General features: G+C 67.6%; 51 protein-coding genes and 1 tRNA gene (2 of these 52 only partly in view). 16 read left to right on the forward strand and 36 right to left on the reverse strand.

Features of this window, described 5'->3' with window-relative positions:
* From mraY to dinB, 9 genes are all read right to left on the reverse strand, one after another.
* On the reverse strand, nt 1–294 hold the start of the coding sequence (gene mraY, locus AC50YC_RS17190) for a phospho-N-acetylmuramoyl-pentapeptide-transferase (RefSeq protein WP_494954511.1). The gene continues 816 nt to the left of window position 1, outside the view; only the first 294 of its 1,110 coding nucleotides appear in the window; the start codon lies at nt 292–294; its stop codon lies beyond the left edge, outside the window.
* Nucleotides 291–1,826 (reverse strand): UDP-N-acetylmuramoyl-tripeptide--D-alanyl-D-alanine ligase, encoded by a 1,536-nt coding sequence (locus tag AC50YC_RS17195; protein WP_494954512.1) that lies wholly within the window; start codon nt 1,824–1,826, stop codon nt 291–293. Before AC50YC_RS17195 ends, mraY begins: the two co-directional genes overlap by 4 nt.
* A gap of 6 nt (nt 1,827–1,832) precedes the next feature.
* Nucleotides 1,833–3,491 (reverse strand): UDP-N-acetylmuramoyl-L-alanyl-D-glutamate--2,6-diaminopimelate ligase, encoded by a 1,659-nt coding sequence (locus tag AC50YC_RS17200; protein ID WP_494954513.1) that lies wholly within the window; start codon nt 3,489–3,491, stop codon nt 1,833–1,835.
* Nucleotides 3,492–3,615: 124 nt separating this feature from the next.
* Entirely contained in the window at nt 3,616–5,418 is a 1,803-nt protein-coding gene (locus tag AC50YC_RS17205; protein ID WP_494954514.1) for a peptidoglycan D,D-transpeptidase FtsI family protein, read from the reverse strand.
* Nucleotides 5,419–5,460: 42 nt separating this feature from the next.
* A complete protein-coding gene (ftsL, locus tag AC50YC_RS17210) occupies nt 5,461–6,147 on the reverse strand; it encodes a cell division protein FtsL (RefSeq protein WP_494954515.1) in 687 nt (228 codons plus the stop codon).
* On the reverse strand, nt 6,144–7,142 hold the full coding sequence (gene rsmH, locus AC50YC_RS17215; RefSeq protein ID WP_494954516.1) for a 16S rRNA (cytosine(1402)-N(4))-methyltransferase RsmH: 999 nt from the start codon (nt 7,140–7,142) through the stop codon (nt 6,144–6,146). Before rsmH ends, ftsL begins: the two co-directional genes overlap by 4 nt.
* Before the next feature lie 204 nt (nt 7,143–7,346).
* Nucleotides 7,347–7,775: a division/cell wall cluster transcriptional repressor MraZ gene (mraZ, locus tag AC50YC_RS17220; RefSeq protein ID WP_160666519.1), complete on the reverse strand. Its 429-nt coding sequence runs from the start codon at nt 7,773–7,775 to the stop codon at nt 7,347–7,349.
* Nucleotides 7,776–8,186: 411 nt separating this feature from the next.
* Nucleotides 8,187–8,561, reverse strand: coding sequence for an SCO2097 family morphological protein (locus AC50YC_RS17225; RefSeq protein ID WP_494954517.1), 375 nt, complete (start codon nt 8,559–8,561; stop codon nt 8,187–8,189).
* A 278-nt stretch (nt 8,562–8,839) separates the two neighbouring features.
* Nucleotides 8,840–10,102 carry a DNA polymerase IV gene (gene dinB / locus AC50YC_RS17230; RefSeq protein ID WP_494954518.1) on the reverse strand — a complete coding sequence of 421 codons (1,263 nt, stop codon included), beginning with the start codon at nt 10,100–10,102 and terminating at the stop codon, nt 8,840–8,842.
* A gap of 74 nt (nt 10,103–10,176) precedes the next feature.
* On the opposite strand from dinB, the gene AC50YC_RS17235 reads away from it, so the two are divergent.
* Both AC50YC_RS17235 and AC50YC_RS17240 read left to right on the forward strand, forming a co-directional pair.
* On the forward strand, nt 10,177–10,710 hold the full coding sequence (locus tag AC50YC_RS17235) for a hypothetical protein (RefSeq protein ID WP_494954519.1): 534 nt from the start codon (nt 10,177–10,179) through the stop codon (nt 10,708–10,710).
* Nucleotides 10,707–11,801, forward strand: coding sequence for a polyprenyl synthetase family protein (locus AC50YC_RS17240; protein ID WP_494954520.1), 1,095 nt, complete (start codon nt 10,707–10,709; stop codon nt 11,799–11,801). Before AC50YC_RS17235 ends, AC50YC_RS17240 begins: the two co-directional genes overlap by 4 nt.
* 110 nt (nt 11,802–11,911) lie before the next feature.
* On the opposite strand, the gene AC50YC_RS17245 is transcribed toward AC50YC_RS17240, so the two are convergent.
* Nucleotides 11,912–12,265 (reverse strand): Rv2175c family DNA-binding protein, encoded by a 354-nt coding sequence (locus tag AC50YC_RS17245; protein WP_494954521.1) that lies wholly within the window; start codon nt 12,263–12,265, stop codon nt 11,912–11,914.
* A 277-nt stretch (nt 12,266–12,542) separates the two neighbouring features.
* Between AC50YC_RS17245 and AC50YC_RS17250 the strand changes: the two genes are divergently transcribed.
* A complete protein-coding gene (locus AC50YC_RS17250; protein ID WP_494954522.1) occupies nt 12,543–13,919 on the forward strand; it encodes a lytic transglycosylase in 1,377 nt (458 codons plus the stop codon).
* A 121-nt stretch (nt 13,920–14,040) separates the two neighbouring features.
* Nucleotides 14,041–16,164 carry a Stk1 family PASTA domain-containing Ser/Thr kinase gene (locus AC50YC_RS17255; protein WP_494954523.1) on the forward strand — a complete coding sequence of 708 codons (2,124 nt, stop codon included), beginning with the start codon at nt 14,041–14,043 and terminating at the stop codon, nt 16,162–16,164.
* A gap of 132 nt (nt 16,165–16,296) precedes the next feature.
* On the opposite strand, the gene AC50YC_RS17260 is transcribed toward AC50YC_RS17255, so the two are convergent.
* On the reverse strand, nt 16,297–17,730 hold the full coding sequence (locus tag AC50YC_RS17260) for a class II 3-deoxy-7-phosphoheptulonate synthase (RefSeq protein WP_494954524.1): 1,434 nt from the start codon (nt 17,728–17,730) through the stop codon (nt 16,297–16,299).
* Nucleotides 17,731–17,809: 79 nt separating this feature from the next.
* Nucleotides 17,810–18,553 (reverse strand): lysophospholipid acyltransferase family protein, encoded by a 744-nt coding sequence (locus tag AC50YC_RS17265; RefSeq protein WP_494954525.1) that lies wholly within the window; start codon nt 18,551–18,553, stop codon nt 17,810–17,812.
* A gap of 111 nt (nt 18,554–18,664) precedes the next feature.
* Here AC50YC_RS17265 and AC50YC_RS17270 point away from each other — a divergent pair, with 111 nt between their 5' ends.
* The 3 genes from AC50YC_RS17270 to AC50YC_RS17280 are packed head-to-tail and all read left to right on the forward strand — an operon-like array spanning nt 18,665 to nt 20,908.
* On the forward strand, nt 18,665–19,489 hold the full coding sequence (locus tag AC50YC_RS17270; RefSeq protein WP_494954526.1) for an alpha/beta hydrolase: 825 nt from the start codon (nt 18,665–18,667) through the stop codon (nt 19,487–19,489).
* Nucleotides 19,486–20,289 carry an alpha/beta hydrolase gene (locus tag AC50YC_RS17275; RefSeq protein WP_494954527.1) on the forward strand — a complete coding sequence of 268 codons (804 nt, stop codon included), beginning with the start codon at nt 19,486–19,488 and terminating at the stop codon, nt 20,287–20,289. The genes AC50YC_RS17270 and AC50YC_RS17275 overlap by 4 nt, the downstream gene beginning before the upstream one ends.
* A complete protein-coding gene (locus AC50YC_RS17280) occupies nt 20,282–20,908 on the forward strand; it encodes a hypothetical protein (protein ID WP_494954528.1) in 627 nt (208 codons plus the stop codon). Before AC50YC_RS17275 ends, AC50YC_RS17280 begins: the two co-directional genes overlap by 8 nt.
* 60 nt (nt 20,909–20,968) lie before the next feature.
* Here the strand turns inward: AC50YC_RS17280 and AC50YC_RS17285 are convergent, their stop codons facing one another.
* Nucleotides 20,969–22,060 (reverse strand): ROK family glucokinase, encoded by a 1,092-nt coding sequence (locus tag AC50YC_RS17285; RefSeq protein ID WP_494954529.1) that lies wholly within the window; start codon nt 22,058–22,060, stop codon nt 20,969–20,971.
* Between the two features lie 181 nt (nt 22,061–22,241).
* On the opposite strand from AC50YC_RS17285, the gene AC50YC_RS17290 reads away from it, so the two are divergent.
* Nucleotides 22,242–24,062, forward strand: coding sequence for an AMP-dependent synthetase/ligase (locus tag AC50YC_RS17290; protein WP_494954530.1), 1,821 nt, complete (start codon nt 22,242–22,244; stop codon nt 24,060–24,062).
* A gap of 99 nt (nt 24,063–24,161) precedes the next feature.
* Here AC50YC_RS17290 and AC50YC_RS17295 read toward each other — a convergent pair whose 3' ends face one another.
* Nucleotides 24,162–27,557 carry a pyruvate carboxylase gene (locus AC50YC_RS17295; RefSeq protein ID WP_494954531.1) on the reverse strand — a complete coding sequence of 1,132 codons (3,396 nt, stop codon included), beginning with the start codon at nt 27,555–27,557 and terminating at the stop codon, nt 24,162–24,164.
* 323 nt (nt 27,558–27,880) lie between these two features.
* On the opposite strand from AC50YC_RS17295, the gene AC50YC_RS17300 reads away from it, so the two are divergent.
* Nucleotides 27,881–28,729, forward strand: a complete 849-nt coding sequence (locus AC50YC_RS17300) for a ParA family protein (protein WP_494954532.1) — start codon at nt 27,881–27,883, stop codon at nt 28,727–28,729.
* An 80-nt stretch (nt 28,730–28,809) separates the two neighbouring features.
* Here the strand turns inward: AC50YC_RS17300 and AC50YC_RS17305 are convergent, their stop codons facing one another.
* From AC50YC_RS17305 to gcvH, 5 genes are all read right to left on the reverse strand, one after another.
* Nucleotides 28,810–29,406 carry a MerR family transcriptional regulator gene (locus AC50YC_RS17305; RefSeq protein WP_494954533.1) on the reverse strand — a complete coding sequence of 199 codons (597 nt, stop codon included), beginning with the start codon at nt 29,404–29,406 and terminating at the stop codon, nt 28,810–28,812.
* 263 nt (nt 29,407–29,669) lie between these two features.
* Nucleotides 29,670–30,173 (reverse strand): bifunctional nuclease family protein, encoded by a 504-nt coding sequence (locus tag AC50YC_RS17310; RefSeq protein WP_354173386.1) that lies wholly within the window; start codon nt 30,171–30,173, stop codon nt 29,670–29,672.
* Nucleotides 30,173–30,889, reverse strand: coding sequence for a transcriptional regulator FtsR (gene ftsR, locus AC50YC_RS17315; protein ID WP_494954534.1), 717 nt, complete (start codon nt 30,887–30,889; stop codon nt 30,173–30,175). The genes AC50YC_RS17310 and ftsR overlap by 1 nt, the downstream gene beginning before the upstream one ends.
* Nucleotides 30,890–30,912: 23 nt before the next feature.
* Nucleotides 30,913–31,389, reverse strand: coding sequence for an FHA domain-containing protein (locus AC50YC_RS17320; protein WP_494954535.1), 477 nt, complete (start codon nt 31,387–31,389; stop codon nt 30,913–30,915).
* Nucleotides 31,390–31,540: 151 nt separating this feature from the next.
* Nucleotides 31,541–31,927: a glycine cleavage system protein GcvH gene (gene gcvH / locus AC50YC_RS17325; RefSeq protein WP_494954536.1), complete on the reverse strand. Its 387-nt coding sequence runs from the start codon at nt 31,925–31,927 to the stop codon at nt 31,541–31,543.
* 146 nt (nt 31,928–32,073) lie between these two features.
* On the opposite strand from gcvH, the gene AC50YC_RS17330 reads away from it, so the two are divergent.
* On the forward strand, nt 32,074–32,943 hold the full coding sequence (locus AC50YC_RS17330) for an Fpg/Nei family DNA glycosylase (RefSeq protein ID WP_494954537.1): 870 nt from the start codon (nt 32,074–32,076) through the stop codon (nt 32,941–32,943).
* Nucleotides 32,944–33,015: 72 nt separating this feature from the next.
* Here the strand turns inward: AC50YC_RS17330 and AC50YC_RS17335 are convergent.
* The 10 genes from AC50YC_RS17335 to AC50YC_RS17380 form a co-directional block, all read right to left on the reverse strand.
* Nucleotides 33,016–33,092 (reverse strand) — tRNA-Pro (locus AC50YC_RS17335).
* A gap of 152 nt (nt 33,093–33,244) precedes the next feature.
* Nucleotides 33,245–34,795, reverse strand: coding sequence for a ribosome biogenesis GTPase Der (gene der, locus AC50YC_RS17340; protein ID WP_494954538.1), 1,551 nt, complete (start codon nt 34,793–34,795; stop codon nt 33,245–33,247).
* Nucleotides 34,792–35,472 carry a lysophospholipid acyltransferase family protein gene (locus AC50YC_RS17345; RefSeq protein ID WP_494954561.1) on the reverse strand — a complete coding sequence of 227 codons (681 nt, stop codon included), beginning with the start codon at nt 35,470–35,472 and terminating at the stop codon, nt 34,792–34,794. Before AC50YC_RS17345 ends, der begins: the two co-directional genes overlap by 4 nt.
* Before the next feature lie 58 nt (nt 35,473–35,530).
* Nucleotides 35,531–36,259, reverse strand: coding sequence for a (d)CMP kinase (gene cmk / locus AC50YC_RS17350; RefSeq protein WP_494954539.1), 729 nt, complete (start codon nt 36,257–36,259; stop codon nt 35,531–35,533).
* Nucleotides 36,259–37,368 carry a prephenate dehydrogenase gene (locus tag AC50YC_RS17355; RefSeq protein ID WP_494954540.1) on the reverse strand — a complete coding sequence of 370 codons (1,110 nt, stop codon included), beginning with the start codon at nt 37,366–37,368 and terminating at the stop codon, nt 36,259–36,261. The genes cmk and AC50YC_RS17355 overlap by 1 nt, the downstream gene beginning before the upstream one ends.
* Nucleotides 37,369–37,370: 2 nt before the next feature.
* Complete coding sequence (locus AC50YC_RS17360; protein WP_494954541.1) at nt 37,371–38,648, reverse strand: pseudouridine synthase; 1,278 nt, start codon at nt 38,646–38,648, stop codon at nt 37,371–37,373.
* Nucleotides 38,649–38,759: 111 nt separating this feature from the next.
* Complete coding sequence (scpB, locus tag AC50YC_RS17365) at nt 38,760–39,407, reverse strand: SMC-Scp complex subunit ScpB (protein WP_494954562.1); 648 nt, start codon at nt 39,405–39,407, stop codon at nt 38,760–38,762.
* 23 nt (nt 39,408–39,430) lie between these two features.
* A complete protein-coding gene (locus AC50YC_RS17370) occupies nt 39,431–40,258 on the reverse strand; it encodes a segregation and condensation protein A (protein ID WP_494954542.1) in 828 nt (275 codons plus the stop codon).
* A gap of 29 nt (nt 40,259–40,287) precedes the next feature.
* Nucleotides 40,288–41,187, reverse strand: a complete 900-nt coding sequence (locus AC50YC_RS17375; protein ID WP_226762358.1) for a ParA family protein — start codon at nt 41,185–41,187, stop codon at nt 40,288–40,290.
* Between the two features lie 252 nt (nt 41,188–41,439).
* Nucleotides 41,440–42,795 carry a cation:dicarboxylate symporter family transporter gene (locus tag AC50YC_RS17380; RefSeq protein ID WP_494954543.1) on the reverse strand — a complete coding sequence of 452 codons (1,356 nt, stop codon included), beginning with the start codon at nt 42,793–42,795 and terminating at the stop codon, nt 41,440–41,442.
* Between the two features lie 138 nt (nt 42,796–42,933).
* Between AC50YC_RS17380 and AC50YC_RS17385 the strand changes: the two genes are divergently transcribed.
* Together AC50YC_RS17385 and AC50YC_RS17390 are read left to right on the forward strand one after the other, a co-directional pair.
* Complete coding sequence (locus AC50YC_RS17385) at nt 42,934–44,646, forward strand: sensor histidine kinase (RefSeq protein ID WP_494954544.1); 1,713 nt, start codon at nt 42,934–42,936, stop codon at nt 44,644–44,646.
* Nucleotides 44,643–45,362, forward strand: a complete 720-nt coding sequence (locus AC50YC_RS17390; protein WP_354173375.1) for a response regulator — start codon at nt 44,643–44,645, stop codon at nt 45,360–45,362. Before AC50YC_RS17385 ends, AC50YC_RS17390 begins: the two co-directional genes overlap by 4 nt.
* Before the next feature lie 16 nt (nt 45,363–45,378).
* On the opposite strand, the gene AC50YC_RS17395 is transcribed toward AC50YC_RS17390, so the two are convergent.
* Nucleotides 45,379–47,277 (reverse strand): propionyl-CoA synthetase, encoded by a 1,899-nt coding sequence (locus AC50YC_RS17395; RefSeq protein WP_494954563.1) that lies wholly within the window; start codon nt 47,275–47,277, stop codon nt 45,379–45,381.
* A 174-nt stretch (nt 47,278–47,451) separates the two neighbouring features.
* Between AC50YC_RS17395 and AC50YC_RS17400 the strand changes: the two genes are divergently transcribed.
* The 4 genes from AC50YC_RS17400 (at nt 47,452) to AC50YC_RS17415 (ending at nt 51,729) form a co-directional block, all read left to right on the forward strand.
* Nucleotides 47,452–48,093, forward strand: coding sequence for a GntR family transcriptional regulator (locus AC50YC_RS17400; RefSeq protein ID WP_494954545.1), 642 nt, complete (start codon nt 47,452–47,454; stop codon nt 48,091–48,093).
* 10 nt (nt 48,094–48,103) lie between these two features.
* A complete protein-coding gene (locus AC50YC_RS17405) occupies nt 48,104–49,624 on the forward strand; it encodes an MmgE/PrpD family protein (protein WP_494954546.1) in 1,521 nt (506 codons plus the stop codon).
* Nucleotides 49,625–50,527, forward strand: coding sequence for a methylisocitrate lyase (gene prpB / locus AC50YC_RS17410; RefSeq protein WP_494954547.1), 903 nt, complete (start codon nt 49,625–49,627; stop codon nt 50,525–50,527).
* Nucleotides 50,528–50,589: 62 nt separating this feature from the next.
* On the forward strand, nt 50,590–51,729 hold the full coding sequence (locus tag AC50YC_RS17415) for a bifunctional 2-methylcitrate synthase/citrate synthase (RefSeq protein WP_494954548.1): 1,140 nt from the start codon (nt 50,590–50,592) through the stop codon (nt 51,727–51,729).
* A gap of 69 nt (nt 51,730–51,798) precedes the next feature.
* Here the strand turns inward: AC50YC_RS17415 and AC50YC_RS17420 are convergent, their stop codons facing one another.
* The 6 genes from AC50YC_RS17420 to pyrG form a co-directional block, all read right to left on the reverse strand.
* Nucleotides 51,799–53,283 (reverse strand): hypothetical protein, encoded by a 1,485-nt coding sequence (locus AC50YC_RS17420; RefSeq protein ID WP_494954549.1) that lies wholly within the window; start codon nt 53,281–53,283, stop codon nt 51,799–51,801.
* 1 nt (nt 53,284) lies between these two features.
* Nucleotides 53,285–53,809 (reverse strand): RNA polymerase sigma factor, encoded by a 525-nt coding sequence (locus AC50YC_RS17425; protein ID WP_494954550.1) that lies wholly within the window; start codon nt 53,807–53,809, stop codon nt 53,285–53,287.
* Between the two features lie 69 nt (nt 53,810–53,878).
* A complete protein-coding gene (locus tag AC50YC_RS17430; protein WP_494954551.1) occupies nt 53,879–54,367 on the reverse strand; it encodes an 8-oxo-dGTP diphosphatase in 489 nt (162 codons plus the stop codon).
* Nucleotides 54,368–54,403: 36 nt separating this feature from the next.
* Nucleotides 54,404–55,432: a site-specific tyrosine recombinase XerD gene (gene xerD, locus AC50YC_RS17435; protein WP_494954552.1), complete on the reverse strand. Its 1,029-nt coding sequence runs from the start codon at nt 55,430–55,432 to the stop codon at nt 54,404–54,406.
* The gene (locus tag AC50YC_RS17440; protein ID WP_494954553.1) at nt 55,432–56,094 is read right to left on the reverse strand and encodes an NUDIX domain-containing protein; all 663 of its coding nucleotides are present in this window, start codon (nt 56,092–56,094) and stop codon (nt 55,432–55,434) included. The genes xerD and AC50YC_RS17440 overlap by 1 nt, the downstream gene beginning before the upstream one ends.
* Before the next feature lie 26 nt (nt 56,095–56,120).
* Nucleotides 56,121–57,088, reverse strand: the 3' portion of a protein-coding gene (pyrG, locus tag AC50YC_RS17445; RefSeq protein ID WP_494954554.1) for a CTP synthase. Its footprint extends 811 nt past the window's final position; the window shows 968 of its 1,779 coding nt (coding positions 812–1,779); its start codon lies off the right edge, out of view; the stop codon is at nt 56,121–56,123.

A 57,088-nucleotide genomic window follows, 5' to 3' on the forward strand; every position in this document is an offset into this window, starting at 1 on the left:
CAGCCCCATGCCGACCATCAGGAACAGCAGCAGCAGTGCCGAGGCGGACGGGCCCGGGGATGCCGGGTTGATCATCCACATGACGAGATGTGTGATGCCGTAGCTGGCGAGCACCGACAGGACCACGACGGTGCCTCCCATGGTGGGGGTGCCGCGCTTGGTGTGGTGCGTGGTGGGTCCGTCATCCCGGATGAACTGCCCGTAGCTCTTGCGGACCAGGAAGCGGATAAAGAGCGGGGTGCCCAGGAAGGCAAGCAGCAAGGCCAGTCCAGCGCCCATGAGCAGTGCAATCACAGCAGCGCACTCCCTTCAGTGGCGGTTCCGGCAGCGGGTTTGGCTGCGGCTTCGGCAGCCCTGCCCTCAGCGGCACCAGCAGCGGTCCCGGGGGCTTGTGGGGGTAATGCTATCCGATCGCCCAAGTGGCGCAGCCCGATGCTGTTGGAGGACTTGAACAGCACGAGGTCGCCGGGCTCAAGCTCGGCCTGCAGGAGGTCGTAGGCTTCCTCCGGGGTCTCGGCGAAGACGCACTCGTTGCCCCAGGACCCCTCGTTGACGGCTGAGACATAGAGCGAGCGTGCCTCGCGTCCCACGACGACGAGCCGGGAGATGTTGAGCCGGACCACCTGGGTGCCCACCGCCATGTGTTCGCGGATGGAGTCGGGGCCCAGCTCCAGCATTGCCCCGAGCACGGCCCAGGTCCGGCGGCCCCTGCCGAGGTCGGCTAGGGTCCGCAACGCGGCGCGCATGGACTCCGGGTTGGCGTTGTACGCGTCGTTGATGATGGTGACGCCGTCGGGCCGTTCGGTGCGTTCCATCCGCCACCGGCTGGCGGCGGCCTGGGCGCTCAGCGAGGCCACGATGCGTGCGGCGGGGACGCCGGCGGCGTGCGCCGCTGCAGCCGCCGCCAGCAGGTTGGCAAGGTGGTGGGCGCCGATCAGTTTGGCCGCGACGTGGTGCCCGGCGCTCTCGCCGGGCAGGAACAGGTCGAATTCGGGGCTGCCGCCGGCCGTCAGCTCGACGCCCTCGGCACGGACGGCGGCGGCCAGGCCGACGCGGTCCGGCTGGGCGGAGTAACCGAGCACGGTGGCCCGGGTGCGCGTGTCCATGGCCGCGACGCGGGCGTCGTCCAGGTTGAGGACGGCGGTGCCGGTGGCCGGCAGGGCCTCGACGAGCTCGCCCTTGGCGAGGGCAATGTTGTCCACGCCGCCGAATTCACCGGCGTGCGCCGTGCCGACACCAAGGACCACCCCGATGTCGGGGCGGACCATCTCCGCGAGGTAGCTGATGTGTCCGACGCCGGTAGCGCCCATCTCGATCACGAGGTAGCGGGTGTCGGCCCCGGCCTTGAAGACGGTGAGCGGGACCCCGACTTCGCCGTTGTAGGACCCCTGCGGGGCAATGGTGTTCCCCTCCGCGGCCAGGATCCCGGCCAGCAGGTCCTTGGTGGTGGTCTTGCCGGCGGAACCGGTGATGCCAATCACGGTCAGCGGCTCGCCGTCGGCCGCGCGGCCGGCGCGGATCCGGCGGACGGCTTCCGCGGCAAGGGCACCCATCGCGAGGACCGAATCCTGGACCACGATGGCGGGGTAACTGCCGCCGGCTGCGTCCGCGACGTCGTGCTCGACCAGCGCCAGGACGGCGCCGCGCTCGAAGGCCGCGGCGACGAAGTCGTGGCCGTCGGCGGTCTCGCCCGGCTTGGCCACGTAAAGGGAACCCGGCGTGGCTTCCCGGGAGTCGGTCACCACTGAGCCGGGGGTGATCCCCGGTTCGGCGGCCAGGCGGCCGTTCGTTATATCGGCGATTTCCGCCGCGGTAAATGCAATCATCTCGGTTTAGGACTCTATCCGCTGGTCTTCGAGAACGGTGAATCCCCGAGCTGTCAAGGCAGAGCGAAGCTCCACCCTGTCGTCTAGGGCGAGGTTGACGCCTTTGACTTCCTGCCAAACTTCGTGGCCGCGCCCCGCGACGAGGATGGTGTCGGCCGGGCCCGCGAGTGCCACGGCCTTCCGGATGGCGGCATCGCGGGGGAAGACCTCAAGGATGCTGCAGTCCAGTTCTTCGTGCTCTTTGGCCTCGACCGCGCCCACCAGCACGTCGGCGCGGATCTCCGCGGCATCCTCGTCGTGCGGGTCGTCGTCGCTGACAATGACGATGTCGGCGAGGCGCGCAGCGATAGCCCCCATGGCGGGCCGCTTGCCCTGGTCCCGCTGGCCGGTGGCACCAAAGACGATGATCACCCGGGATCCCGGCTCCGGGGAGCGGACGGCTTCCAGCGCGCGGGCCAGGGCGTCGGGGTTGTGTGCGAAGTCGACCACCGCTGCGGGGGCGGTGGAGACGAGCTGCATGCGGCCGGGGACAGCGACGGTGAAGGGGTCGCGGTCGTCGAGGGCGGCCTGGACCGCGGCGGCGTCGTGGCCGCCCGCGAGCACCATGACAGTTGCCAGCGCTGCGTTGGCCACATTGAAGCTTCCCGGCAGCCCGGTGTGGACGCGCAGCTCCGTGCCGTCGCGGTGGCGGAGCGTGAAGACCGTGCCGAGCCCGCGCGGAACCGCATTCAGGACCGTCCAGTCCGCAGCTGTGCTCATCCCGGCCGCCGCGCCGGTGACGTGGGTGGACAGCGTGGTCACCGGGATGCCGGCGGTTGCGGCGAGCTTCACGCCCCAGTCGTCGTCGACCGTCACGACGGCGCGGCGGGCCCGCCCGGGAGTGAAGAGCCGGGCTTTGGTCTGGAAGTACTCGTCCATGCTGCCGTGCAGGTCGAGGTGGTCCTGGGTCAGGTTCGTGAAGCCGGCGACGTCGAATTCGACCCCGTCCACGCGGTGGAACGCGACGGCGTGCGAGGAGACCTCCATCGAGGCCGCGTCGAGGCCGCGTTCGCGCATCAGGGCCAGCAGGGCGTGGACGTCGGTGGATTCCGGGGTCGTGAGGAGGCTGGGGATCGGCTCCCCGCCGGCCAGGATCTCGATGGTGCCGATCAGCCCTGTTTTCTGCCCGAGGGCCTGCAGCAGGGCGTTAATGAAGTAGGTGGTGGTGGTCTTGCCGTTGGTGCCCGTGACCCCGTAGAGGGCCGGAGCGGGCTCATCCTGCGGCCGGCTCCGGTAGATCAGGGCGGACAGCCTGCCCACGAGGCTGCGGGGCGCCTCGGCCAGCAGCACCGGGACGGCGATGTCGTGGGAGAACGCCAGCAGGCGCGCGCCGGCGTCGTCCGTCAGCACGGCGGCTGCTCCGGCCTCCAGTGCCTGGGAGACAAAGTCGGCCCCGTGCCGGGCCGCGCCAGGCAGGGCGACGTAGAGGTCGCCGGGCTGGACGGCGCGGGAGTTCAAGGAGATCCCGGTGACCGCGACGGAGCCGGATGCCCCGGGGACAACGACGCCGATCGACTCACCGATGGTTGCCAGCGGCACTGCAGCAACTGCAGCGGGCCGGAAGCCCGGGGTGGATCCCGGGCCGGACGGCGCGGCGGAAGCGCCGGGGGCATTCTGGTCTGACACGAGGATCTCCGTTGGTGGTGCTGGTGGATCTGACGCTGAGCGCGGAGGATTGCTCCGGCCGGCAGGCTCAGTTTCCAGGTACAGGTTGGTGGTGGACGTGCGTGGTGCTGGTTCCCGCGCGGTGCTACTTGACGTACTGCGGCAGCCGGACGGGTTCGCCGGTGGACGGCGGGACGTTGTACGTCCGCAGCGCCTGGCTCATCACGGACCGGAAAACCGGACCGTTTGAGATGCCGTAGATATCGCCTTTGGGCCGTTGCAGGACCACTTCAACAATAAACCGCGGATCGTCCATTGGCGCCATCCCCACCATCGACGCCGTGAAGCCGCAGAAGCCGGCGGTGCCGTCGTCGCACGGGGACTGGGAGGTTCCGGTCTTCGCCCCGACCCGGTAGCCGTCCAGGCCGGCTTCCTTGATCTGTCCCTCGGTGACGGCGCTCTCGAGGATGTCCCGCACCTGCCGGGCGGTGTCCGGGGTGACTATTTGCCGGGAAGCCTGGGCCGGCACTTTTTCCTCGGTGCCGTCGGGGTTGATGTAGCTGTCGATCAGCCGGGGCTGGAGCATCACCCCGTTGTTGCCGATGCTTTGGAACGCCCGGACAGTCTGCAGCGTGGACTGCGAGACGCCTTGGCCGAACAGCACGGTGTACTCCTGGCGCCCGTCCCATTGCTCGTGGGGGGTCAGGATGCCCGTGGCTTCAGCGGGCAGTCCAACGTCCGGCGCCTCGCCGATGCCGAACTTCTTCAGCCAGTCGTAGCGTTGCTCCTTGCTGAGCCGCTGGCCGGCCATGACGGTGCCGGTATTCATCGACCAGCCCAGGATGCCGGCCAGGGTCCGCTCCTCGGTGCCGTGCGCGAAGGAATCGCTGAACGTCTGCCCGTCCACGGTGTACGACGACGGGATGGTGAACTTGTCCAGCGGGAACGATTTGCCTTCCTCGATCAGCGCGGCGGCCGTGATCATCTTTTGCACCGATCCGGGCTCGTACGCCGCGGTGACGGCACGGACGCCGCGGTCCTGGGCATCGACCTTGCCCGGATCGTTGGGGTCCGGGGAGTTGGTGTCCGCCATGGCGATGATGTCGCCGGTCTTGATGTCCTGGACGATGACGACGCCCCACTCGGCGCTGAGCTTGTCCCGCTGGCTCTGGATTGCCTGCTGGGCGAAATACTGGAGGTCCGAGTTCAGCGTGAGCCTGATGTCCTTGCCGTTGACCGCCGGGGTCAGCTGGTCGACTCCGACCGGGATGCGCAGCCCGTCTGCGCCGATTTCGAAGAGCCGCTTGCCCGCGGTTCCCCTGAGGATCTCGTCCTGGGTCTGCTCGAGGCCGGCCTGGCCGGTGGTGCCGTCCTTCAGGAAGCCCACGATCCCGCCGGCCACCGAGCCGTTGGGGTACACCCGCTTGCTGGTGCCTTCGGTGACGATGCCGGGGATCTGGAGCTTGGAGATGCGGTCCTCGACGTCGGGCTTCAGGTCCTTGGCCACGATGTAGTAGCGCTGGTCCCCCGTCAGTGCGTCCTTGACGGTGTCCTTGTCCATTCCCAGCACCGTTGCGAGTTCGCTGATGCCCTGGTCCCGGGTGACCTTGACGAGCTCTTCCTTGCCGTCCACCGGCTCCAGCCGGCGGAATGACTCGGTCTTGGTGTTGACGGTCTGATCGACGACGAGGTTGTAGCGGATCACGCTGCTGGCCAGGACGGTGCCGTTGGTATCCAGGATGCTGCCGCGTTCGGCGGGCAGTTCAATGGGGGTGAGCCTGTTCTGGAGGGCGGCCTCGGCCATGCCGCCGACGTCGAGGCCCTGGACCAGGAAGAGTTTTCCGCCGACGACGAGCAGGAGCGTCAGCATGACGCCGAGGCCCAGCCGCAACCGCCTTGTCGCGCTCGGCGCTTTCGCCTTGCGTGCCTTGCCGGTGTTCTGCGCCACGATGTTTCCTTGCTATTTGCCTGGCTGGTGGTCCGTCCTGCGTTACTGTCCCGGGACCTTTTGCGCGGGGGCGGGAACGGAGCCGCCGTGGAGTTCGACTGCCGGAACAGCCGGGGCGGCAGCGGCCGGCGGGGCCGGTACAGCCCTGGCGGCCGGTTCAGCGGCAGCCGGCGCGGCGGCCTCGGCAGCGGCCGCGGGTTTGCGGTTCGCGAGCGGCTCCTTGACGGTGGCGGGCGGAACGACGCTGAGTTGTCCTGCCACGGCCGGGGCCGCAATGACGGCGCCGGGGGCGTCGCCCTTGACCGCAGGCTTGGCTTTGCCCGTGACGGTCAGGGTGGAAAGGTCGATCTGGCCCTTGCCGGTCGAAGCCACCATGCCCAGCTCCGTGGCTTTGGCGGCCAGGTTCTGCGGGGCGTCGAAGTTCTGCACCTGCTGGGTGAGGTCCTGGTTCTGTTTCGTCAGCGTGGACTGCTCGCTCCGCAGCTGTACCAGCTGGTACTGCGCGGTGGAAACGGAGATGTTGAGGACCAGTACCGCCATCAGCGCTATGGCAAGGAGGCCAAAGCAGAGGACCACGAACGGGGCACGCCGCTTCTGCGGGGTTGACCGGACCAGGGAGAGCGGGGTGCGCGCTTTCCGGGAGGGGCCGGTGCCGGGAGTGATCCCGGGCAGGGCGCGGGCTGTCGCGTCGGTGGCAACGGGGAATCTGTTGACAGCGGCAGTGCTCATGCGGCCCTCCTGGCTTTGATGCGTTCCACGGCGCGGAGCCTGGCGGAAGCGGCGCGTGGGTTCTCGGCGATTTCAGCGGCGGTGGGCACTTCGGTGCCCTTCGTCAAGGTTTTCAGCTCGGCCTTGTGCTCTTCGAGTTCCACGGGGAAGCCGAGCGGTGCGGATGATTTGGATCCTGCCTGGAAGAAGCCCTTGACGATCTTGTCTTCCAGCGAGTGGTACGACATGACGACGACGCGGCCGCCGACTGCGATGGCGTTGATGGCCGCAGGGATGGCGCGTTCCAGGACATCGAGTTCTTCGTTAACCTCGATCCGGAGCGCCTGGAAGGTACGCTTCGCCGGATGTCCACCCGATTTTGCGGCGCCGGCGGGGACCACATCACGGATTTGTTCAACGAGCTCACCTGTAGTCGTGAAGGGCTTCCCGGCGCGGGCGGTGACGATCCGGTTGGCGATGCGGCCGGCGAACTTCTCCTCGCCCCATTTCCGGATGATCCGGACCAGGTCCTCTTCGCTGTAGTTGTTGACGACGTCGGCGGCGGTCTGGCCGCGGCTCGTGTCCATGCGCATGTCCAGCGGGGCGTCGAAGGAGTAGGCGAAACCACGTTCCCGTTCGTCCAGCTGGAGCGAGGAGACCCCGAGGTCCATCAGGACCCCGTGGACCTCCGCGAAGCCGAGGTCCTCGAGGATGTCGGGGATTTCGTCATACACCGCGTGCACCAGGTCGATCCGGTCGGCGAAGGGCTGGAGGCGCTCCCCCGCGAGGGCGAGGGCCTCCTCGTCACGGTCGATGCCGATCAGGTGCAGATCCGGGAAGCGCTGCAGCATGGCCTCGGAATGTCCGCCCATGCCCAGGGTGGCGTCAATGACCACGGGGGTCTCGCCGCGGCTGCGCGCCGCCTCGAATCCGGGTGCCAACAAATTGATGCACCGGTCCTTGAGGACCGGTACATGACGTTCGGACGTGGGCTTCGACTGGTCAGGGTCCGTCATGCCTGCGTCCTTTCGTGGTCCGGCTGATTCCTGGAGTGCGGTTGTTTGGTGTGTGCGCCGCTTCTTAATCCAGATCCCCATCCGCGCCTATCCTGCGTCTGCCTGGCTCCGGGGAAGTGAGCCAGGAAAACAGCCGGATGGGCGGCTGGAGATCTCGGTCAAGAATCGTGCAGTGCTGCTTGGCTGCCTGGTTCCTGTGGGGCTTCAGAGAATCCCCGGTATTGCATCGTCGGTCTCCGAGAAGGCCGTTTCCTTTTCTGCGAGGTACTCGTTCCATGCCTGGGCGTCCCAGATCTCCGCGCGGGTGCCTGCACCAATTACGGCGAGTTCCCTGCCGAGCCCTGCGTACTCCCGGAGCGCCGGCGGAATCGTCACGCGCCCCTGCTTGTCAGGTACCTCGTCGGAGGCTCCAGAGAGAAAAACACGGATGTAGTCACGAGCCTGCTTGCTGGAGATTGGCGCCTCCCGCATCTGCTCGTGAACCCGGCCGAATTCCGCCTCACTGAAGACGTAGATGCAGCGTTCCTGGCCCCTTGTGAGAACCAGTCCGCCGGCAAGCTCCTCACGGAACTTCGCGGGGAGGATGATTCGGCCTTTTTCGTCCAGACGCGGCGAATGTGTGCCGAGAAACACGGCCCACCGCCTGTCTGTTCGTAGGAAGCCCAACGTCCCCTGTGCTGCCACTACCCTCTTACGTCCTCCACATTACTCCACATCCCTCCACAGTCAACGACACGCCGAACGATTTGGCCTCAATTTGTGGGATCGACGGCCCCCATATCCCTGTTATGGCCGGAAATTGGGGCCGGTGGGGCGCAGTGGAGGGAATCTGCAGGACCGTGGCGCTCCGTCCTCCGGTGTGGGGCCACGGACGACCCCGCAAGGTCCGGCGGGGCTGCTGCAGCCCGGCATCCGTCGCACATCGCGGCCCTGGACACCATTTAACGAAAAAAGACCCGCCGGAGCGGGCCTTTGATGCCACCTGGGATTCCCCTGTGGTGGAAAGTGGAGATCGACGGGGAGGTCCGGCGAACCGGACGGACCTTAGGGTTCCCCGCGGTGCCTTTCGTCCCAGCGTTCCTCAAGATTGCTCATGAACGAACTCCTCGGCTTCCCGGACTTCCGGGCCGTGTCCGCGGCCTTCGCCTTGCCGGCAGCCGCACCGCGCATGGTGGCGTAGTAGACCCCGGCACCCATGACGACGAAGCCCAGGACTCCGACGAAGATGTTTTGGATCGTCACGCCAAATAGCAGGAGCACGACGCCGGCCAGGGTGGCCAGGACGCCGATCACCAGATGGCGGGTTGACCATGAACGTCCCGCGTCCGAGCCCATCGAGCTGGCGAACTTTGGATCGTCCTCATGCAGCTGCTTCTCAAGTTGCTCCAGCAACTTCTGTTCGTGCTCCGAGAGCGGCATCACGACCTCCTTAAGTCGGCCAACGTCCAGACTGACGCGGCCAGTGTCCCTAAACCCACAACGTGCGGGATTCCCGTGTGGTTCCCATTCGCCGCCATTGGTCGATTGGGTTTCTTCACGGCCCGTTCCCGGGTGTTCAGCTGGTCCTGCATTAGTCCGAACGCTCGATCCAGTCGTTCCAAACTTACGTATTAATAAGGATAGTTTGTTGCGCCCTGTTCTGAAAGATGCCAAACGTCCCCTTGACTTCAAGAAGTGGCTGATTGACCTCCCGTGGATCAGCCCGAGTTGCTTCCGGGGTCCAAGAGCCTGGCCGGCAGCACTGATTTTGTGCCAAATTTCCGGGTCACCTGGTCCAGGACCTGTTCCGCGGCGCGCCAGTTGTCGTCCCGGCGGTCAAGGCTTAGCTGCAGGGGCGCCTGCGCGGCTTCTTCGAGCTGTTCGGCCCGGATGCCCACAAGCCGCACGGTCATGGGGCGGTCACCGACCGACTCCAGGAGCTGGACGGCGACGGCGTAGAGCAGCTGGGCGCTGTCGATCGGGGTGCTGACCGTGCGGCTGCGGGTGATCGTGGAGAAGTCCGCGTAGCGCAGCTTCAGGGCCACGGTGCGGGCGTGCATGCCGGCACTGCGGAGCCGCTCCGCCGTCCGGTGCGACAGGCGCAGCAGTTCCCGGTGCAGCAGTGCCTCGTCGGCTGTGTCCACCGCAAAGGTCTCTTCCGCGCCGATGCTCTTCTCGAGCCGGACGGGGGTCACCGGGCGGGGGTCGATGCCCCACGACAGCCGGTAGACGTGTTCTCCGGAAGCGCCGAGCACCTTCCGCAGGGACGGGAGCGGGGACGCCGCGACGTCCGCGACGGTCCGGATGCCCATCCGGGACAGCACCTCCACCGTTTTGGCACCGACGCCCCAGAGGGCACTGACCGGAAGGCTGTGCAGGTACGGGACGGTCTCCTCCGGCCCGATGAGCAGCAGCCCGTTCGGCTTGCACCGGGTCGAGGCAATCTTCGCCACGAACTTGCTGGCGGCTATCCCCACGGACGCGGTAATGCCCAGTTCGCTGCGGACCCGGGTGCGGATGAGTTCGCCGATCTCGCGGGGCGGGCCCAGCCGCCGGATCGCTCCCCCGACGTCAAGGAAGGCCTCGTCCACGCTGAGCGGCTCCACCAGTTCGGTAATCGACCCGAAGATCTCCATAATCTGGCCGGAGACCTCGTAGTAGAGCTTGTGCCGGGGCTCGATAACGACGGCAGAGGGACACATCCGCATGGCCACCACCATCGGCATGGCGGACTTAACGCCAAATTTCCGGGCCTCGTACGAGGCGGACAGCACGACCGACCGGTCGGCGGGGTAGCCCACGATGACAGGCTTGCCCACGAGCTCCGGACGGCTGCGCAGTTCCACGGAAACAAAGAACGCGTCCATGTCCACGTGCATGATGCTGCTCCGCCGGAGCTCCCGCAGTTGCGCTTCGGTGGGCCGACTGGCTGCGCCCTGGGGAGACTGCTCCCGCTGCTGTTTATCCTGGTCCGGCCCCACAACTTCAATCCTATGCCCCGGGACTGACTAAACTGGAGGCTGAATCCGGCGTCAACACCAGGAGGAAAGTCCCTGTGAAGGTATTAGGACAGCGCAACCGCGCTGCGGTAGCCGTCTTGGCGGCGGGCACGCTGATGGCCCTGGCCGCCTGCACACCCGCCAACCCCGGGACCACTTCCTCGGGCTCCTCGTCCGCCTCGGCTGCGCCGTCCCCGGCCGGGCCCACCACGACGGCACCGGCCAGCCCCTCCGCCGAACCCGGCACCTCGGCCACTGTCGGCGCGATGGTTCCCGGGTTCCCGGAAACGCTCCTGCCGGTGATGCCCGGAGCGAAGGTCGTCTCCAGCAGCTTCGACAAGACCACGGAACCCGCTACGGTGGCACTCGTCGGCAGCATCTCTGCGCCGTCGGCCGACGTGCTGGCCTTCTACACGAAGGAACTGGAGGCCCAGGGCTTCAAGGCCGTTCCGGGTGAAACTGTGGGAGCCGTGCCGTCCAAGGACTTCCTCCGCGGTGACACCGAGACGGTCAACATTTCCGTGCTGGAAACCGCCGGCGTCTCCACCTTCACCATCGGTGCGAACGTCGCCGCCGAGTCCGTCAAGTGACCCTCGCGGAGCAGTTGCGCCTGGAACAAGCTGCCTATGTTGCCGCAGTCGCCGGGAAGCTCACCGATTTCCTGGCCACCCGCCAGGCGGTGATGTCCTCGATCTCCCCGGACATCGATCCACTGATGGGGTCCATCTCGAACCTCGTCACCGGCGGCAAACGCCTCCGGGCGCTGATGTGCTACTGGGGCTGGCGGGGCGCGGGCGGCGGGGCGGGAGCCAACGAGATCGTGACAGCAGGCTCCGCGCTGGAGCTGTTCCAGGCCGCCGCCCTGATCCACGACGACATCATCGACCGCTCTGACACCCGCAGGGGCGGCCCCAGCGTGCACCGGCGCTTCAGCGAACTGCACGAGACGCAGGGTTGGGCACTGGACAGCGAACGGTTCGGGCACGCGGCCGCCATCCTGACCGGCGATCTGTGCCTGTCCTTCAGCGAGGAATCCTTTACCGAGATCGGGCAGAGCGCAGCCTCCGGGAGCCGGGCACGGCTGATCTTCAACCTGATGCGCGCCGAGGTCATGGCGGGCCAGTACCTCGACATCCTCGAGGAAGTGGCGGGTCCCCGTCGGGACCGGGCCGGAGCCGTCAGCCGCGCCCAGTCCATCATCCGATTCAAGTCGGCCAAGTACTCCACTGAACATCCGCTGGCTTTGGGCGGCGCCCTGGCCGGCGCCCACGACGAGCTGCTGCGTGGCTACTCGGCATTCGCCCTTCCATTGGGCGAGGCCTTCCAGCTCCGCGACGACGTCCTGGGAGTCTTCGGTGATCCTGTTACCACCGGCAAACCGGCGGGAGACGATCTCCGTGAAGGCAAACGGACCGTCCTAATCGCCTTTGCCCTGGACCTGGCCAGCCCCGCCGAGTCCGCGTTCATCGACGCAAAGCTGGGCAGCCCCGGGCTGGGCGACGCCGACGTGGACGAAATCCGCCGCATCATCGCGGACTGCGGCGCGCTCCAGGCCACGGAAGTCCTGATCGAGGAATTTGGACGCGCAGCGTTCGCTGCGCTGGATCTCCTGCCGTTGGAGGAACTGCCCAAGACGGCGCTCCGGAAGCTGGCCGAGGCCACGGTCAGCCGCGCGGCCTGAACCGCAGCTCCCGGCGCACCGGAACCCGGCGGCAACAACAATGCAGGCCCTGCACCTCACGACTGAGGGGCAGGGCCTGCATTGATTCAGGATGGGGGCGTTGTTTGCGGCTACCAGGCCAGGGACTGCGCCCGGCGCCGGATTTCCGTTTTGCGCCCCTCCCGGAGTGCGTCGATCGGACGGCCGCGCAGGGAATCGTCCGGGGTAAACAACCAGGTAATGAGTTCCTCGTCGGAATAGCCAGCGTCCGCGAGGACCACGATCGTGCCCTTGAGGCTTTCAACCGCATGACCGTCCTGGATGAAATCCGCAGGAACGCAGCGGATACGCCGTTCCCCGACCCTCAGTGCCGCCAGCGCACGTTCGTCAAGAAGCGCATGAACCTTGGTAATCGAAACGTTCAGAAGCTGTGCGACATCGGGCAGGGGCAGCCATTCGCCCACAAGGCTTTCTACATTACTCACGGATCAAGATTGCCATGCCGGCAGGCTCTGCGCCTAGTCGAAGCCGCCCCGTTTGACGCCAACCGCCCCTGGCGCCGATTCCGTCCGCGCCGCGGCCCCCTGAACGACACTCCGCAGACCCCCGTTGCGGAATGTCAAACACTTCTTGTGCTAATTCCCAAATTATGAGAGATTCACATGGATCACATTTGTAACTGCAATAACTTGAGTCACACTGGTAACACCAGTATTGTCGGCCACACCCGCAGCGTTCGCCGCTGAGAAGAGGACCTTTCCCATGACGACGACACGTTCGCCAAAGCCCACTGCGCGGCCCAGCCTGCCGATGATTGCGGCCACGACGGCGGCCCTTCCCGCCGTCGTCCTTTCTTCTCTGGCGATCGCCCAGCCGGCCGCGGCCGAGTCCCGCACCCGCGCCATCCCGGCCACCCTTGCTGCGGCCATGCAGGCACAGGCCCAGGCACAGACCGCCCGGTCGCTGGGTTCCGCGCTGATTCCTGCCAGTTCCGTCCCGGCGGCCGTGCCGTCCGCGTTCCGGCCCGCCCAGGTTTCCGCCCCCGAGGAGTACACGATCGCCCGCGGTGACACTATCAGCGGAATCGCCGGCAAGTTTGGCCTGGACACGAACGCCATCCTGGAAGTGAACGGGCTGCAGGCGAACACGATCATCTACCCCGGCCAGAAGATCAAACTCGGCGGCCCGGCCACAGCGCCGGAGCCCGCGGCTCCCGCCGCCGCTGCCGGCAGCTTCTACACCGTAAAGTCAGGCGACACCCTGGGTGCCATCGCGGCCCGCCACGGCGTCAAGCTCTCCGAGGTCTTCGGCTGGAACGGGCTCAACCTGGGCTCCATCATCTACCCCGGCCAGCAGATCAAGATCGGCGGCGCCGCGGCACCTGCACCGACCCCGGCGGCCCCCGCCCCGGTAGCGCCGGCCGCGACCCCGGCACCTGCCCCGGTGGCGCCGGCCCCCGCGTCAGGTTCCTACACCATCAAGTCCGGCGACACCCTCTCCGGCATCGCCGCAAGGAACGGCGTCAAGCTCGCCGACATCCTGTCCGCCAACCGCCTGACGACGAGCAGCATCATCTACCCCGGCCAGAAGCTGGCCCTCCCGGGTGCGGGCATCGCACCGGCGTCAACTCCTCCCGCTGCCACGGTCACGCCGCTCGTCCCGAGCACCTTCCTCGGCTACACGTACCCGGCCGCCGTCGTCAGCTCCGCCAACCAGAACAAGGCCCTGCTGAACGCCTCGCCGGTGCCCAGCCGCGAACAGATGAAGACCATCGTCGCGGACACCGCCCGGCGCATGGGCGTCGACCCGTCACTGGCCCTGGCCTTCGCGTTCCAGGAATCCAGCTTCGACCACCGCTCGGTCTCCCCGGCCAACGCGATCGGTACCATGCAGGTCATCCCCTCCTCGGGTGAGTGGGCTTCGGACCTCGTGGGCCGCCAGCTGAACCTGCTGGACCCCTACGACAACGCCACGGCCGGCGTCGCGATCATCCGCCAGCTGCTCCGCACCAGCCCGGATCAGGACTCCGCCATCGCGGGTTACTACCAGGGCCAGTACTCGGTCAGCAAGTACGGCATGTATGACGACACCAAGCGCTACGTGGAGTCCATCAAGGCACACCAGAAGAACTTCGGCTAGAAGTCCAGAGCAGCCTTGGCCGCGGCGTCAGCCGCCCCGGCCAAGCCGCGACTGATAACGATACGGGCCCGGATCGCATGTTGATTCGGGCCCGTTTCCGTGCAGCGATTAGGATCGTATAGTGCAGGATTACTCGTCGGACCCTCTCGTTGGCACCCTGGTGGATGGCCGGTACCTGATTCAGTCCAGGCTCGCCAGCGGCGGGATGTCCACTGTGTACGTGGCCACCGACCGCCGGCTGGAGCGGGATGTGGCCCTGAAGGTGCTGCACCCCCACATGACCGGCGACCCGCAGTTCCTCGACCGGCTGGGCCGCGAGGCCAAGGCCGCCGCGCGGCTGTCGCACCCGCACGTGGTGGGAGTCCTGGACCAGGGCGAGGATGACCGGGTGGCCTACCTGGTGATGGAGTACATCAAAGGCCACACCCTGCGCGACGTCCTCAAGGACAAGGGCGCGCTTCCTCCGCGCCTTGCCCTGGCGTTGATCGACCCCGTCGTCGAGGGCCTGGGGGCGGCCCATGAAGCGGGCCTCATCCACCGGGACATCAAACCCGAGAACGTTCTGATCGCCGACGACGGGCGGATCAAGCTCGGCGACTTCGGGCTGGCGCGCGCCATTTCGACGTCGACCAGCACCGGCGCGCTGATCGGCACCGTGGCGTACCTCTCCCCCGAACTCGTACTGGGCCGGCAGGCCGACGCGCGCAGTGACATCTACTCGGTCGGGATCATGCTGTACGAGATGATCACCGGCCGGCAGCCATTCGACGGCGAGGTTCCGATCCAGGTCGCCTACCAGCACGTCAACTCTGCTGTCGGCGCCCCCTCCGAGCTCGTGCCGGGACTCGCCGCTGAAATTGACGAACTCGTGCAGTGGTGCACCGCCAACGACCCCGACAAGCGCCCCGTCGACGGAAGCGCCCTGCTCTCCGAACTCCGCCACATCCGGAGGAACCTCAGCGACGCAGAACTCGACCTGCAGCCCCCTGCGGCGCGTCCGGCCGTACCGGCCGTGCCGCCCACGCCCAGCCCGCCGGCCCGGCGCCCCGGCGGCTCCCCGGAGCCCCGCGACGGCAGCGGCGCCACCGAAGTCATCGGTGGACGCCAGCAGCCCACGGAGTTCATCGCCCGCGGCAGCAACCCGACCACCGTGATGTCCGCGGCCCCGCGCCACCCCGGCTACGGCCCGCTGTCCGCCCCCGACGACGTGCCCTACGACAACAACGACGACTACGACGACGGAAACGATTCCGCAGTTCCGGCCAGCAAGCGGGCGCAGCGCAAACTCGACCGTGACGAGGAGAAGGCGCGCCTGCGTGCCGCGGCCACGCCGGTCCGGACCCTGCGCGAGGGGAACCCCCGGCGCCGCGGGCTGCTCTGGATTCTTGTCCTGGTCATCGCGGCTCTGCTGGCCGGCGGGGCCGGCTGGTTCTTCGGCATGGGTCCGGGCTCCCCCGGCACGGTTCCGCAGCTCGCGAACAAGACGGTGGCGGAGGCCCAGCAACTGCTCCGCACGGCCGGTTTCCAGTCCACGACCAAGGACGTCTTCGACGACGACGTCGCCCCCGGGCTGGTGGTCGGTTCTGTTCCGGCAGCCGGGGAAGTCATCCGGAAGTTCCAGCCGGTGTCCCTCGCGGTCTCCAGGGGCCCCGAGCTGTTCCCCCTGCCGGACCTGGTCGGGGGGTCCCTCGACGAGGCCAAGACCGCCCTCAACGGCGCGGGGATGGCCCTCGGGCAGATCGCTGAAACCTATGACGAATCCGCGCCCGCAGGCACCGTTCTGGCGCAGGCACCGCGCAGCGGCAATCCGGTCCGACACGGCACCCCGGTGGACCTCACGGTGTCCAAGGGCCCGCAGCCCATTCCGGTGCCGGACGTGCGGGGCCAGGAACAGGGGGACGCGGTCGCGGCCATCGAAGCCGCCGGCCTGAAGGCCGTCATCTCGCCGGAAACCGTCTTTGACCGCAGCGTGCCCAAGGGCGCCGTGGTGGCGCAGGACCCGGCCTCCGGAAACCTCACCCGGGGCGGCACCATCACCCTGACCGTTTCCAAGGGGCCCAGGCTCGTTGACGTTCCGAGCTTCATCGGCGATCAGGTCGACGAGGCCGAGGCCGCCCTCCGGGAGCTGGGCTTCGACGTCCGGGTGAACGAGATCCTCGGCGGGTTCTTCGGCACGGTCCGGGACCAGGACCCCGTCAACAAGAAGGTTCCGGAAGGCTCCCTGGTCACCCTGACCGTGGTCTGACCGCCTGGCCTGAATTCACCCGCTGGTCTGGGAACGGATGATCCGGCTGCCCCCGGATAAACAGCTCCGCCCCGGCTGGTTCGGCCGGGGCGGAGCTTTTTGCTGGGCGGGCGGACCCGCTGGACGGGTGCCTTAACGCTTGGCCAGGGCCCCGGCCACCAGGAAAGCCATCTCGAGGGACTGCATGTGGTTCAGGCGGGGATCGCAGACTGATTCGTAGCGGTCCAGGAAGGACTCCTGGTCCACCGGATCGGCCCCGCCGAGGCACTCGGCCACGTCGTCGCCGGTCATTTCGACGTGCAGCCCGCCGGGGACCGTGCCGAGCGCGTGGTGGACCTCGAAGAAGCCGCGGACCTCATCAATGACGTCGTCGAAGTTGCGGGTCTTGTAGCCGTTCGGCGAGGTAACCGTGTTGCCGTGCATCGGATCGGTGACCCAGAGGACCTGGGCGCCGGACGCGGTGACCCGCTCCACGATCGGGGGCAGCTTCTCGCGGATGTTGCCGGCACCCATCCGGGTGATAAAGGTCAGGCGGCCGGGTTCGCGGTCCGGGTCCAGCTTGTCGATCAGGCGCAGGGCGTCGTCGCCGCTGGTGCCTGGCCCCAGCTTCACCCCGATCGGGTTGCGGACCCGCGAGAGGAAGTCGACGTGGGCGTGGTCCAGCTCGCGGGTGCGCTCACCGATCCAGAGGAAGTGCGCGGAGGTGTCGTACGGGAAACCGGTGCGGGAGTCGATGCGGGTCAGGGCACGCTCGTAGTCGAGCAGCAGGGCTTCGTGGCTGGCGTAGAACTCCACGCGCTTGAGGGCCTCGAAGTCAGCGCCGCAGGAAGACATGAACTTGATGGCACGGTCGATATCCCGGGCCAGCGACTCGTAGCGTGCGTGGGCGGGGTTCTCGGTGAAGCCCTTGTTCCACTGGTGCACCAGCCGGAGGTCAGCGAAGCCGCCCTGGGTGAACGCACGGATCAGGTTCAGGGTGGAGGCGGAGGTGTGGTAAGCCTTCAGCATCCGGCTGGCGTCGTGGGCACGGGACTCCGGCGTGAAGTCGTAGCCGTTGACGATGTCGCCGCGGTAGGCCGGCAGCGTGACGCCTTCCCGGGTCTCATCGTTGGAGGAGCGCGGCTTGGCGAACTGCCCGGCCATCCGCCCCATCTTGATGACCGGCATGGCGGCGCCGTAGGTAAGGACCACTGCCATCTGCAGGATGGTGCGGACGCGGGCGCTGATCTTGTCCGCCGTGGCGGCCTCGAAGGTTTCCGCGCAGTCGCCGCCCTGGAGCAGGAACGCTTTGCCCTGCGCCGCCGCGGCGAGGCGTTCGCGCAGGATGTCCACTTCGCCCGCGAAGACAAGCGGCGGGAGGACGGACAGTTCCTTGACGGAGGTTTCGAAGACGGCCTTGTCGGACCAGCTGGGCTGCTGGGAGGCCGGCAGTTCCCGCCAGTGGTCCAGGCCGGGATAGTTGGCGGCACCGCTCTGGGCGGTGCTGGTCAGGGCGGAGCCCGCCACGGGCGAGCCGCTCAGGGAACTGTTCAGGGGGAAGGCCGAAGGCGCAGATAGCTCAGTCACCCTCTAAGGATAGTTGCCTCCGTGGCGATCGTCGGACCCGGGCCGTCATTGACTGCCCGGGTCCCGTCACACGCTCCGGTCACGCAGTCCCAGGCGCTGCCGGTCCCGCGCCCGCGGCGCCGTCCTCCGGCACCTCGGTGGCTTTCCCGGCGAGCCGGAGCTTGACGACGGCGGCATACTCATCGACGTATTCCTGGCCGGAGAGCCGCATGAGTTCATACATGATCTCATCGGTCACGGACCGCTGGATCAGCCGGTCATCCTCCATGCCGTAGTAGCGGCTGAAGTCCAGGGGCTCGCCGAAGATCATCCCGATGCGCCGGATGTTGGGCATCCGCTTGCCGATGGGCTGGACCTTGTCCGTGCCGATCATCGCGACCGGGATCACCGGGACGCGGGCCTGCAGGGCCAGCCGCGCCACCCCCACCTTGCCGCGGTACAGCCGGGAGTCAGGGCTGCGGGTTCCCTCGGGGTAGATGCCCAGGAGCGAGCCGTTCTTCAGCACGTCCATGCCGGCATTCAGCGAGAGCGCGGACGCCGCACCGCCGGAGCGGTCCATCGGCAACTGGTTGGTCAGCCGGAAGAAGGTGGCCGTCAGCCTGCCTTTGATCCCCTTGCCGGTGAAGTACTCCGATTTGGCGAGGAAGACAACGGGACGGGGCACCATCAGCGGCATGAAGATGGAGTCGGAAAAGGAGAGATGGTTGGAGGCCAGAATGGCTGCGCCCTCGGCGGGGACGTTGTCCAGGCCCTTGACCCAGGGCCTGAAAAGCGTCTTCAGGACCGGTCCGAGAACAAACGTCTTCATGAACCAATAAAACACGTGGTGAACCTCTCCGGAAGGCGTCTGGCCGGCCCTCCATGGGACCCGGCCAGCACTTCAATGACACCCTACTCTAGTGAGTTTTGTCCGGAACAGTGACACGATGGGCTCATGACCGGAAGTAGCACGCCCCTGGCGCCCGCAGCGTTCAGATATCCCGGCCACGGCGCCAACGCGGGCATCGGCGTGGCCATCTGCCACGGCTTCACCGGCAGCCCCCTGAGCGTCCTTCCCTGGGCGGAACATCTGGCCCGGCAGGGATTCGCGGTCTCCGTCCCGCTGCTGCCGGGCCACGGCACGGACTGGCGCGACCTGGCCCGCCACGGCTGGCAGGACTGGTACCGGGCCTTTGAGGACGCCTATCTGGAACTCGCCGCCGGAACCCGGCACTGCTACGTGGCCGGGCTCTCCATGGGCGGGACCATCGCCCTGCGCACCGCGGCGCGCCACCACGTCACCGGGGTCGCCGTCGTCAACCCGGGACTGAGCTTCTACGACCGCCGGGTGCGCTACATCGGCCTGCTGAAGCACATCCAGCGCACCACCGTTCCGGTCCAGGAACCGAATCCGACGGCGTCCGCCACCGAGGACGGCGACTACTCGCTCACCCCGCTGGAGGCGGTCCACCAGCTCAGCAGGCTCTTCAGGTCGGCGCGGCGCGAACTGCCCGCCGTCGCCGCTCCGGCGCTCGTGTTCAAGTCCGCGACCGACATCGTGGTTCCGCCCTCCTCAATCGAGCTGCTGCGGCAGGGACTGGGATCGCGGGAGCTGGAGGTGGTCACTTTGCCGGCCAGCGGTCATGTTGCCACGCTCGACGTCGACGCCGCCCTGATCTTCGAGCAGTCCGTCCAATTCTTCCTGCGCCACGCGGCCGCCGCGCCGCCGACCGCGGGGTTAACTGACCAGCCCGCCACCAGCACCCCGGAGAACCCATGACCATCCCCCTGGACCACACACCGTTCGGCAGCCCGTTCACCGGAACCGGCACCCCCACCGGCGTTGTGGTGTCGCATGGTTTCACCGGCAGCCCGCACGGCGTCAGGGACTGGGCCAGGTCACTGGCCGACGCCGGCTTCGCGGTGCGGATGCCGCTGCTGCCCGGGCATGGCACCAGCTGGCAGGAATTGGCCCGGACACGCTGGCAGGACTGGCACGCGTCGCTCGACGCCGCCTACCTGGAGCTCGCCGAGGAATGTGAGCAGGTGGTGGTAGCCGGGCTGTCGATGGGCGGTGCGCTGGCGCTGCGGATTGCGGCCACGCGTCCGGTCGCGGGGGCGGTGCTGGTCAACCCCGGCCTTGTCATTGACGATCCCCGGGCACCGCTGGCGGGCATCCTGAAATTCGTGCTCAAGAGCACCCCGGCGATCGCCAACGACATCCTCAAGGCGGGCATCGACGAGGGGGCCTACCCCCGGACACCGGTCGCGGCGGCGCACGAACTGAACAGGATGTTTAAGGACACCGTCCGGCTGCTCCCCCGCATCACCGCCCCGGTCCGGGTCTACCGTTCCGCCGTGGACCATGTGGTCTCCGACTCCAGCATGGTGGCCCTGCGCCGGGGACTGACCCACGCCCCGCTGGAGGTGATCCGGCTGGAAAACAGCTACCACGTGGCTACGATGGACAACGACGCACCCGAGATCTTCCGCGGCACGGCCGAATTCATCCGGTCGCTGGGTGCGGGAGGCGGCCCGGACGCCGCCCACGCTAGCCAAAAGGACACGGCAAATGACTAGACCGGACCCCAATTCTCCGGATTCCAGCGCCAACCAGGACGACGCCGTCTGGCGGGACCTGGTCGCGAGGCTGGAAGGCAGGGACACCGATGCCGGCCCCGGGACGCCGGACGGCCGGGAAGTCACCGACGATGCGGAGAGCCCGGAGGCACCCGTCACCAGCGCCGCCGCCGGTGCGGACGCCGGGGGCTCAGTGGCGCCGCGGCCCTTCAGCGACTTCGACCCGCTGGGCCTTTCCGTCGGGGCGCCGGTTGAGTTGTCCGCCGAGGAGCGGCAGGCGCAAAGCCGGGCCGGCGGGGGCACCTCTGCCGGCGCCGATAGTGCTGAGGCCGCCCCGGGGCCGCGGGACTATGAGGGCGCGGAGGACGACCCGCTGGGACCGGGCGACTTTGTGCCGGAGGAGCCGCCGAGCCTCGCCGGCACCGATCCGCTGACCGTCTTGGCCTGGCTGGGCGCCGTGGGTGGCCCCGTGGCGCTCCTGATCTCCGCAATGTTCTGGCGCTCCGCCCCGCTGATGGCCATCATCGGAATGGTGGCCGCCTTCGCGGCGTCGGTGGTTTTCCTGATCATGAAGCTGCCCGGCGAAAAGGATGAACACGACGACGGCGCACGCATCTGACAGGCCCGGCCGGGCGTCCTGCGACCGCACCGGTGCCGGTGCCGGCCGGTCCGTGTCCGGCTAGCTGTGCATGCGGCTGCTGACCCGGGACAGGTCCGCCGCACCGATGAGGCCCGCGTTCGGGCCCAGGGCCGCCAGCTCGATTTCCGCCGCCGGCCGGAAGCCGCGGCCGGTGAGGTTCCGGGCGAAGGCCTTCCGGGCCGGGCCCACCAGCAGCTCGCCGGCGTCGCAGAGCCCTCCGCCAATGACGAACTTGCCCGGATCCAGCGCGGCGGCGAGGTTGGCCAGGCCCAGTCCGAGCCACTCCCCGACATCCTCCAGCAGCTCCCGGGAGGTCGCGTCTCCGGCCTTGGCCAGTTCGGTGACAATCACTCCGGTGATGCGCTCCACGTGGCCGTCCACCGCTTTGAGCAGTTCCTGGGCCACCGGGGAGTTGGCGGCGGCCAGTTCCCGCGCCTCCCGGCCCAGCGCGTTGCCGGAAGCGTACTGCTCCCAGCAGCCCCGGTTGCCGCACTCGCACCGGTGGCCGCCGGGCATGATGATTTGATGGCCGAACTCCCCGGCCACGCCGAAGCGCCCGCGTTCCAGCCGGCCGTCCATCACCATGGCACCGCCGATCCCGGTGCCGAGGGTGATGCAGACCAGGCGGTTTTGTCCCTGCCCGGCGCCGAAGCGCCACTCCGCCCAGCCGGCCGCATCGGCGTCGTTGGTAAGCAGCACGGGCCGGCGGAGCAGCCGCTGCAGGTTGTCCCGGAGGGGCTCGTTGCGCCACGCAAGGTGGGGGCTGAACAGCACGGTCCCGCCGTCGAGGTCCATCCAGCCGGCCGCGCCAATCCCGACCGACCAGATCCGGTGGCCTTCGCCCAGCTCCTCGACCAGCTCAACAATGACCTGTTCCACCGCGCGGGGATCGTTGCCGGGAGTGGACCGCTTGGCCTGGGAGAGGATCCTGCCCTCCGCGTCGACCACACCGGCCGCCACCTTGGTGCCGCCAATATCCACGCCGATCGCAAGGCCTTTGCGGCCCAGCCGCAGGTGCTCACGGAAACTATGGCCGGCCGGTCCGGCCGCTGCGCCCGCCAGCGTCCTGCGCCGCCAGGCGGCCGTCCTGCGGTACGGGCCGGGCTGCTGTCCGGATGAAGGTGTGTGCATGGTTCCTTATCCTATTCGCCGGAGCGGCCGGTGACAGGCCGAAGCACCGCCCCGGACGGGCCCGAGAGTTACCAAACCGAAAGGTTACTCACCAGTAGGTGTGGTGGAACACACATGCTTCCGACCGCATACTAGTGTTAGTCGTACCCCTCGCGGGTCCATGGATATCAAAGGAGCTAACGTGCGAGAAATCAGTGTCCCGCCCCTGGTCAACGTCCCCCCGGAAACGAACGTCACCGATCTGGTCCTGCGCCAGGCCGCGAAGGCTTCCAACCCGGCCCTGTTCTCCCGCCTTGACGCGGCCGGACAATGGCAGGACATCCGGGCCACAGATTTCCTGGCCGATGTTTCCCTGCTCGCCAAAGGCCTGATGGCCAGCGGCGTGGGCGCCGGTGACAGGGTAGGCATCATGTCCCGCACGCGGTACGAGTGGGCCCTCATCGACTTCGCCATCTGGTTCGCCGGCGCCGTCTCCGTGCCGATCTACGAGACCTCCTCCCCCTCCCAGGTCGCCTGGAACCTGGGCGATTCCGGCGCCGTCGCCGCCTTCGGCGAGTCCGCCCACCATGAGAGCGTCATCCGGCAGGCCGCCACCTCAGAGGGCCTGACCGCCCTGGCCCACGTCTGGCAGCTCGAAGGAGCCGGCCTTGACGAGGTCCGCGCCGCCGGTGCGACGGTCAGTAACGAGGAGCTGGAGGCGCGGCGCAGCCTGGCCTCGCTCGAGGACCTCGCCACCATCATCTACACCTCGGGCACCACAGGACGGCCCAAGGGCTGCGAACTGACCCACGGCAACTTCGTGGAACTCTCCGAGAACGCGCTGGCGACCTCGCTGAACAAGATCGTCCACGAGCAGGCCCGGACCATCATGTTCCTGCCCCTGGCCCACGTATTCGCACGCTTCATCTCGGTGCTTGCGGTCGCCGCCGGCGTCACCGTGGCCCACACCCCGGACATCAAGAACCTCCTGCCGGACCTGCAGAGCTACAAGCCGACCTTCATCCTCGCGGTCCCGCGGGTCTTCGAAAAGGTCTACAACTCGGCGCTGACCAAGGCAGAGGACGGTGGCAAGGGCGCCATCTTCCACCGCGCCGCGGACACTGCCATCGAGTTCTCCCGTGCCCGCCAGGCCGGCAAGATCGGCCTGGGCCTCAAGCTCAAGCACACCCTCTTCGACAAGCTCGTCTACAGCAAGCTCCGCGCGGCCATGGGCGGCGAGGTGGCCCACGCCGTCTCCGGCGGCGGCCCGCTGGGCGAGCGGCTGGGGCACTTCTTCCAGGGCATCGGCATGCAGATCCTGGAGGGCTACGGGCTGACCGAGACCACGGCCCCCGTCACCGTGAACACGCCGGACCTGATCAAGATCGGCTCCGTCGGCGCCCCGATTCCCGGCAACGCCGTGAAGATCGCCGACGACGGCGAGATCCTCGCCAGGGGCGTCTGCGTCATGCGCGGGTACTACAAGCGCGAAGACCTCTCCGGCGACTCCTTTGTCGATGGCTGGTTCCGGACCGGCGACATCGGACGGCTCGATGAGCAGGGCTTCCTGACCATCACCGGGCGCAAGAAGGAAATCATCGTCACGGCCAGCGGCAAGAACGTCGTGCCGGCCCTCCTGGAGGACCAGATCCGTGCCGACGCCTTGGTCTCCCAGGTGCTGGTGGTAGGCGACAACCGCCCCTTCATCGGCGCGCTGGTCACCCTCGACGAGGAGGCCCTGCCCGGCTGGCTGCACCGCCACGGGCTGCCCGCCTCGACGACCCTTGCCGAGGCCACCGACAACCCGGTAGTCAAGGCCGCGGTGCAGGAACTCATCAACGGCGCCAACCAGTCGGTGTCCCAGGCCGAGGCCATCAAGTCCTTCCGGATCGTCCCGGCGGACTTCACGGAGGCCTCCGGGCACCTCACGCCGTCGATGAAGGTCAAGCGCGCCCAGGTGATGAAGGACTTCGAGAACGTCATCGAGGACATGTACGGCACCCCGCGTCCCACCCAGGTGTAGGCAGCAACACCACCAACGAAGGAGGGTCCTTCCAGCCTCTCGGCCGGAAGGACCCTCTTTTGTTGTCGCGCGGCGGCGGTGCGCCGGAGTCCGTGGCGGCTATTCGACGACCAGGAGCAGGTCTCCGCCCTGGACCTGTTCGATCGCGCCGACGGCGAGGCGTGAGACCGTGCCGGCGACCGGCGTCGTAATGGACGCTTCCATCTTCATGGCCTCGATGGTGGCGACGGTGTCGCCGGCCTTGACCGCTTCACCGGCCTTGACGGTCAGGGTGACGGCGCCGGCGAACGGGGCTGCCACCTGGCCGGGCTGGGAGGTGTCGGCGCGTTCGGCGGCCTTGACGTTGCTGACCACGGAACGGTCACGGACCACGACCGGGCGGGACTGTCCGTTGAGCGTGCACATCACGGTGCGCATGCCCTTCTCGTCCGGTTCCGAGACCGCTTCGAGCGAGGCGATGAGGCGGACTCCCTTCTCCAGCTCGATCTCGTGCTCGGCGCCGCGCTGCAGCCCGAAGAGGTAGTCGCGGGTGTCCAGCACCGAGAGGTTGCCGTAGGACTCCACACTCTTCTGGTAGTCCTTGGTGGGACCGGCGAAGAGCAGCCGGTTGAGGGTCTGCCGCACGGTCCTGGAATCGGATGCCAGGGCAGCGCTGTCCTCGGCGCTGAGCTCGACGTCGCGGACCTTGACGGTGCGGCCCTGCAGCGCCTTGGTGCGGAACGGCTCCGGCCAGCCTCCGGGAGGATCGCCCAGTTCACCGGAGAGGAAGCCGATCACGGAATCCGGGATGTCGTATTTCTGCGGGTTCTCGTTGAAGTCCGCCGGGTCGGCGTTGAGTCCCACGAGGTGCAGGGCCAGGTCTCCGACCACCTTGGAGGACGGCGTGACCTTCACGAGTCGGCCGAGGATCCGGTCGGCCGCGGTGTACATGTCCTCGATGGCCTCGAACCGCTCCCCGAGGCCCAGCGCGATCGCCTGCTGGCGCAGGTTGGAGAGCTGGCCGCCGGGGATTTCGTGCTGGTAGACCCGCCCGGTGGGGCCGGGAAGACCGGATTCGAACGGTGCGTAGACGCGGCGGACGGCCTCCCAATATGGTTCCAGGGCGCACACGTTCGCCAGGCTCAGCCCGGTGTCGCGGGGCGTGTGGGCCAGGGCTGCCACCAGCGCGGAGGCTGAGGGTTGGCTGGTGGTGCCGGCGAGCGAGGCGGAGGCCACGTCCACGGCGTCCACTCCGGCGTCGACCGCTGCCAGCAGCGTGGCCAGCTGGCCGCCGGCGGTGTCGTGCGTGTGCAGGTGGACCGGGAGGTCGAAGCGTTCGCGCAGGGCCGTCACGAGGCGCGCAGCGGCGGCGGGGCGCAGGAGCCCCGCCATGTCCTTGATCGCCAGGATGTGCGCGCCGGCGTCGACGATCTTCTGGGCCAGCTCCAGGTAGTAGTCCAGGGTGTAGAGCGTCTCATCCGGATCCAGCATGTCGGCGGTGTAGCACAGGGCGACCTCCGCGACGGCCGTGCCGGTCTCGCGGACGGCGCGGATGGCCGGGGCCATCTGGTTGACGTCGTTGAGCGCATCAAAGATGCGGAAGATATCGATGCCGGTGGCGGCGGCCTCGTTGACGAAGGCCACCGTGACCTCTTCCGGGTACGGCGTGTAGCCGACCGTGTTGCGGCCGCGAAGCAGCATCTGCAGGCAGACGTTCGGCAGCGCCTTGCGCAGGGCCGCGAGCCGGTCCCAGGGATCCTCGCCGAGGAAGCGCAGGGCGACGTCATAGGTGGCGCCGCCCCAGGCCTCGACGGAAAGCAGCTCCGGGAGGAGCTTGGACACGGCCGGGCCGGCCGCCACGAGGTCACGGGTGCGGACCCGCGTGGCGAGCAGGGACTGGTGGGCGTCGCGGAACGTGGTGTCCGTGACGGCGACGGCAGTCTGGGCGCGCAGGGCCTTCGCGAAGCCTTCCGGGCCCAGCTCCAGCAGGCGCTGGCGCGAGCCCTGCCGGGCAGCGGCGTCGTCCAGGGCCGGGAGCTTCGCGGCGGGATCGCTGTGGACCGTGAGCTCGCCGTTGGGCTTGTTCACGGTGACTTCGGCGAGCCAGGTCAGCAGCTTGGTGCCACGGTCCGCGGAGACCCGGGCCTTGAGCAGTTCGGGGCGTTCGTCGATGAAGGAGGTGGCCACGTTGCCGGCGATGAAGTCGGCGTCGTCCAGGACGGCCTGCAGGAACGAGATGTTGGTGGAGACACCGCGGATGCGGAACTCGGCGAGGGCACGGCGGGCCCGGGCCACGGCGGCCGGGTATTCGCGGCCTCGGCAGGTCAGCTTGACCAGCATCGAGTCGAAGTGCGGGCTGATCTCGGCGCCCGAGTAGACGGTGCCGCCGTCGAGCCGGACGCCGGCGCCGCCGGCCGAACGGTAGCCGGTGATCTTGCCGACGTCGGGCCGGAAGCCGTTGGCCGGGTCCTCCGTGGTGATGCGGCACTGCAGGGCCGCCCCCTTGAGCTGGACCGTCTCCTGGGAGAGGCCCAGGTCCGCGAGGGTCTCGCCCGCGGCGATGCGCAGCTGCGCCTGGACGAGGTCGACGTCGGTGACTTCCTCGGTGACGGTGTGCTCGACCTGGATCCGCGGGTTCATTTCGATGAAGACGTGCTGGCCTGCCCGCTCCCCCACGGTGTCGACGAGGAATTCCACGGTGCCGGCGTTGACGTAGTTCAGCGCCTTGGCGAACTTTACGGCGTCGCGGTAGAGCGCCTGCCGGATGCCTTCGTCGAGGTTCGGCGCCGGGGCGATCTCGATGACCTTCTGGTGGCGGCGCTGGATGGAGCAGTCGCGCTCGAAGAGGTGCATAACGTTGCCCTCCGCATCGGCCAGGATCTGGACCTCGATGTGGCGAGGGCGCAGCACAGCCTGCTCCAGGAACATGGTCGGGTCGCCGAACGCCGCGTCGGCTTCGCGCATGGCGGCCTGCAGCGCTTCGGGGAGGGCGTCGCGGGTGTCGACGCGGCGCATGCCGCGTCCGCCGCCGCCGGCGACGGCCTTGGCGAAGATGGGGAAGCCGATCTCGTCGGCGGCCGCGATGAGCTCGTCCATGTCCTTGGAGGGCTGGCTGGACTTCAGGACCGGGACGCCGGCTTTGCGGGCCGCCTCGAGGGCGGCGACCTTGTTGCCGGCAAGTTCCAGCACCTCGGCGGGCGGCCCCACAAAGGTGATGCCGGCCGCGGCCGCGGCCCGCGCCAGCCGCGGGTTTTCGGAGAGGAAGCCGTAGCCAGGGTAGATGGCGTCAGCCCCGGATTCCTTGGCCACGCGCACCACTTCGTCGACGTCGAGGTAGGCCCGGACGGGGTGGCCCTCTTCACCGATCAGATACGCCTCGTCGGCCTTCTGCCGGTGGATGGAGTTGCGGTCCTCGTTCGGGAAGACGGCTACAGTCTTGGCACCGAGTTCGTAGCCGGCGCGGAAGGCACGGATCGCGATTTCGCCGCGATTGGCCACCAGAATCTTCGAAAACATACTTCTCCTGCATCATCGCGGGTGTATCGGTAATTGGTCACAGTGTCTAAGACCTGCACGGACAAACACAAATTATTGTGTCGACCGTCACAGCGACGCGCGTCACGTATACCGGATTAGGCAAGTACATCGGGCATGGGCGGGTGTGGACCCCGGTTGAAGCTTATCCATGATCTGCCGCCCCGGCACCAGATGAGGCAGGTTAAGGCGGGGCGGCAACATATGATGAGGAGGTGGGTGGCGCATGCTCGCCCCGGCTCCGGAGAACGCAGGAGCCGGCAGGACCCCGTCCCGGCAACCGGCGTTAGGTATTGGTTTTTCAAGTGCAAGTAGTCAGCATCAGCAGCCTCAAAGGCGGTGTCGGCAAGACATCGGTGACCACCGGATTGGCGTCCGCGGCATTGGCCGCCGGCATCCCCACCCTCGTCGTCGACCTTGATCCGCACGCGGATGCGAGCACGGCCCTCGGCGTCCGGCCGGGAGACCAGCAGGACATTGGCCGGATGCTCAAGGCTCCCCGGCGGGCCCGCCTGGCCGAAAACGTGGTCCCCAGCGGCTGGGTGGAACGAGCCGCCAACGGCGGGGCTCCCGCAGGTTCCGCGCCCGCCATTCTGGATGTGGCCGTCGGCTCCGCCTACACCGGCATTTACGACCGCCCCGACCTGGGCCGCCGCGACCTGCGCCGGCTCTCCGCAGTGCTGGCCGGCGCGGAGAAGTACGAGCTGGTCCTCGTGGATTGCCCGCCCTCCCTGAACGGGCTTACCAGAATGGCCTGGACCGCCAGCGGCAAGGTCGCCCTCGTCGCCGAACCCGGACTCTTCTCGGTAGCGGGCACGGAACGCACCATGCGGGCCATCCAGCTGTTCCGGCAGGAATTCGCCCCGAACCTCACCCCGGCGGGGATTGTCGCGAACCGGGTGCGCACCGGATCCGCCGAGCACACCTTCCGGCTCGCGGAAATGGAGTCCATGTTTGGTGGGCTGCTGCTGTCGCCGCACATCCCGGAGCAGGCCAACTGGCAGCAAATCCAGGGCGCCGCGCACTCCATCCACCACTGGCCCGGGGATTCGGCAAAGAACGCTGCCGCCCTCTTCGACGCCCTGCTGGCCAACCTAATGGGGACGGACGGCCGGCCATCCGCCGCCCGGGTCCGGGCCCGCGTCCACCGCTAGGCAAATTTCCGCTCACGGCAAGGGCCGCCATCCTGTGCAGATGGCGGCCCTTGCCGTTGAAGGAATCGAGAGGCTGGAGCCTAGCCGATCTTGCGGGTGGCCCGGCGCTTGCTGAGTTCGTCGTCGGGGAACGACTGGACGCTGGCGTGTTCGCTGGGCAGGGCTGCGAGGCTGCCCTCAACCTCGCGCCAGACACGGCCGACGGCGATGCCGAAGACACCCTGTCCGCCCTGGACGAGATCGATGACTTCGTCCGCCGAGGTGCACTCGTACACGCTGGCGCCGTCGCTCATCAGGGTGATCTGGGCAAGATCCTCGACGCCGCGCTCCCGGAGGTGCTCGACGGCGGACCGGATCTGCTGCAGGGAAACGCCGGTATCCAGGAGTCGCTTGACGACCTTGAGGACCAGGATGTCGCGGAAACCGTAGAGACGCTGGGAACCGGAACCTGCGGCTCCCCGGACGGCGGGCTCCACCAGCCCGGTGCGAGCCCAGTAGTCCAGCTGGCGGTAGGTGATGCCCGCCGCCTTGCAGGCCGTCGGGCCGCGGTAACCCGCGTCCTCGTCCAGAACAGGGAGATCCTCGGTGAACAGCAGGCCCTGGGCACCGCTAGCCGGCACGGCCACACCGGCCGTCGAGGCCTGGTTGAGCTCGCCTGCTTCGCCTTTCGGACTCACGTGGATCCTCCTTGTCATGGCTCCCCTGCGAAAAGATGCAGTAACAACCGGTTATCCCTAGCGAAAATAAACCACGGGTGGATAAAATTCATCCGTGTAATTCCGCCGGGGCTGCACCTTCCAGTGTGACCTGAGCGGCTGTTGCGTGCAATGGGAACTTGTACTTCTGACGTTAGGCCTGCCGGGGCCCAAGGTCAAAGACGTTCGGGGTATTGCCGGGGCGTGTCGAAACTTTCATCCTCGACTTTAACCTTAATGTGATGTCAGCCCGCGAAATCTTCAGGTTCCACGTCGTCAAGGAACTCGCGGAAACGGCGCAGCTCCCCTTCTTCGTCGACGGCCGGACCCGGGTGGGTGTCTTCGCCCTCGTCGTGTTCGGTGATCCGTACCCCGGCCTCGTCCATCACGGCGTCGGCGCACCAGATCCGGCACTTGGCGCGGAGGGCCAGCGCGAGGGCGTCGGAGGCCCGGGAACTGACTGTGGTCCCGTTCTCGAACTGGAGCTGCCCGTAGAAGATGTTGTCCTCCACAGCCACGATGTTGACGCTGACGATCGTGTGGCCGAGGGATTCGACGACGTCGATCAGCAGGTCGTGGGTCATGGGACGCGGCGGCACCACCCCCTGCTGGGCCAGGGCGATGGCACTGGCCTCGGGGGTGCCGATCCAGATCGGCACGTGCCGCTCCCCGTGCATCTCCTTGAGCAGGACGAGCGGCTGGTTCGACGGAAGCTCTATCCGCACGCCTACAATTTCCACCTCAATCATCAGATGTCCATCCTCGAGATGCGGTCCTGGACCAGTGCCCGGTGCAGTGTCAGGCACAGCTCGCTGATCTCCCGGGCGGCTTCGGCGGCACGGGCCTGGGACGCGGCATCCTTGCGGGAGGTCAGTGTGGCCACCGCACGTTCCACCAGCCCGAACTCGCGTTCGGCGGCGGCCTGGAACGGCCGCAGGTGCCGTGGTTCCAGGCCGTGGCTCTCCAGCTGGACGCAGGCACGTGCCACCTGGAGGGCGTGCTCATCGAATTTGCCGTTAACGTGGCCGATCAGGCCGTAGCTCAGCAGCGATTCCAGCAGCGGCACACTGGCGCCAGACTCGGTCCGGAGCTGTTCCTCGCTGAGCCGGCGGACCCGGTTCTGGAGTTCGGAGGCCAATTCCTCGGAGACAATCCGCGGCGAGACGGTAACGCCGGGCGGCAGGTTGTCCGGACGTTCGCCGCGGTCGATCGCGTCGAGGTAGTCCTTGATGACCTTCAGCGGCAGGTACTGGTCCCGCTGCAGGGCGAGCACAAATCGCAGCCGCTCGACGTCGCTCTCGGCGTACTGCCGGTACCCGGCAGGGGTCCGCTGGGGGTTGATCAGTCCTTTTTCCTCAAGGAACCGGATTTTCGACGCGGTCATGCTGGGGAAGTCGTCGCTCAGCTGAGCCAGGACTTCCCCGATGTTCAGAACCTGGGGTCCGCGCCGTTCCGCTTGTGCCATGGCCACAGGCAGCTACCCCGGAATCAGACGTTGCCTGCTGCGCGGGCAGGGCTCAGGTAGAAGGTGAGGCGGAACTTCCCGATCTGCACTTCGTTGCCGGACTTCAGCTCGACGCTGTCGACGCGGTCGTGGTTCACGTACGTGCCGTTGAGGCTTCCGGTGTCCACCACTTCGAAGCTGCGCGCCGTGCGGCGGAACTCGACGTGCCGGCGCGAGACCGTGACGTCGTCAAGGAAAATGTCGGCATCCGGGTGCCGGCCCGCCGTCGTGGTGTCCGAATCCAGCAGGAAGCGGGCGCCCATGTTCGGCCCGCTGTGCGCGACCAGCAGGGCCGAGCCGTACGGCAGCGCCTCCACGGCGGACCGCTCCTCAGCCGAGAGCTTCGGGGTGATGGTGGGTTCATCGCGGACCGGCGTGAGGTTGATCGACGTGGTCTCCGAAGACTTCACTCCACCCGTGCCAAAACCGTCACCGGTGTTGTTGCGTTCGTGCCCAAACATTGATTCCTCCATTCGCTGCAGGTGTCCCCCCTGCAAACAACGAGCCGTCCGGAAGTGCCTGGCAAATCCGGGATTCAACCCTTCGGCGGGACGTTGTTCGGCTGGTTTCCCAACGTTTGTCGCAACGACCCGGCCCGAATGGGCTTTAGCTTTAGCCTACCTGTTGTTCGTACTCCGACGCACTGAGGAGCGACTCGATCGCGTCGGCCTCCGCAAGCTTGATTTCCATCAGCCAGCCCTCGCCGTAGGGATCCGAATTGATCAGGGCGGAATCCGTGTCCAGGGCGTCGTTACGGGACACCACTTCCCCGGACACCGGGGCGTAGATGTCGCTGACGCTCTTGGTGGACTCGACCTCGCCGACCACGTCGTTTGCCTTGATGGTCGTGCCGACCTCCGGCATCTGGGCATAGACGACGTCCCCAAGGGCGTCCTGGGCAAAATCAGTGATGCCCACGCGCACGACACCGTCCGCGTTCGGCGCGGAAACCCACTCGTGTTCTGCGGTGTAGGACAGCTCTTCGGGAATGATGCTCATGACGGGCCTTTCATCGGGTCAATCACCAATATCGACGGCGGCCAGGTGAACTGCCCGCCGCTGAAAGTATAGGCATATCCGGTCGGGCCCGGGGAGGACTCTGACATGATGGGGCGATGACGGAAATCCCCGGTAACGGCTAGGCAATGCCCGAGCTTCCGGAAGTGGCTGCCCTGACGGACTTCCTGGCCGCGCATCTGCTAGGCGCTGCTGTCACGAAGATCCAGATCGTGTCCTTCGCCGTGCTCAAGACGGCGGATCCGCCCATCTCCGAACTGGAGGGCAGGACTGTGACCGGGGTGCGCCGCTTCGGCAAGTTCATCAGCCTGGAGGCCGACGGGCTGCATTTTGTCTTCCACCTTGCCCGGGCCGGCTGGGTCCGCTTCACCGACGCCCCGACGGGTACCTCCTTGAAGATGGGAAAGGGGCACCTTGCGGCGAGGCTGTCGTTTTCCAGTGACTCCGGCCCGGTGGATCTCGATCTCACCGAGGCCGGGACGAAGAAGAGCCTGGCGGTGTACCTGGTCCGGGACCCCACCGACGTTCCAGGAATTGCCGCGCTGGGACCGGATCCGTTCAATGCAGGGTTCGACGTCGATGCCCTGGCCGGCATCCTTGGCTCCAGTTCGCAGCAAATCAAGGGTGTGCTGCGCAGCCAGAGCGTAATTGCCGGGATCGGAAACGCCTACAGCGACGAGATCCTGCACGCGGCCCGGACCTCACCCTTCGCCATTGCCAGGTCCCTGGACCGGGAGGCGGTCCAGCGGCTCTACGACGCCATCCACAGCATTCTCGGGACAGCGCTGCGGGAGGCCGGCGGCAAACCGCCCAGCGAACTCAAGGACACAAAGCGGAGCCACATGAGGGTCCATGGGCGGGCCGGCGAAGCGTGCCCGGTGTGCGGCGACACGATCCGCGAGGTGTCCTTTGCAGACACGGCCCTGCAGTACTGTCCCGGCTGCCAGACGCAGGGAAAGATCCTGGCCGACCGCCGGACGTCGCGCTTCCTGAAGTAGGCCGCCGGCACTGCACCCGGAAAACAGAAAACCCCGCCATTCCCTGATCGGGAATGGCGGGGTACTTTCTGTTGGTCGGGCTGACAGGATTTGAACCTGCGACCCCTTGACCCCCAGTCAAGTGCGCTACCAAGCTGCGCTACAGCCCGTTAGTTCCGCCGTTCTCCGCTCTCGATGTCATCCTCGTGTTTATCCAGAGGATTTCATCTGAGCAGTCCGGCCGAACCACCTCCAAAAGCTTACACGATTCCGGAGGGTGCCCGTGACACTTTGCGCATGCCACGGGCAAGGTGTGTCGGAATTAACGCTTCTTGCCGCGCTTTTCCCGCACACGCATGTTGACCTCGATCGGCGTGCCCTCGAACCCGAAGGTTTCGCGGAGCCGGCGGGTGATGAAGCGGCGGTAGCCCGGGTCCAGGAAGCCCGTGGTGAAGAGCACGAACTTCGGCGGACGGCTCGAGGCCTGGGTGCCGAAGAGGATGCGGGGCTGCTTGCCGCCGCGGACCGGGTGCGGGTGTGCCGCGACCAGCTCGCCGAGGAAGGCGTTGAGCCGACCGGTAGGAATGCGCTTGTCCCAGCTTTCCAGGGCCGTGTCGAGGGCCGGGACCAGCCGGTCCTTGTGCCACCCGGTCAGCGCCGAGATATTCACGCGCGGCGCCCAGGCCACGTGGGCCAGGTCCTGCTCGATTTCACGCTCGAGGTAGATGCGCCGTTCGTCGTCCAGCAGGTCCCACTTGTTGAACGCGAGAACCAGGGCACGGCCGGATTCGATGGCCAGCTGCAGGATGCGGACATCCTGCTCGCTGAGCACTTCATCCACCGCGAGGAGCACGACGGCGACCTCCGCCTTTTCGAGCGCGCTCTGCGTGCGCAGTGAGGCGTAGAAATCGGCGCCCTGGGCCATGTGCTGGCGGCGGCGGATGCCGGCGGTATCCACGAAACGCCAGGTGCGGCCGCCGAGTTCGATGAACTCGTCCACCGGGTCACGCGTAGTGCCGGCGGTGTTGTCCACGACAACGCGCTCGGAACCGGCCAGCTTGTTCAGCAGCGAGGACTTGCCCACGTTCGGACGCCCGATCAGGGCGATGCGGCGCGGACCGCCGGAGCGCTCCAGGCCTTCGATCGTGGAGAACTCGGGGAGTGTGTCCATGACGTGGTCCAGCAGGTCGGCGACGCCGCGGCCGTGCAGTGCCGAGACGGGGTAGGGCTCGCCGAAGCCGAGACCCCAGAGCGTGGCCGAGTCGGCTTCCTGCGCGAAGTCGTCCACCTTGTTGGCCACCATGATGACCGGCTTCTTGGACTTGCGGAGCATCTTCACAACGGCTTCGTCCGTGGCGGTCGCGCCGACGGCGGAGTCGACGACGAACAGCACGGCGTCGGCGAGTTCCACGGCCATCTCGGCCTGTTCGGCGACGCGTGCGTGGATGCCGCGGGCGTCGTGCTCCCAGCCGCCGGTGTCGACGACGGTGAAGTTCCGGCCGTTCCAGGTGGCCGAGTACATCACCCGGTCGCGCGTCACGCCGGGGTTGTCTTCCACCACGGCTTCGCGGCGGCCGAGGATACGGTTCACCAGGGTGGATTTGCCCACGTTGGGCCGGCCGATGATGGCCAGGACCGGATCAAGCTTGACCGGGCCGTCGAAATCCTCATCGTCGTACTCGCCGCTCAGGAGGGCGGCGTCGTCTTCGTCCAGATCGTAGTCGTCCAGGCCGGCCCGGAGGGAGGCCGCACGGACCTCGGCTTCCTCATCGTCCAGGGCGGCGAGATGCTCAGCCACCTGGTCCGTGCCGGTGGGCGTGTATTCGTCTTCGCCGGCGCCAAATTGGCCGGAGGTTTGAGTCGTATCGCTCATTGCACTTTCCTTATGGGGTGATCTGCCGGCGTCCCGGCTACTGCTTCATGACGTTCTTGCGGGGAATCCGCGTCGGGCAAGGGCTGCCCTGTTCTTTGGATCGAGTCCTGGACATGGCGGGCCAGCGCGGCGCGGATCTCGGTTCCGGCCCTGTCCATTGAAACACGCCCGGTCTCGCCGGGCCTGCGGCTGACATTGAGGGCTCCGCCGAAGCTGACGTGCAGCCTCCGGCCCAGCCCGGGAACGGCGTCGAGGTGTTCGCCGCCCACCCGGGTCCCGAGGATGGCCACGGGCACCACGGTCGCACCGGAGTTCAGCGCCAGCCAGGCCACGCCCTTGTTGATGGCGGAGGCTTCACCACTCCCCCGCGTGCCTTCGGGAAGAATGCCGACACACCGTCCGGCGTCGAGCACGCCCTTGGCCGCGATGAGGGCGGCCCGGTCGCCCGAGCGGTCCACCGCCAGCTGTCCCGAGGCCCGCAGCACGCGGCCGAGGAAACCGCCGAACATTTCCTTCTTGACCAGGATGTGCATGGCGCGCGGGGACGCCCCGAACATCACCGGTCCATCCAGGAAGCTGATGTGGTTGCCGGCGAAGATCACCGGACCCGTCGCCGGCACGTTCGACCGACCGGTCACCGACGTCCGGTAGAGGACGTGGTTCAGCGTCCACCCCACGGGCCGGCTCCAGATGGTGGTCCAGCGGGCCGGCAGGCCGGCAGGCTGCTGCCCGGCGTCAGTCACGGTTAAGGGCCCGATGGTTGACGATGCCGTTCACGATGCTGAGGGCGGCGTCGACGGTCTCGGCGAAGTCGAGCTCCGAGGAGTCCAGCGTCACCACGCCGTCGGCGGCCCGGGTGAAGTTCACCACGGTTGAGTCCTTCGCGTCGCGCTGGGTGACCTGCGCGGCGAGCTGTTCGGCGTTCTGGCTGCCGCCCAGCTGGATGCCCCGGCGGCGCAGGCGCGCCGCTTCGCTCGCGGTGAGGAGCATCCGCACCTCGGCGTGGGGCGCGACGACGGTGGTGATGTCGCGGCCTTCGACCACCATGCGGCGGTGGTGCTTTTCGATCAGCTCGCGCTGCCGGCGGATCAGTTCGGTGCGGGCACCGAGGGTGGTGGCGACGGCGCTGACAGCGGCGGAGATCGACGGCTCGCGGATCGCGAGGGTGACGTCGGTGCCGCCGACCAGCACGTATTCCTCCAGCGGGCTCGTGCTGATTTCCAGCGGAAAGCTCTTGGAGGCAGCCTCGACGGCGGCGCCGTCGTCCAGGTCCGTGCCGCTGTCCAGGCAGAACCAGGTCAGGGCACGGTACATGGCGCCGGTGTCGAGGTAGGACAGTTTGAGCCGGCGTGCCACCTCTTTGCTAACGCTGGACTTGCCCGATCCGGACGGCCCGTCGATTGCGACGACGAGGCTCTTTCCGGGGCGGAGGACGTCCACGGTTTCGATAAGTTCCTGGGTCATTACTGGAGTACCCGCCATCCACGGTCATTGAGGGCTTCGATTAACAGTTCGTGCTTGTTCGGCAGCACAGAGATTTCCACCATGCCCACGTTCTGGCCCGAGGAGTGGTCCAGCCGGAGGTCCTCGAGGTTGACGCCGATCTCGCCGATCTCGGTCAGCAGCCTGGCGATCTGTCCGGGCGTGTCATCCACCAGGACCGTCAGCCAGGAGTAGGCCTGCGGGGGTCCGCCGTGCTTGCCCGGGATGCGGGCCTGGCCGGCGTTGCCTTCGCTGATCAGCTGGGCCAGATCGAGCCGGGCACCGGGAGCCGTGGGGTTCTCCAGCGTCCCGATGAGCCGGTTGAGGTCCTCGCGGACGCCGTGCAGGATCTCCACGACCTTGTCCGCGTTCGCGCCGAGGATCTGCACCCACAGGGTCGGATCACTCGCCGCGATCCGGGTGACGTCGCGCAGGCCGTTGCCGGCGAGGGACAGCGCGTGCAGCGGCGTGCCCTGCAGCCGGCTGGCCACGAGCGAGGACACCACCTGCGGCACGTGCGAGACAAGCGCCACGGCCTCGTCGTGCTCCTCGGCCCCGAATTCGGACACGACGGCACCGAGGTCCCCGGCCAGCGCACGCGCTGCCTGCAGGGACTCGGGCAGTGTCTCCTCCGAGGGACACAGGACCCACGGCATCGAGGTGAAGAGCTCGCCGCGGGCAGCGACGGGGCCAGACTTCTCACGGCCGGCCATCGGGTGGGTGCCCACGTAGCGGCCGAGGTCGGCGCCCCGGGCGCGGAGCTCGGCCTGGATAACCGCCTTCACGCTGGCGATGTCCACGACGGTGGCCGCCGGGTAGTCCTTGAGGGCGCGTTCCACCACGTCCGCCGTGACGTCGGGCGGTGCTGCGACCACCACGAGTTCCGGCTGCTCGCCGTCAAGGCGCGCCAAAGGCAGGCCCGCGCCGATATCGACGGCGACGGCCTGGTTGGTCGGCGAAGGGTCGGAGAGGAAGACTGCCACTCCACGGCCCCGCAGCCCCAGCCCAATGCTGGTGCCCAGGAGCCCGGTCCCCACGACCACCACCGGACCGTTGAGGTGGCCGCGGCCGTGGGTGCGAAAGGCGGACATGCCTACAGCCCTACGGATGCCAGCAGGTGGCCGACTTCCTGCTTGCCGAGGTTGCGGATGCTGCCCTGGCGCTGGTCGCCCAGGCCGATGGGCCCGACCTTCACGCGGACCAGGCGCAGCACCGGGAAACCGACGGCGTCGAACAGGCGACGGACGATCCGGTTCTTGCCCGAGTGCAGCACAACCTCGATCAGCACGTGGCCCGGGGTGGAGTCCACCAGCTTGAAGGAGTCGACTGACGCGGTGCCGTCCTCTAGTTCGACGCCGGCCTTGAGCTCGGCGCCGATGCCCTGCGGGAACGGCCCGCGGACCTGCACCAGGTAGGTCTTGGGGACTTCGTAAGCGGGGTGCGTCAGGCGGTTGGCGAGTTCGCCGTCGTTCGTCAGCAGCAGCAGTCCCTCGGTGGCAACGTCGAGGCGCCCGACGTGGAACAGCCGTTCACCGTGGCTGTTGCGGACGAAGTCGCTGATGCAGGGACGGCCGTCCGGGTCTTCCATCGTGGAGACAACGCCCTTGGGCTTGTTGAACACCATGTAGACCATGTTCTCGTCGAGCTGGATGCGGAGGCCGTCGACGTGGATCACGGCGGTCTTCGGGTCGACGCGGACGCCGAGCTCGGTGACGACCTGGCCGTCGACCTCAACCCGGCCCTCGGCGATCATCTCTTCGCAGACACGCCGTGAGGCGACGCCGGCCGACGCCATGACCTTCTGGAGGCGGATGCCGTCCTGGTCGTGGAGGTCGGACTGGGGCACCTCGGCGCGGGGGCCGCGCTTGCGGGCCGGCTTGCGCACGGGTCCGAGGTTCTGGCCGAACCGTTCGCTGCCGAAGGCGCGGGGGCCGGCGGCTTTGGGGGCGCCGGTGCGCGGCTTGGGCTTGAGGGCACCGGGGGTGCCGGGGGCCTTGCCGAAGCCGGGCTTGCGGGCGGCGGCCTTGCGGGCCGCTTCCTTGCCGGAGGGCGCCTTGGACTTCCAATCACCGGAACCCGGGCGGCCTGCCGGCAGCGTGCCCTCGGGACCCTGCAGGTCCGGATCGATGAAGGCCTCTTCGCGGGGCTTGGGGTGCTTGAAGGCTCGGTCTCCGCCGCCCTTGAAGCCTGCTCCGCCGCTGCGGCTTCCGCCGCCCTGGGCGCCCCGGCCGGAGCCGCCCTTGTAGTCGGCTCCGCCGCTGCGGCTTCCGCCGCCCTGTGCGCCGCGGCCTGAGCCCTGCGCTGAGTTTTGTCCGGCACTGTTGCGTCCCGAACTGTTACGTGGTGAACCCTGGCGTCCCGCCTGTGTCATGACCCGTCCTTCGTTTGTTGGCCAACGGCCGCTGTCTCCCGACAACACCCGCCGGCTGGGGCAAATAGCTTCTGCCCTGGTGGATACTCGTGCGAAGGCAGTTGTCCCTGCCTACATTCTTGCTGCGTCGTAGAACTCTTCGATGCCTTCCAGCCCCGGAAGATGGGGTGAAAGTTGCGGCAATTCCGCCACCGAGCCGATTCCCATCCGCTCCAGGAAATACGACGTCGTGCGGTAGAGGATGGCCCCGGATTCAGGATCTGTTCCCGAGTCCTCGATCAGCCCCCGCTGGGTCAGCGTCCGCACGACAGAGTCAACATTAACTCCTCGAATTGCAGACACCCGCGCCCTTGATACGGGCTGGCGGTAAGCGATGACGGCGAGCGTTTCGAGCGCCGCCTGCGTCAGCCTGGCTGTCTGTCCCTCAAGCACGAATCCACCGACGATATCGGCGAAGTCAGCGCGCGAATAGATCCGCCAGCCTCCGGCGATATTCCGCAATTCAAAGCCCCGGGGGGTGGCACTGAAGCCGTTGAAACTGGCATCGTGCACATCCGGGGCATTAACAGTATAGCCGTTATACTCCCGCTGCAGTTCCGTGAGCAGTTCCTCGACGACGTCGACGGTCAGGTTCAGCCCGGCGGCGAGCTCGGCCGCCGTCGCCGGCTGGTCGATCACCATGAGGACGGCTTCAAGGGCGGCGCGGGCGCCGCCGGGCAGGCTGGCGACGTCGGGACCGGCGTCCACTGCGCCGTTCACTGCCTGCCCGGATGGGGTCTCGTTCACGGCTGCTCCTCATATTCTTCGCTCAGGTTCTCGCTGCTCCAGGCCTCGCCGTCGGCGGTCCAGCGGACGGTCAGGTCCGCCAGCGGCAGCAGCTGCTCGAAGGCCACCGCCTTGTCCCGGAACAGCTCCAGCAGCGCCAGGAAGCGTGCCACCACCACCAGGGTGGATTCGGCGTCGGCGATCAGCGCCCGGAAGGTGAGCGGGGCGCCCTGCCGCAGCCGGAGGCCCAGCAGTTCGGCCTGCTCCTTGACGCTGACGGGAGTGCCGTGGAGGTGGGCAAGGCCGACCTCCGTGGGCGCGGCGTCCTTGGCTGTGAGTGCCTTCCCGGCCAGGGCAGCGAACTGCTGCGGGGTGTGCTTCCAGAGCAGTTCCGGAAGCAGCGCAGCGAAATGCCCCTCGAGCGCCACCTGACGCGGATAGCGGCGGTCCTCGAGCTCAAGGGTGGACCCCATCATGCCCGCGACGTGCTTGAACGCCTTGTACTGCAGGAGCCGGGCGAACAACAGGTCGCGGGCTTCCAGCAGCGCGATGTCTTCCTCGTCCTCGACCTCGCCGGCAGGCAGCAGCCGGGCCGCCTTGAGGTCCAGCAAAGTCGCGGCGATAACGAGGAATTCGCTGGCCTCATCAAGGGCCCATTCCTCGCCGAGGTTCTGCAGGCGCTTGATGTACTTGATGAACTCATCGGTGACGGTGGACAGCGCCACGTCGGTGATGTCCAGCTGGTGCTTGGAGATCAGGCCCAGGAGGAGATCGAAGGGACCGGTGAAGTTGGCCAGCCGGACCTCGAAGCCGGGTTTTTTCCCGGCCGGCGAGAGCTCCGCCACCGGAGCGCCTGACCCTGCCACGGCCCTGACTAGGGCGCGCCGCCGCGCGAGATCAGCTCTTTGGCCAGGTTGCGGTAGGCGTCGGCGCCAATGTGGTTGCCGGCATAGCTGGTGATGGGTTCGGCCGCGACGGTGGCGTCCGCGAACTTGATGGACCGTTTGATGACGGTTTCGAAGACCTTGTCGCCGAAGGCCTCCACCAGACGGGAGATCACCTCGCGGCTGTGCAGGGTGCGGGCGTCGTACATGGTGGCGAGGACGCCGTCGACCTGGAGCCGCGGATTCAGCCGGTCCTGGACCTTGTCGATGGTCTCCACCAGCAGCGCGACGGCGCGCAACGCGAAGAACTCGCAGATCAGCGGAATGATGACACCGTGTGAGGCCGTCAGGGCGTTGACGGTGAGCAGGCCGAGGGAGGGCTGGCAGTCGATCAGGACGACGTCGTAGTCATCCTCGACCTTCTTCAGGGCCCGGTCCAGCACCTGTTCGCGGGCAACTTCGTTGACGAGCTGGACCTCCGCGGCGGAGAGGTCGATGTTGGCCGGGAGCAGGTCCAGGTTTTCCACGCCGGTCTTGTGGATGGCGTCGCGGATGTCGACCTTGCGGTCCATCAGGACGTTGTAGACCGTGAGGTCCAGTTCGTGGGGGTTGATGCCGAGGCCTGCGGAGAGGGCGCCCTGCGGGTCGAAGTCCACCACGAGCACGCGGCGGCCGAATTCCGCCAGCGCGGCCGCAAGGTTGATGGTGGAGGTGGTTTTCCCCACTCCGCCCTTCTGGTTGACCATGGCGATGACCCGCGCGGGGCCGTGGGATGACAGCGGTGCCGGCTCCGGAAAGTCGCGTTGAGGGCGCCCGGTGGGGCCCATGACGGCGTCTTCCAGATCGAGTTCGGTGCCTTCCAGAGTTGCTGAACCCTGTTCGCTGCTCACGTATCTATCCACACTTTCGATGACGGTGATTGTCTTGCTTGATATTGCTGCCGCTGGACTTCCAGAGCCGATCTTATTCCTCCCAAGGTTACAGCGCCCGACACGGTATTCCGCGGACCTTGACAGCGGCCATTCTTTGAGCCTCAACCTTCTGGTAGAAGTCGAAGGTTCCTGTCGCGGCGCGAAAAACCGCCCGGACGCTTGCACGCGTCCGGGCGGTCAGTGGTGGTTCGTGTGGGGTGCTGGAACGGCTCAGGCGTTGGCCAGAACGGGCTGTGCCGGTGCCGGCGCTTCCTCGGGTGCGCCGTGGCCGGCGATCATGGTCTGCTCGTCGAAAGGTTCGCTTCCGGAGAGGACCCGTTCGACCTGTCCGCCGTCGATCTCCTTGACCCAGGTGCCGATCAGGACGGTGGCAACGGCGTTGCCGGTGAAGTTGGTCAGGGCACGGGCCTCGGACATGAAGCGGTCGATGCCGACGATCATGCCGACGCCGCCGAGCAGTTCCGGCTTGTGGGCCTGGAGCCCGGCAGCCAGGGTGGCCAGGCCGGCGCCGGTGACACCGGCAGCGCCCTTGGAGGCGATGATCATGAAGATCAGCAGCGAGACCTGGGCGCCGAGGTCCAGCGGGGTGCCCATGGCGTTGGCGACGAACAGGGAAGCCATGGTCAGGTAGATGGCGGTGCCGTCGAGGTTGAAGGAGTAGCCGGTGGGGACCGTGACGCCGACGACGGGCTTGGACACGCCGAGGTGTTCCATCTTCGCGATCAGGCGGGGCAGGGCGGCTTCGGAGGACGAGGTGGAGAAGATCAGCAGGTATTCGCGGCCGAGGTACTTCATCAGCCGGAAGATGTTGAGCCCTGCGACGATTTTGAGCAGGCCGCCGAGGATCACCACGATGAACAGGGCGCAGGTGATGTAGAAGGCGACCATCAGGGTGGCCATGCTGAGGATGGCCTGCATGCCGGTGGCACCGACGACGGCGGCGATCGCGCCGAATGCTCCGATCGGGGCCAGCCACATGATCATGACCAGGACGCGGAAGACGAGTGCCTGAGCGTAGCCGATGGTCTTGAGGATCGGGGCGCCCTGGGGGCCCATCTGCTGGAGGGCGAAGCCGACCAGCAGCGCGGCGAGCAGGGTCGGCAGGACCGGGATGTCGCCCGGGATGATGCCCAGCAGGAACTCGACCGTGCTGTCCGTGGCGGCCTTTTTGCTCGGGTCGTAGGGGGCGAGCTTGAGGCCCTCGCCCGGGTGGATCAGGTTGCCGACGACGAGGCCGATGGCCAGCGCGAAGGTGGACATCACCATGAAGTAGCCCAGGGCGAGGCCGCCGACCTTGCCGACCGTGGCCGCTTTGGCGATGGAACCGATGCCCAGGACGATGGTGCAGAAGATGACCGGGCCGATCATCATCTTGATGAGCTTGATGAACCCGTCACCCAGCGGCTTGAGGGACTTAGCGAACTCGGGGAACATCAGCCCGACCAGGGCGCCGAGGATGACGGCCGCGATGACCGCGATGTAGAGATAATGGGACTTGTCGATTCCCTTGCGCTTCTTGACCGGCGTCGCGGCCGATGCCGCTGACTCTCCTCTTTGAGAGGCCATGGTGTTCTCCTTGGATAGGCTGGACGTCGGTGCGGCACAGGCTGTGGGCCCATCTCGTCCGTTCTGCGTGTTCCACCATCATTGGGGATGAAGTGACGCGCATCACCGTTGCGTTCATATTGGTCATGGAAGGTATGGATGATCCACCGCTGGAGCATCGCCAGACGGCTGTTTGTGGCCCATCTGCTGTTTATGCTGACCCTGACCGCGATCGTCGGCACCGCCACGTTCGTGGACGCGCGCGACCAGGCCTACGACGAGGCCGGCCGGCGGATGGCCGCCGTCGCGACCGCGGTGGCGGACAACCCCCTCGTCCTGGAGGCGGCGGACGCCGCGGATCCCACCGCCCTGCTGCAGCCGTATGCCCTGAACGTGATGGAGGACGCAGAGGCGGATTTCATCACGATCATGGCACCGGACCGCACCCGCTGGACCCACCCCCGGGACGAGGAACTCGGCAAGCCGTATATCGGCTCGATCGATGCTGCGCTGAACGGCCGGGTGTTCACCGAGATTACGGCCGGCACCCTCGGCCCCTCCGTGCGCACCATCGCCCCGGTCAAGGATGCGGACGGCACGGTGCGGGCGCTGGTGGCGGCCGGCGTGACGGTCCGCACCGTGGACATCGCCATTTCCGGCAGGCTGCCGGCGCTTGTGGCGATCGGGCTGGCCCTGCTGGCCGGCGGATCCGTGGCATCCTGGCTGCTGGGGCGGTACCTGCGGCAGGTCACCCGCGGCTGGGGACCGGAACAGCTGGCCCAGCTCTTCGCCTACTACGAATCGGTCCTGCACTCGGTCCGCGAGGGGGTCATCCTGATCGATCCCAAGGGCAAGGTGGTGATGTACAACGACCAGGCCGCCGAACTGCTGGGACTCACGCCCGGCGCGTCCGACGGCGCGGGCGCAGCTGCCGACGGCAGGCGGCCCGAGGCGCCGGCCCTGGCGGAGCTCCCGCTGGCCCCCAGCCTCAAGGAGCTGTTCGAATCGGGACGGACCGCCCTCGACGAGATCCACCTGACCGGCTCGCGGATCCTCGTGGTGAACCAGGGGCCGGCTGTCGGTCCCGGTCCTGCCGGCGGGCGCACCGGCGCGGCCGTGTACGGGACCGTGGCCACGATCCGCGACCGCACCGAGATCGAGTCGCTGGGCAGCGAGCTGGAAACCATGCGCACGCTCTCCGATGCCCTTCGCGCCCAGACCCACGAGCACGCCAACCGGCTCCACACGATCGTCTCCCTGATGGAACTGGGGCGCGGCACGGAAGCCCTGGACTTCGCCACCCAGGACCTCGAACTGAGCCAGCGGCTCACCGATGACGTGGTGAGCTCGCTCGAGGAGCCCGTGCTCGGCGCCCTCATCATGGGCAAGGCCGCAGAGGCCCACGAGCGGGGCGTCGAGTTGACCCTGGACACCGCGGGGGCCGGGAGCGGACCTGCCGGCGTGTCCGGGCTGGCGGTGCAGGACCTTGTGGCGATCCTGGGCAATCTGCTGGACAACGCCATCGACGCCGCGGCCGAGGCCCCGGCCCCGCGACTCGTGGAGCTCACGGTGGAAGCCTCCGCCGGGGCCCTGGAGATCACGGTGGAGGACAGCGGGCCCGGGATCGATCCGGAGGCCGTCGAGGACATCTTCCGGCACGGCTTCAGCACCAAGTCCCCGGGGCCGTTCGGGCGGGGCCTCGGCCTGGCCCTGGTCCGCCAGGCGGTGCAGCGGCTCGGCGGTACCATGACCATCACCAGCCCCGCCGGGGCGCTGTTCCGGGTCACGCTGCCAACGTCGCCGGCGGCATTAACGCCGGCATCACCGCCGGCATCACCGCCGGCTCCACTGACCAGCAAGGGACAGCAATGAGCGACATCCGTGTACTCGTCGTCGAGGACGAGCCCATCGCAGCGGCGGCCCACGCCGCCTATGTCGGCCGGCTGGAGGGATTCACGCTGGCCGGCACAGCCCCGGACGGGCAGTCGGCGCTCCGGCTGATGACGGACTTCGCGGCGGCCGGCACACCGGTGGAACTGGTACTGCTGGACATGAACCTGCCGGACCTGCATGGCCTCGACATCGCGCGGCGCATGCGTGCGGCCGGGCTGTTCGCGGACATCATCGCCATCACCGCCGTCCGCGAACTGAACATCGTCCGCAGCGCGGTGGCCACCGGGGTGGTCCAGTACCTGATCAAGCCCTTCACCTTCGCCACCTTCTCGGACAAGCTCGCCAGCTACCGGCTCTTCCGGGACCAGCTGGCCTCCCCCGCCGCCGGGCAGGCCGGACCCGGAGCGTCGCAGAGCGATGTGGACCAGGCCTTCGCGAGCCTGCGGGCGCCCTCGGAACTGCCGCTGCCCAAGGGGCTGGCCGCGTCCACGCTGGAGTCGGTGCAGGACTTCATGAAACTGCAGTCCGGGGCCGTGTCGGCCAGTGAGGTGATGGACGCCCTGGGCATGTCCAGGGTGACCGCACGGCGGTACCTGGAATACCTCGCCGACGCCGGCACGGTCACCCGGACGGCGCGCTACGGTGCCCCGGGCCGGCCGGAGAACGAATACCGCTGGACCCGGCCGGCGTCGTAACCGCGGCCGGGGCCCGTCACTGCGTGGCGGCGGGCCGCAGCGTTCCGATGAGCTGGTCGATCACGCCGGCGTCCTCGATCGTGGAGGGCACCACGTAGTCGTCGCCGTCGGCAATCTGGCGCATGGTCTTGCGCAGGATCTTGCCGGAGCGGGTCTTGGGCAGGGCTTCCACAACGGTGACGTGCTTGAAGTCGGCGACGGCGCCGATGTCGCGCCGGACCAGCGCGATGAGGTCCTTGACCAGGATCTCCTCGGGCACATCGACCCCTGACTTCAGCACCACGTAGCCGCTGGGACGCTGGCCCTTCAACGGGTCCGCGAGTCCGATCACGGCGCATTCGGCGACGGCCGGGTGCTGGCCGATCACCTGTTCCATGGCGCCGGTGGAGAGGCGGTGGCCGGCGACGTTGATGATGTCGTCGGTGCGGCCCATCACAAAGAGGTAGCCGTCCTCGTCCCGGTAACCGGAGTCTCCGGTGGCGTAGTAGCCCTCGAATGCCTGCAGGTAGGAGGAGATGTAGCGTTCGTCGTTGCCCCAGAGCGTCGTCAGCGTGCCCGGCGGCAGCGGAAGTTCCAGGACGATGTTGCCCTCCGTCCCCGCTTCGACGTCTGTCCCCGATCCGTCGACGATGTTCAGCTTGAAGCCGGGCATCGGCACACTGGGTGAGCCTGCCTTGATCGGCAGGCCGTCGAGGCCGCGCGGGTTGGCGCAGATGGCCCAGCCGGTCTCGGTCTGCCACCAGTGGTCCACCACCGGGACGCCGAGGATCCGGGAGGCCCAGTGGAAGGTGTCGGTGTCCAGCCGTTCACCGGCGGCAAACAGGGTGCGCAGGCTGGAAATGTCGTACGAGCCGAGCAGCTTGGCCTCGGGGTCGGCCTTCCGGATGGCGCGCAGGGCGGTGGGCGCGGTGAACAGCACGTTGACCTGGTGGTCCTGGATGACCCGCCAGAACGCCCCGGCGTCGGGCGTCCCCACGGGCTTGCCCTCGTAGAGGACGGTCGTGGCGCCGGCCAGCAGCGGGCCGTACACGATGTAGGAGTGCCCCACCACCCAGCCGACGTCGGACGCGGTCCACATCACGTCGCCGGGTCCTATGTCGTAGATGTTCTCCAGGGTCCAGCTCAGTGCCACGGCGTGGCCGCCGTTGTCCCGCACGACGCCCTTGGGGGCGCCGGTGGTTCCCGAGGTGTAGAGGATGTACAGCGGATCCGTGGCTTTGACGTCAACCGGCGCGGCGGGCGCGGCGGAGGCCATCTCGGTGTCCCAGTCCAGCCAGCCGGAGTGGTCGGACACCGAGGAGGCGAAGCCGTCGCGTCCCTTCACCAGGACCGGGGTGTCCTGCGCCCCGGCCAGGCCAAGGGCTTCCTCGACGGCGGGGAGGTACTCGATCCGGCGCGAGGGTTCGATCCCGCCGGATGCCGTGACCACGGCGGCGGGGGCGGCGTCGCGGATGCGGGCGGCAAGTTCCTTGGGGGCGAAGCCGCCGAAGACGACGGAGTGCACGGCGCCGAGCCGGGCGGTGGCGAGCATGGCGATGGCTGCCTCGGGGATCATCGGCATGTAGATCACGACGCGGTCCCCCTTGCCCACGCCGTGGTTGCGCAGGACACCGGCGAACCGGGCGACGTGGTCCGTGAGTTCCGCGTAGCTGTAGCGCTGCTGGGTGCCGAGCATGGCGGAGTCATAGATCAGCGCGTCCTGCGCTCCCCTGCCCTCCTCCACGTGCCGGTCCAGCGCGTTGTAGGACGTGTTGAGCACGCCATCGGGGAACCAGTCGTACAGCGGCGCCCTGCCGGCGTCGAGGGCACGTTGCGGGGGTGTGGTCCACGAGATCTTCCCTGCGGCTTCCAGCCAGAATGCTTCGGGCGTATCCAGGCTGCGTGCGTAGCTGTCCCGGTAGTTCTTGGTAACCATGAAAATGAGTCCCGTCCACGACGATGTGATGGTGCTCATGGTAGCCCCCTCCGGGCTCCCGGCACAAGGCTTATGTATACACAGATGCCTGCTGGCACGCAGATTCAACGGAAATGCTGGGCAAATGAACTTCCGTGTATACACTGGACAGCGTCAGCCAACGAAGGAGTCAGGATGCGCGCTAGCGACAAGGCCTATGCGGCCCTGCGCGACGACATCATCGAGTGGCGTCTGGCGCCCGGGACGGTGCTCGCGGAAGTGGAGCAGTCCGAGCGGCTGGGCATCTCCCGTACCCCGCTGCGGGAGGCCCTGAGCCGGCTCACCGCGGAGGGCCTGACGACGACGGCGGGCGGCCGCGGCGTCGTCGTCACCGATATCTCGCTGGAGGATATCGACGAACTCTTCGAACTGCGCGAAACCCTCGAGGGCAAGGCCGCGGCGCTGGCCGCCGAACGCGGCGACGCCGCCACCTTCGAACGGCTCCGCAAAGAACTGTGCCAGGCCCCGGCGCTGATCAGAGGCGAGGATCCGGCCCGGCACGACTACTACGGGCTGGTCGGACGGCTGGACTCGGCCATCGACGCCGCGATCCACAACTCCTACCTTGCCCAGGCGATGCGCAGCCTGCGCGTCCATCTGGTCCGCGTCCGCCGGCTGGCGGCCGACGACGCCGAACGGCTGACCGCGGCTGCCGCCGAGCATGCCGCCATCGCCGAGGCGATCGCCGCCGGCAACCCCCGGCTGGCGGAGGCCGCCACCACACTCCATCTGCACCGCAGCCTTTCCCACGTCAAAGCCACGCATACACCTCAATAAAAGGAGCACCATGGTCAAGGAACACCACGTCCGCGTTTACAAGAGCGAGGAAAACCTGCCCCGCGAGGACCAGCTCGCCTTCAAGATTGCGCAGGTGGCCGCGGATCCCGTCGCCGTCTCCGCTGAGGTCACCGACATGGTGATCAACCGGGTGATCGACAACGCCTCGGTGGCGATCGCCTCGCTGAACCGCGCGCCGATCGTCGCGGCCCGGGCCCAGGCCCTGACGCACGGCCCCACCACCGGCGGCAAGGGCTCGAAGGTCTTCGGCATTGACGAGCGGGTGGCCCCCGAATGGGCTGCCTGGGCCAATGGCGTCGCCGTCCGTGAACTCGACTACCACGACACCTTCCTCGCCGCGGACTACTCCCACCCGGGCGACAACATCCCCCCGATCCTCGCCGTCGCCCAGCACGTGGGCTCCAGCGGCCAGGACCTGGTCCGCGGCATCGCCACCGGCTACGAGATCCAGGTCAACCTGGTCAAGGCCATCTGCCTGCACAAGCACAAGATCGACCACGTCGCACACCTCGGCCCCTCCGCCGCCGCCGGCATCGGCACCCTGCTGGGACTCGACGTCGAGACCATCTTCCAGTCCATCGGCCAGGCCCTGCACACCACCACCGCCACCCGGCAGTCCCGCAAGGGCGAGATCTCCACCTGGAAGGCGCACGCCCCGGCGTTCGCCGGCAAGATGGCCGTCGAGTCCGCGGACCGTGCCATGCGCGGCCAGACCTCCCCCGTGCCGATCTACGAAGGCGAGGACGGCGTCATCGCCTGGATGCTGGACGGCCCCGACGCCTCCTACACCGTGCCGCTGCCGACCCCCGGCGAAACCAAGCGCGCCATTATGGACACCTACACCAAGGAGCACTCGGCCGAGTACCAGGCCCAGGCGTGGATCGACCTGGCGCGCAAGCTCCACGGCGAGCACCCGGAGGTCACGGACCCGGCCAACGTGGAGTCCGTGCTGATCAAGACCAGCCACCACACGCACTACGTGATCGGCTCCGGCGCCAACGATCCGCAGAAGTACAGCCCCACGGCCAGCCGCGAAACACTGGACCACTCCATCCCCTACATCTTCACAGTGGCCCTGCAGGACGGCGCCTGGCACCACGTCGATTCCTACGCCCCGGAGCGCGCCGCGCGCCCGGACACCGTGGAGCTGTGGCACAAGGTCACCACCGTCGAGGACGCGGAATGGACCCGCCGCTACCACTCCCTGGACATCGCGGAGAAGGCCTTCGGCGGCACCGTTGTCATCACGCTCAAGGACGGCACGGTCATCACCGACCAGATCGCCGTCGCTGACGCCCACCCGCTGGGCGCCCGGCCGTTCGCACGGGAACAGTACGTCAACAAGTTCCGCACCCTCGCCGCCGGCCTCGTCGCCGAAGAGGAAATCGAACGCTTCCTGGCCGCCGCCGCCCGCCTGCCCGAGCTGGCCGCCGGTGAGCTGGACCAGCTCAACATCAAGGCCGCCGACGGCGTGATCGACCTGGCCGCCGCACCGAAGGGACTCTTCTAAATGCTGTACTCGAAGGTCACGCCGGAGCAGAAGCGGGTCCGCTTCCGCGAGCTCCTGGCGTCCGGGTCGATCCAGCAGTTCCCGGGCGCGTTCAACCCGCTCTCGGCCCGGCTGATCGAGGAAAAGGGCTTCGCCGGGGTCTACATCTCCGGCGCCGTCCTGGCCAATGACCTGGGCCTGCCGGACATCGGGCTGACCACGCTCACCGAGGTGGCCACCCGTGCCGGGCAGATTGCCCGGATGACCGACCTGCCCAGCATCGTCGACGCCGACACCGGCTTCGGCGAACCGATGAACGTGGCCCGCTCGGTCCAGGAACTCGAGAACGCAGGCCTCGCCGGCCTGCACATCGAGGACCAGTTCAACCCGAAGCGCTGCGGCCACCTCGACGGCAAGAACGTGGTGGACCTGGACACGGCCACCAAGCGCATCCGCGCGGCGGCCGATGCCAGGCGTGACCCGAACTTCCTGATTATGGCGCGGACCGACATCCGTGCCACGGACGGCCTGGCGGCAACGCAGGACCGCGCCAGGGCGCTCGTGGAGGCCGGTGCGGACGCCATCTTCCCGGAGGCCATGAAGGACCTGAGCGAGTTCCAGGCGATCCGTGACGCCGTCGATGTGCCGATCCTGGCCAACATGACCGAGTTCGGCCAGAGCGCCCTGTTCACGGTGGAACAGCTCGCAGGCGTCGGGGTCAACATGATCATCTACCCGGTGACCCTGCTCCGTAGTGCCATGGGCGCTGCGGAGCGTACGCTGGAATCGATCAAGGCTGACGGTACCCAGGAGGCCCAGGTCGGTAACATGCTGACCCGGGCGCGTTTGTATGACCTCGTGGACTACGAGGCATACAACAGCTTCGATACCGGGGTTTTCAATTTCCAGATCCCGGGTCAGTAGACCCGCATCGGACTTCCGGCTCCGGCCGGTTCAACAGGCGACAGGAACAAAGGAGTTTCAGCATGGCTGAACAAGAGATCAAAAAGGGCCTCGCCGGCGTAGTGGTGGATTACACCGCGGTCTCCAAGGTGAACCCGGATACCAATTCACTGCTGTACCGCGGTTACCCGGTACAGGAGCTGGCCGCCAAGTGCAGCTTCGAGGAAGTCGCCTACCTGCTCTGGAACGGCGAACTGCCGAACCCGGAGCAGCTGGCGGAGTTCACGGCCCGGGAACGTGCCGGACGCCCGCTGGACCCCGTGGTCAAGCAGGTCATCGACGCGCTGCCGACCACCTCGCATCCAATGGACGTCTGCCGCACGGCAGCCTCCGTGATGGGCGCCCGGCACCCGCTCGCCGAGGACTCCTCCCGCGAGGCCAATATGGCCAAGGCAGTAGACCTGTTCGCCGCGATGCCGGCCGTGGTGTCCTACGACCAGCGCCGGCGTCACGGCCAGGAGCTGGTGGAGCCCCGCGACGACCTGGGCTACTCCGCCAACTTCCTCTGGATGGCCTTCGGCGAAGAGCCGGTCCAGGAAGTCGTCGAGGCGTTCAACGTCTCGATGATCCTGTACGCCGAGCACTCCTTCAACGCCTCCACGTTCACGGCCCGGGTGATCACCTCGACGCTCTCGGACCTGCATTCGGCCGTGACCGGGGCGATCGGCGCGCTGAAGGGCCCGCTGCATGGCGGCGCCAACGAGGCCGTCATGCACACCTTCGATGAGATCGGCATCCGTCCGGAGGAGTCGCTGGAGGAGGCCCACACCCGGGCCAAGGCATGGATGGAAGATGCCCTGGCCCACAAGAAGAAGGTCATGGGCTTCGGGCACCGCGTGTACAAGCACGGCGACTCGCGGGTGCCCACGATGAAGGCGGCCCTGGACAAGATGATCGCGTACTACGGCAGGCCGGAACTGCTGGGGCTGTACAACGGCCTGGAGACGGCGATGGACGAGGCCAAGGCCATCAAGCCCAACCTCGACTACCCGGCCGGTCCCACGTACCACCTGATGGGCTTCGACACCCCGACCTTTACTCCCCTGTTCGTCGCCAGCCGCATCACCGGCTGGACCGCGCACATCATGGAGCAGCTGGATGCGAATTCCCTGATCCGCCCGCTGAGCGAATACAACGGCGTGGAGGAACGGCACCTGGCCTAGGTTTTTGCAACACGTACGACGGCGGGCCGGTCACCTCTGAGAGGTGGCCGGCCCGCTTGTCTTTTGTTGCTACGCTGCGTTGATTTTCAGTGACATCACGATGCGTTTGAGCGTCGCGAACTCGGCCGTTTCCATGTACCGGCGTGCCTCCTCGAGGGACTGGAATTTCAGGTCGGACTCGGCCCCGGTGTTGTAGTTCTGGGCGAAGAAGTACTCACCGGAGGGCAGGCCGCTCACAACATTCTGCGGATCGCAGGTGGTTCCATCCACTCCCCAGCTTTCATCCGCGATGCCCAGGTTGCCGGCAAACGGGACCGCCGGCTGTCCGAGCTGGCTGACGTCCCACACCCTGAAGATGAACTGGGGACTGAGGGCCCGCTCCCCCTGCCGGGTGGACGGGAAGGTCATGGCCGCGCTGTCCAGCACCGTGAAAGGGGTGCAGGGGGAAATGAGGTTCGGTCGGTTGCGCGTCTGGTTGAAGCCCAGGGTCAGCAGCACGCGGCCGGACTCGTTGGCCACGTCGGTGTAGCGGCCACCTTCGCGGCCGGTCACTGTCCAGTTGTCCGGGTAGTCGAAACTTCCCAGCCCGTTGGCGCTGGTGTAGTTCTGCCAGACCGGCTGCTTCCGGACGGACCGGAGTTCCAGCGAAATCAGCATCCGCTTGATGTCCTGGTACTCCTGCGAGGCCATGTAGGCCTTGGCCTCGGCCACTGACGCGAACCTCAGCTGCGCGTCCCGGCCGTCCGCACTCAGGAACTGGCCGGTTCCGAAGGTGATGGCCGGCACGCCGTCCGGGGTCCGGATCGAAGACTGCAGTTGGCTGGCTGTTCCTGACGCCGGCAGGCCGCCGGAGTCGATCGTCAGCGCACCGTACACTCCCGCTCCTTCGAGGATGCGGAACTTGAACTGGGTCGGCCCCGCCTGGGCGCCGCCGGCGGCAGCCTGCGGGATGTCCAGGGTCACGGCGTCGAGGGTCTGGTAGGGCACCGCCGGCCCTCCGGTTCCGGACGCCTGCGGGATGGTTCGCAGCCTGGCGATCGATTTTCCGGCCGCGTTCGTGACGGTGATGTCGCTCGTCCAGGTGCCCGGACCGGTCCCGGCCGGCAGCAGGGTCTCTGTGACTTTCCACTCCACGGGGTGTTCGAACGTGGCCTGGCCGCTGGAGTCGGTGAATGCGGTCCAGTCGGCCGGGGCCGGCGGTGGCACAACGGTGGCGCCCGGTGTCACGGTCGGCGTCGCAGAGGGAGTCGCGGGGGCCGTGGTTTCCGCTGCCGCCACGCTGCTCGCCGGTTCCGGCGCCGGAGCGGGCGCACCGAGGTTGGTGGCCACCAGGACACCTGCCGCCACGGCTGCCGCAGCGATCGTCAGGACGCCGGCGAGCCGGGCACGCCGGCGTCGGCGCGTTTCGTCCAGGGAGGAAACACCGGCCAGGCCGGTGTCGCTGAAGGCAGCCGGTTCGGTGAGCATCCGGCGCAGGGCCGCTTCGCCATCGGGCACGGACGGATCGTTGTGCACGGGGTCCGCGGCGGAAATTCTGTTCTTGATCGGATCCATCTCAGGCACCCATCTTCTGTGTGATCGATTCCGCCGTGCTCAATTCGGCGGCGGGCGGCATGTGCTTTCGGAAGGCAGCCCGCGCCCGGTGCAGGCGGACCTTGGCGGCGGATTCGCTGCATTGCAGGACACCGGCGATTTCCGCGATGCTCAAGTCGTCCCAGTACGCGAGCTGGAGAACGTCCCGGTCCTTGTCCCGCAATTGCGCCATGGCGTCCTGGACAGCGACATTCCCGGAGTCTTCGCCACCCCTGACCACGGCGGCGGCCCTGAGCTTGTTCTGCAGCGCCTGCTGGCGGTCCCGGCTCCGGTAGGCGTTGCCCACCAGGTTGCGGGCCACGGTCAGCAGCCAGGCCATGTCCGACCGCGGCTCCTCGCCCCACTTCTGCCACACCACCCGGAAAACGTCCGCGGCCAGTTCCTCCGCCATCTCGGCCGATTCCACCCGCCGCCGCACAAAGCGGTAGACCCGCGGATAGCTGTCTTTGTGAATGCCGATAAACGCCAGTTCGCGCTCGGAAAGCACGATCTCCCCCTGAAAAGTAGTGTCCTGGGCTGCAGGCTACCTGTGTTGTTTCCGGCCGGTCCGCCCGGGTTACATTTCTCCGGAAAGTTTTTCCACCGATGCCACCGTCTCGTTGTCCTCGTTCAGGACGACCACGACGTCGTGCACCTCGCCGGCCAGGGCGGCCGGCAGCCAGTGCTCCGCGTCCTGCCACATCAGGTGCAGCGGCAGCGCCCCGGTATCGAACCATTCGGGGGTTATCTCGGGGCTCTCCGCCGGTTCGCCCTCCCAGCGCCTCGTAGTGAAGAGCCTGCAGTACATGTTCCACTCGGGGCGGGTGGGGAAGAGGAACTCGACGACGCCGGCATGGGCCAGGTCCTCCTGCCGGACGATGACTGCGGCCTCTTCCCAGACTTCGCGGACGACGGCTTCTGCGTCGGTCTCCCCCGGCTCCACGTGACCACCGATGCCCACGATCTTGCCGATGCCAAAGCCGGTCCGCTTCAGGCCCAACAGCACCTCGGTGCAGTTCCCTGCGTCGCGGAGCAGGAAACATAAAGTGACGGGAGTGGAGGCCATAAAGGCAAGCCTAGCGGCGCGGTGCGCTCCTGCGGCTCAGCCCAGCGCCCGGGGATGCGCGGCGGCGTAGATCTCCCGCAGGGTGTCTGCCGTGACCAGGGTATAGACCTGCGTGGTGGTGACCGAGGCATGGCCCAGAAGCTCCTGGACCACCCGGACGTCCGCCCCGCCTTCGAGCAGGTGGGTTGCGAAGGAGTGCCGCAGGGTGTGCGGCGAAACGTCCTTGGTGATGTTGGCCTTTTCGGCGGCCGTCTTGAGGATGGTCCAGGCGCTCTGCCGGCTGATCCGCCCGCCGCGGGCGTTCAGGAACAGGGCCGGGGTCCCCTTGCCCTTGGCGGACAGCAGCGGCCGGCCGCGGACCAGGTAGGCGTCCAGGGTACGGGCGCCGAAGGATCCCAGCGGGACGAGCCGTTCCTTGGATCCCTTGCCGAAGAGCCGGACTATTGCCGGACCGGCTTCCGCGGCCTGTCCGGCCGTGGGCAGGGAGATGTCATCGACGTCGAGGCCCACGGCTTCGCTGATCCGGGCGCCGGTGGAATACAGGAACTCCAGCAGGGCCCGGTCGCGCAGCCCGGTGGCGGTGTCTGTTCCGACCGCCTCCAGGATCCTGGTGACCTCGTCGACGCTGATGGCCTTGGGCAGGCGTTTTCCCGGCATGGGCGGGTGGACGTCGCTGGCCGGGTCGGTGGGCGTCACGCCCTCCAGTGCCCAGAACTTGTGCAGTCCGCGCACGGCCACCACGGTCCGGGCTGCCGACCGGATGCCCAGGGCCGAGCCGCCGTCGGACCCATCGGAAAGCGCCTGGACGAAGCCGGTCACGTCATGCCGGGTAATTTCGTCGGGGCGTTGACGGCCCGTGCCGGCCAAGTGCCTGGCGTAACGGGCCAGATCCCGCCGGTAGGCGGACAGGGTGTTGGAAGCGAGTCCGCGCTCCACCCCCATGTGCTGCAGGTAGTCCGTCATGGCGCGGTCTATCGCTGTCAGCGGACGGGCGGGAGGCTGTGCCCCTGCGGGTTCCGGAGGGTGCACAGGCGCCGGAGGCCCGGCTATCAGCGGTTCCACCATCAACGCTGGCTGGGATGCGCGGGCCACGGTGCGTTGCCCGGGCGGAGGCTCGTGAAGCCGTCGGCACGGGCGGCCGCGGCGGCGAGGACTCCGACGACGGCGGACGGGTTGTGCAGGCGTCCCTCCAGCACGGCCTGGACGGCTGCGTCCAGGGGGATCCAGTGCAGCTCGATTTCGGCTTCCTCGTCGGTGCGGACATGGAGTTCGTGGCCGGGCACGTCCCTCAGGTCCCGGGCGAGATAGATGCGGATGGCCTCGCTGGAGGACCCGGGGGAATTGAAGAAGTCGGCCAGCACATTCCACTGGCCGGCAATGAGGTCGGCTTCCTCGGCGAGTTCCCGTGCCGCGCCGGCGACGAAGTCCTCGCCTTCGACATCGAGGAGCCCGGCCGGGATCTCCCACAGGTCCATGCCGACGGGGTGCCGGTACTGCTTGATCAGCAGCACCTCGCCGGCGTCGTTCATCGGGAGGATGGCCACCGCCCCGGGGTGGTCGATGTAGTCGCGGACGAGCGGATCACCGTCGTCGTTGAGCTGGAAACTTTCACTGACCACGTCCCAGATCCGGCCTTCGTAGACCGTCCGGGACGACAAAAGACGGCGCGGGCTCGGTTCATCCGAAACCTGCCGTGCAGCATTGGGGGTTTCAGGGTTGCCGGGCATCGCGCCGTCCTTTGATTCAGTTGGGGTTACTTCGACACTGCCGGGGAAGGCTTGGCGGCGGCCGGGGCGTTCTTGCTTGTCCCGCCCGGGGCTGCCTTGCTGCCGTTGCCCTTCTGGTGCTCCAGGGCGGCTTTCACCAGTCCGGAGAACAATGCGTGCGGCCGGGTCGGGCGTGAGCTGAGCTCCGGGTGCGCCTGGGTGGCCACGTAGTACGGGTGGACGTCGCGGGGAAGCTCCACGAACTCCACCAGCTTGCCGTCAGGCGACGTTCCGGAGAACACCAGTCCCTGGGCAGCGATCTGCTCGCGGTACTTGTTGTTGACCTCGTAGCGGTGGCGGTGCCGTTCGCTGACCGTGGTGGTGCCGTAGGTCTCGGCGACCACGGACCCCTCGTCCAGCTTGGCCTCGTACAGGCCCAGGCGCATGGTGCCGCCCAGGTCGCCCTTGCCGTCGACGATGTCCAGCTGCTCTTCCATCGTGGCAATCACCGGGTACTTCGAATCCGGCTCGAACTCGGACGAGGATGCGCCCTCAAGGCCGACCACGTTGCGGGCGTACTCGATCACCATGCACTGCAGGCCCAGGCAGAGGCCCAGGACCGGGAGCTTGCTCTCACGGGCATACTTCAGCGCGCCGAGCTTGCCTTCGAGTCCGCGGATGCCGAAGCCACCCGGGACGCAGATCGCGTCGACGCCGTCCAGGGACTTGACCGCACCCTCGTGGGTTTCGCATTCGTCCGAGGGGACCCAGCGGATCTTGACCTTGGTGTCGTTGGCGAAGCCGCCGGCGCGCAGGGCCTCGGTCACGGACAGGTAGGCGTCCGGCAGGTCGATGTACTTGCCGACCAGGGCGATCTCAACCTCGTGCTTGGGGTTGTGGACCGCGTCGAGGAGCTTGTCCCAGCTGGTCCAGTCCACGTCCTTGAAGGGAAGGTCGAGCGCGCGGACGATGTAGGAATCCAGGCCCTGGGAGTGCAGGGTCTTCGGGATGTCGT

The organism is Pseudarthrobacter sp. MDT1-56, from assembly GCF_059383555.1.

Bases quoted from the DNA above. Each gene is read 5' to 3' on its own strand.
- AC50YC_RS17195 (WP_494954512.1), bottom strand. From the start codon at position 1,826: ATGATTGCATTTACCGCGGCGGAAATCGCCGATATAACGAACGGCCGC.
- ftsL (WP_494954515.1), bottom strand. From the start codon at position 6,147: ATGAGCACTGCCGCTGTCAACAGATTCCCCGTTGCCACCGACGCGACA.
- rsmH (WP_494954516.1), bottom strand. From the start codon at position 7,142: ATGACGGACCCTGACCAGTCGAAGCCCACGTCCGAACGTCATGTACCG.
- AC50YC_RS17225 (WP_494954517.1), bottom strand. From the start codon at position 8,561: ATGCCGCTCTCGGAGCACGAACAGAAGTTGCTGGAGCAACTTGAGAAG.
- AC50YC_RS17250 (WP_494954522.1), top strand. From the start codon at position 12,543: ATGACGACGACACGTTCGCCAAAGCCCACTGCGCGGCCCAGCCTGCCG.
- AC50YC_RS17270 (WP_494954526.1), top strand. From the start codon at position 18,665: ATGACCGGAAGTAGCACGCCCCTGGCGCCCGCAGCGTTCAGATATCCC.
- AC50YC_RS17275 (WP_494954527.1), top strand. From the start codon at position 19,486: ATGACCATCCCCCTGGACCACACACCGTTCGGCAGCCCGTTCACCGGA.
- AC50YC_RS17280 (WP_494954528.1), top strand. From the start codon at position 20,282: ATGACTAGACCGGACCCCAATTCTCCGGATTCCAGCGCCAACCAGGAC.
- AC50YC_RS17285 (WP_494954529.1), bottom strand. From the start codon at position 22,060: ATGCACACACCTTCATCCGGACAGCAGCCCGGCCCGTACCGCAGGACG.
- AC50YC_RS17295 (WP_494954531.1), bottom strand. From the start codon at position 27,557: ATGTTTTCGAAGATTCTGGTGGCCAATCGCGGCGAAATCGCGATCCGT.
- AC50YC_RS17310 (WP_354173386.1), bottom strand. From the start codon at position 30,173: ATGATTGAGGTGGAAATTGTAGGCGTGCGGATAGAGCTTCCGTCGAAC.
- ftsR (WP_494954534.1), bottom strand. From the start codon at position 30,889: ATGGCACAAGCGGAACGGCGCGGACCCCAGGTTCTGAACATCGGGGAA.
- AC50YC_RS17320 (WP_494954535.1), bottom strand. From the start codon at position 31,389: ATGTTTGGGCACGAACGCAACAACACCGGTGACGGTTTTGGCACGGGT.
- gcvH (WP_494954536.1), bottom strand. From the start codon at position 31,927: ATGAGCATCATTCCCGAAGAGCTGTCCTACACCGCAGAACACGAGTGG.
- AC50YC_RS17330 (WP_494954537.1), top strand. From the start codon at position 32,074: ATGCCCGAGCTTCCGGAAGTGGCTGCCCTGACGGACTTCCTGGCCGCG.
- der (WP_494954538.1), bottom strand. From the start codon at position 34,795: ATGAGCGATACGACTCAAACCTCCGGCCAATTTGGCGCCGGCGAAGAC.
- cmk (WP_494954539.1), bottom strand. From the start codon at position 36,259: ATGACCCAGGAACTTATCGAAACCGTGGACGTCCTCCGCCCCGGAAAG.
- AC50YC_RS17355 (WP_494954540.1), bottom strand. From the start codon at position 37,368: ATGTCCGCCTTTCGCACCCACGGCCGCGGCCACCTCAACGGTCCGGTG.
- AC50YC_RS17360 (WP_494954541.1), bottom strand. From the start codon at position 38,648: ATGACACAGGCGGGACGCCAGGGTTCACCACGTAACAGTTCGGGACGC.
- AC50YC_RS17380 (WP_494954543.1), bottom strand. From the start codon at position 42,795: ATGGCCTCTCAAAGAGGAGAGTCAGCGGCATCGGCCGCGACGCCGGTC.
- AC50YC_RS17385 (WP_494954544.1), top strand. From the start codon at position 42,934: ATGATCCACCGCTGGAGCATCGCCAGACGGCTGTTTGTGGCCCATCTG.
- AC50YC_RS17390 (WP_354173375.1), top strand. From the start codon at position 44,643: ATGAGCGACATCCGTGTACTCGTCGTCGAGGACGAGCCCATCGCAGCG.
- AC50YC_RS17395 (WP_494954563.1), bottom strand. From the start codon at position 47,277: ATGGTTACCAAGAACTACCGGGACAGCTACGCACGCAGCCTGGATACG.
- AC50YC_RS17400 (WP_494954545.1), top strand. From the start codon at position 47,452: ATGCGCGCTAGCGACAAGGCCTATGCGGCCCTGCGCGACGACATCATC.
- AC50YC_RS17405 (WP_494954546.1), top strand. From the start codon at position 48,104: ATGGTCAAGGAACACCACGTCCGCGTTTACAAGAGCGAGGAAAACCTG.
- prpB (WP_494954547.1), top strand. From the start codon at position 49,625: ATGCTGTACTCGAAGGTCACGCCGGAGCAGAAGCGGGTCCGCTTCCGC.
- AC50YC_RS17415 (WP_494954548.1), top strand. From the start codon at position 50,590: ATGGCTGAACAAGAGATCAAAAAGGGCCTCGCCGGCGTAGTGGTGGAT.
- AC50YC_RS17420 (WP_494954549.1), bottom strand. From the start codon at position 53,283: ATGGATCCGATCAAGAACAGAATTTCCGCCGCGGACCCCGTGCACAAC.
- AC50YC_RS17430 (WP_494954551.1), bottom strand. From the start codon at position 54,367: ATGGCCTCCACTCCCGTCACTTTATGTTTCCTGCTCCGCGACGCAGGG.
- xerD (WP_494954552.1), bottom strand. From the start codon at position 55,432: ATGGTGGAACCGCTGATAGCCGGGCCTCCGGCGCCTGTGCACCCTCCG.
- AC50YC_RS17440 (WP_494954553.1), bottom strand. From the start codon at position 56,094: ATGCCCGGCAACCCTGAAACCCCCAATGCTGCACGGCAGGTTTCGGAT.